Below are 57,671 nucleotides of genomic sequence, written 5' to 3'. Positions count from 1 at the left end.
ATTATTCGAATTCCTCTTCCAGTTGAAGCTCGCGTAGCCATTTACGATTAAGGGATGCACGCTGAATCCAAACGATCAGCAATCCAGCGATGAGCGCACCTATCAGCCAAGCGATATTGCCTGTGATTGCAATCGGTATCCATAGCACAATCGCGACAACAAGCTGAACAATGGTAATAAGACGAATCGTTTCCAGCCTACGTGCCGCAGGTGGAAGCGGATAAATCGACAACCACAGCGTATCCGTATGTTGCTTACGTAGCATGGTGAGCTGCATACCCGCCAGAATAATAAATAGCAGATACACGGCAATACCAAACCACGATTCACGCGCCAGCACGATCAGAATGATGCCAAATACAACAAAGCGACTTAATGTCGGTAATAGCTCAGTTCGAATAAACGTACGGGTCAGCAAAAAGCGAAACGCTTGCTCCTGCTTCCACGGCAATCGTTTACCGATAAAGGACAGCCAGCGTCGATGATTCACCTTGCGCTCGCCTGTCGGTACATCGACAAACCAGCCCAGCATCCGCATCACCGAAGCCGCATGATTTTTCTCCGCAGCAATTAATCGTTCCCACGGCACAGCAACCTTACCCGGTAATCGCAGGCAAATCACATAAATGACAATACCCGCGACAAGTGTAATTATCGCCATAGCAAGCGGCAGCCAGAGTACAGCACCAAGTAGTCCGATAATCGCGATATAGCGCAGCACACGATACCCTACCCGTGCACGCTGTCCTTCCATCCGCATTTCCTGCCAGCTGCCATAATTACTAACACCCTTGAGTAGCAAAATACATAGGAGCAATACGAGCAGCGGCTTCGGTTCGATCGCTGCACGCACATAAAATGGCCATGCTACAATCGCCAGCAAAATTAACCAGAACGACTTGCCAATCATTCCCCCGCGCCATGCCGATGCAAAATAAGTATTCATCTGCGTCTCCACAGGCAGCATAAATACCACATCTGCTGGACGCATATACGTACGCACAGAACCGTATACGGTGAGCGGCGTTAACAATACAAGCATAATCCAGTATACAGGCAAGCCTGCCGGTATGTTCTGGACAAAGGTCGTATACCAGGCGGCAAAGGCAATGAGCAGAAAGAAGGTCAATACCGCCACACCACTCTGGATAATATACTGCGTATACGGCAAAATCTGTGCCCAAAATTCACCACGGCGCTTCTGCCGCAGCTCTGGCAAATTAATCATTGCTCACCGTCCAGGTGGAGTCCTGAACCAGATCATAGAAAATCTGCTCCAGTGGTGTGCCCTGCTGACCCGTCTGCTCACGAATCTGCTCCAGTGTGCCCTGCACAATAATCCGTCCACGATGCAGCACGATAAAACGATCGCAATAATTCTCAATCGTCGATAAAATATGCGAGCTGAGCAGGATCGATGATCCACCCTGCTTCGTTTCGACCATAAAATCAAGCAATGATCGAATACCGAGCGGATCCAGACCGAGAAACGGCTCGTCAATAATGTAAAGAGGCGGCGCCGCAACAAAGGCACACATAATCATAACCTTCTGCTTCATCCCTTTGGACAGATGCATCGACAGGCTATCTTCTTTTTCTTTCATATTAAAAAGATCGATCAGGCGCGCAGCACGACGTTCATAATCCGCTGGCTCCACACCGTATGCGCGAGCGGTAAATTCCAGATGCTCGCGTACCGTCATTTCTTCATATAGCTGAGGTGCCTCCGGTACAAATGCGAGTGAGGAGCGATATTGCTCGGGAGCCTTACGTAGCGTTGCTCCCTGAATATGCACCTCACCACCCTGTGGTGTCATCAGACCGAGAATATGCTTCATCGTGGTACTCTTGCCCGCTCCGTTCAGACCGATCAAGCCGATCATCTCGCCCTTGCCCACCTGAAAGCTAATATCGTGCAGGACAGGCTTGCCAAGACTGTAGCCGCCGGTCAGACGGTCCACCTGAAGTACAGGTACCTGTTCCATCCTCATTCCCTCACTTTTCATCCGGGGAGCTAGCACGTTTGGCTTTCAGCCACTTCGGCGCTCCCTTGCTTTTTTTGTCTACATGACGTGCTTTTGGCTTGTTATCACGCTTACCATTCGAAGCTGGCTTGCTGCTAGCAGGCTTACGTACTACTGGTGCAGTGGAAGCTACTGCTTGCTGGTCATCGTTTGCTGTCGAGGTAGACTCAGCTGGTGAGGATGTCGTCGTCTTCGGCTTGCTATCGGTACGCTCGGTACGACGAGCCGATGCACGCTTACCAGCAGGTGCACTGACCGTCTCGCCGCCACGCAGTACCATTTCCTGCAAACGAATATGCAGTGTATCTGAGAATTTACGCATAATAAAACGCTCGCGCTCTGTAATGATCGAAGCGGCTACACCCTTTTTACCCATACGTCCAGTACGACCACTACGGTGTACATAGAATTCCGCATCAAATGCCGGATCTAAGCTCACGACCAGATTCAAGTCCTCGATATCAAGACCGCGTGCGGCTACATCAGTAGCAACGAGTACTTCCAGCTTGCCGGAACGGAATTGGGACAGCACGGTGCTACGGGTTACCTTGTCCGCATCTCCATAAATGGCACGTGCCTTGAAGCCCATATACTCAAGCTTCGATTCGACCTCGGCAATCTGCTCGGTTTGATTCACAAACACGATGGCACGGGTTGCTTTGTAGTGACGCAGCACACGGCGCAGCATATCCAGCTTATCGCGTTCTTCCGCTACAAAGTACACATGCTCAATTGCAGACGCTGTATGTTGACCTGGTTCAATACCGACAATCGCATGATCCTTCATTTCGCGGTTAGCGATCTGGTGAATCTCTTCATTAATTGTTGCGGATAGGAACACAAGCTGACGATCACGGCGTGCGCTTTTAATAATACGCTGTACATCGGTACCACCGCCCAGTCCAAGCACCTGATCAACCTCGTCGACTACAATCACGTTGGTCTGATGCATTTTCAGCTTACGCAGACCGATCAACTCATTGATGCGTCCCGGTGTACCAACCGCAATATGCGGGTGACGGCGCAGCTTTTCGATCTGACGCTTGATTGCTGCGCCTCCGATCAGGCCAAGTGAAGTAACACCGCGTTCTTCGCCATAACGCTCGCATTCACGTACGATCTGCATCGCCAGCTCCTGCGTAGGCGCGAGGATCAGCGCTTGCAGCTCCTTTTGCTCGGGATCAATCTTTTGCAAAATTGGCAACAGATAAGCGAGCGTCTTGCCGCTACCTGTCTGCGATTGTGCCAGTACATCGCGTCCTTCCAGCATCAGCGGAATCGTCTCCGCCTGTACAGGGGAAGGTGTTGTAATACCATAACGGGACAGTGCATCATTCAAGCTCTCATCCATGCCAAGCCCAATAAAATTCGTATTTGTTTCCATTGTATTCATCCTTTATATATCCATAGTATGGCGTCATCGTCACAATTGCTCGCACCTGCTCGGGTGCGATAGGTCTGTGTCATTGCAGCATGTATCATTATATCAGTATTCGCTTGGTCTGCGCACGTGCTGGCGCTAATCTTGCATTTTTAGAGCGTCTAGGCAGACTTGTGTGCTTGAGTATACACCACTGCGGGAAGGAATAAGGGGACGGACTCGGGTATCGCACAGGAATCTACGAATGTAGAGTAAATGTAGATTCCCGTGCTCAAAGGTCGTCCTTTCCCCTTATTTCCTTCCCTCCGTTCCGTATTTCTCGCATCATATACGTTTGCTTACACGCCTAGCAAATACTTTCCGTTTTACTTCTGCACTTCTGTACTTCTGTATTTCTTAATGGCTTTATTTCTTAACGGCTTCACTTCTTCATTCCGATCAAATTCACTTCTTACTTTGCTTCTTTAGTTGCCTACTTCCGATCAAAAAACGAATACGTTAGACGGTCGATCAGGCGTGGGAATAAGTTGTACACGCGCATGGCAATGCCTGCGTACCTTGGTAAATCGACTTCCTCGCGGCGTTTTTCCATCATGCGGACGAGCTCTTGGCATACTTTGTCGGTGGAGAGCATGAAGCCGCTCACGTTGCTAACGTATGCGCCGGTGGGGTCAGCTCGTTCGAAGAAGGCGGTGTTGATCGGGCCGGGGTTCATGGCGGACACGGTGATGCCGGTGCCGCGTAGCTCCTGGCGCAGGGAGTTGGTGAAGCCGAGTACGGCGAATTTGGTTGCTGTGTAGGATGTGGATTTGGCGGTGGCGAACTTGCCTGCGATCGAAGCAACGTTCAGAATCTGGCCTCCTCCAGCTTGTAGCATATGAGGCAGTACAGCGCGGGTGCAGCGTACGGTGCCCATATAGTTTACATCCATCATCTGCTCGTATTCGGTTAGCTCGGTATCCAGAATAGCAGTAAATTGTCCGTACCCTGCATTATTGAGCAAAATATCGATGCGTCCGTATTCGTCAATGATCCTGGCTACGACATGCTCAATGTCCTGCTGCTGCTGGACATCCATAACAAAGACGCGGTGCTCTCCACGTAACTGCTGCGAGAGCTGTTCTAGCTTTGACTTGGAGCGTGCGGTCAGGATGGGAATGGCTCCTTTTTCTGCAAGCAGTTCAGCCGTCCGTGCGCCCAGTCCACTGGATGCACCGGTGATGAGTATGATTTTATTGGCAAGTGTCACAATAAGCCCCCCTAGTCTAGTTTCATTTTAGGGGATGCTCGGTCTGATATCCAGCATTATTGGTATCTGTTTGCTGAATCAAAATACAAAAAAAGCTGTCGCTCCCTTTTACAGGAGAAACAGCTTCTGTTTGCTCTCAAACGGTTCATAGGGTCAAGGCCATTTACGGAGGTCTGACTTGCGACCGTTATCGGTACGAGTCAGAAAAGATGTGCCGTATTCGATCCGGAAATCAGGAAACCATCACCTGAATGTCCAATTCGCCAATTCCATCCATGATCAGTGGAATCGTCAGTGCTTTGGCAGACATGAAGCCTGTAACTGAGCTTGTTTTCATCACCTTTGGAGGTGTAATATCCACCGTTACGCCTTGATTGGATAAAATGGTACTTGCATTGCCACTAATCATATTCCCCAGCTCGGAAATGGCACTTTGACCCATTTCGTCCATTTCAGTTAATACAAAACCGCCCATCATTGCCGATACCATACGCAGCGCTACACTTTCGTGAATACCGAAAATGATATCGCCACTCATTTGTCCGGTCATACCAATTTGAATCCAAATATGATCATCCACCAGTTCGATATCCTTGATACCGAGACTTCCGGTGGAAGGAGAGACCTGCACAACCTGTCCGATTACTAGTCTCGCTGCTTCCAAAAAAGGATTAATTACTTCCGCCTTCATACTTTAATACTCCCCTCCGCTAATGGGTTGATATTTTAAATGAAACTTATGACCTATAAATAGTAGATTCATTATACCTTATAACCTAGTACAATTCATCCAGAAACCTACCCATATCCCAAAATATTTAATTTTTTTTTGGAGTATGTTGCTGGAATGAATATTTCGCATCTTTTTTAGGTATAAAGATGCTGATTTCGTCGGTTTTTCTAGGTCTATTCGACGACTTTTTACTATTATCGGATAATGTAGCGATTTTATGTATACTAATGTTCACTAAATTGCTCAAAATGAGTTGGTTTTTTTGTAAAATTTCTTCAATCGTTCTTCCGTAAAGTTGCGAAAGCGTACGAAATTACAGAAATGTATTTTCAGCTGCATTGCTGGTTTTTCGGCAATCCACTATAATTTATTAACAGGTGTACATAAGGAGGAACTCATGAATATCAGTCAACTGGAAACATTATTGACCATTTCGCGCACCATGAGCTTCCGTAAGGCAGGTGAGCTGCTGAATCTCACCCAGCCTGCGGTATCCGCCCAGATCAAAAGCCTGGAGGATGAATTCAAGACGGTGCTTGTTAACCGGAATCAGCCGGTAACGCTGACTGACCAGGGAAGGGTATTTCTGGAGCATGCAGAGCAGATTTTATCGGTTGTTGAACAATTAAAGCAGCGCCTCGCTGATCTGGACGAAACGCCGCAGGGACGGATTCTGCTCGGAACGACGACCTCGATCGCGATTCAGATTTTACCCAGAGTGCTGGCGTATTTTCAAAATCAATTTCCACTGATTAAAACGATGATTCATTCGATGCCTTCTTCTCAAATCTATAATAGTGTCGAACATGGTCTGGTCGATGTTGGAATCGGTTACCTGATTGAACGGAACCCGAATCTGGAAACGTCCATTCTGTACTATGATATGTTTGAGCTGGTCGTCTCGCCCCAGCATCCGCTGGCACGTACACGCAAGGCGACGATTCAGGATTTGCAGCATCTACCACTTATTATGCTCTCGCCAGATACGGTCGGACGCCGTTTTGTCGATGAGGTTTTCAAGCAGCATGGCGTTGTGCCGGAGATTATTATGGAGCTATCCAGTAGTGAGGAAGTAAAACGGATGGTTGAGATCGATCTGGGTGCTGCGATTATTTCGCGCCAGTCGATCAGTAGCGAGCTACGCCATGGCACACTCGTTATGATCCCGATGCCTGAGTTCGAGGTGAGCCATCCGGTCGGCTTGATTTACAAATCCGGTCGCTATCTGAACTCGGCGATGCGGCAATTTCTCGATGATCTGAAAGGGATGCCTGCCGACCATTTTCTTAGCCCAGAATAATACGTACTTTCTCTGGTTCAGATTGTCCTGGCGGGTTCTATGATGCCAGAATAGATCTACGATTCAGACGATTCAGGCTACAGACGCCAGTTAAGACCCATCATGACCAGAAGAAGCAAAGGAGCGAGCCCATGAAATTTGATCTTCATACCCACCATTATCGCTGTGGACACGCGGATGGGAATATCCGTGATTATATTGAAGCAGGTATTAGCGCCGGTTTGCAGGTGATCGGTATTTCCGATCATACCCCTTATTTTGGCTTTGAGGAGGATCAGGCGTTTCCGAATACAGCAATGGGCAAAAGCCAGCTTGCTGATTACGTTCAGGAAGTTCTTGATCTGAAAAAGGAGTATGCGGGCAAAATTGATGTACTGCTCGGAATCGAATCCGACTATTTTCCACATCATGCCCATTTATACAAAGCAGCACTGGATTCGTATCCATTTGATTATATTATCGGCTCCGTTCATTTTAGCGGCGGCTATAGCATCTTTGATCCGACACGCTGGGATGGACTCAGCGAGCAGGAAAAGGTCGCGACCAAGTCGGAATATTTCCGTATGATCGGGGAATCCGCTAAGAGTGGCATGTTCCACATCCTTGGTCACATTGACGCGATGAAAAGCAGGTATCCAGAATTCAGCGATATTGAAGCACCGGAAGCGCTGGACGATATGCTGCGCACAATCGCTGATTCCGGCGTAGCCATCGAAGTGAACACATCCGGCAAAATTAAACTGTGCGGACTATGGCATCCGATCGATTCAATGCTGGAACGCGCCTTCCATTTTGGCGTAGAAATTTCCTTTGGTTCCGACTCTCATGTACCGGAGCGTGTAGGCGATGACTTCGAGCTCGTAGCAAGCAAGCTACGCGAGATTGGCTATACCGAATGGGTATATTACAAGCAAAAGCAGCGCCAGGTCGTTGCACTGTAATACAAGGCTTGCTAAGAAGCCATTCCTGGACAATTGATCAGCGATATGGGATTGGCATGTCTATCGATCACCGTAAGACAGAGGTAATCCATATTATGATTCAAAAATAAACACCGTTCCATCTGCTATATGTGGCAGAGCTGGAACGGTGTTTATTTTATCGTTTCACACATTAACTATGTCGTTTGCGGAATTTTCTGATGCCATAACCAATGCCGTAGCCACAAGCCACGATAGCAACACAGGCTAGACAGACAAGCACAATTTGCCATGTGATTTTTCTTTCTAGCAAATAAAACACCAATAAACCGGTAATAAAAGAGGATATGAGATTAAGCAGCATCTTTTTCATCAATTCGCCCCCTACATCCTGAATTGGTCATTCAGACTGGTAAAGTTTGGATATACCAACTATATCATGTAAACAGCTCTACTTTATAGTTTTTTCGCTATATCCAAACTGTCTTTATATCCAAAAAGAAGACCTGCCCACAGGGGACAGGTCTTTTTGCATGTATCAAAAAGGGGGTCTTGCTAAGTATCATAAAGCAAGCTTGTTAGGATTGCATTGCAGCTATGTTGCAGTTGTATAACAATCACTACCAAATCCTGTACGATCTCAGAATTAGAGCCATGTGAGACTGAATCAAGCCTGCTTACGAGCAGGTGTATTACCACTCGCCACCTGCCCTGCACGTCGTCCACGATTTACAAGCACAATGCTTGCGGTAACAAGTACCAGCGCAACCAGCGACCAGATCGAAGCGCGTTCGCCAAGCCAGACGGCAGAGAGTATCACACCGAAAGGTGGGGTCAAAAAGAGATACATCGATACACGACCCACCTCGTTATATTTCATCACGGTATTCCAGAGCGCAAACGCACCTGCCGACAACAGCGCAAGGTAAAGTAGCATAAGCAGCCCTACACCATCCCATGCAAATGGAAAAGGATGACCTGACGCGCAACCGATCATCACCAAGCCCAATCCACCCCAGAACATTTGCCTTCCGGTTAGACTAATGACTGGCTCGATCGCTGCCTCGCGACGTGCCAGCACATTACCGACTCCACCGGATAACGCAGATAATAGCATCAGTAGCTCTGCTATGCCAAATGTAACATGCAGTTGATTGCCAGATGCCATGCCCATCACCGCAATACCGCCAAAGCCGAGCAGTAGACCCATCCATTTACGCAGGGAGAGCTGCTCCGTCTTCATCATCCAGCGCACGGCTAATAGCTGAAAGAGCGATACAGAGCCCGCAATGATTGACATCGTCATACCCGAGCCCTGTCCGAGTGCTGCATATACAAACACATATTGCAGAAAGGTTTGTAGCAGTGCAAGCACGAGCAGGGAAGATACCCTGACCCGATTCGGCTTCGTCCCCTTCCGCTGTAACAGGCGAGCCAGTACCATCAGAAGTAGCCCTGCTAGCACAAAGCGATAGCCTGCGAACAGCCACTGAGCAAACAGATCATTGGAGGCAATACCCAGATGATGATAGCTCAGCTTGATAAAGGGCAGCGCACTGCCCCATAGGATCGTTGCAGCTACTGAGCTTACGATAATACCGGTCGTACTGGTGAACCAGCGTTCAGTCGTCATGAGGAAAAGGACTCTCCACTAGAATCTAGTAGCTGTGCATGCATCGCCGCCCGCTCCTTACGCAACGCGAACTCACTGTTCGCAACCGAATATACAACGATGCCCATCTCCTGCCAGTAGCTACGAATACCGGAATTGGATGGCGGCTGCTGGCGCATGCCGTTTTTCTCCAGTACGCGAATAGACAGATCATTTTTAATATGGCAGCGCCCAACGATATAAGACAGATCCATATCCTGAAATCCGAATTCGACCAGTCGGCCTACCGCTTCGGTCGCATAGCCCTTGCCCCAGAATCGCTTACTGAGCGCAAAGCCGATCTCTGCACGAGCAGCACGCTCATCCCAGCGCTGGAAGGAGCACACACCATACATCTGATCTCCTGCCGCAGACATAATCGCAAAATGAATCGAGCTCATGCTGCGAAAGGCTTCCTCTACACGTCGCCCCAGCCGATCCGGTTGCAGCACCTGATATTCCTTCATCTCCGGTGTACCATATAAATACGTGATCACCTGCGGATCGCTAGCACAGTCCCACCAGCGTTCAATATACTCGGCAGTCAACCGACGAAGCGATAGACGCTCGGTATACAGATCAGGTACTCCTTTTTTCAAATCCTCTTTATTCAGCATGGTCGCTCCCCCAATCGCTTACGTCTGTAATCCCCGGTAAATGCCGGTGCGCAGTTCTTTAATATAAAAATCAAGCGCCGGAATACCGGCATCCTGTGCATCCTGAACCGCCTGCTCCACATCATACGGAATACGCATAAATTGCACCGAATAGGGAACCAGCTCTGTCGCGTCTGCTTCTCCTTCCAGAATAACATAGGAAGCGCCCTTCCCGTCGAGCGGATTGCCAATACTGCCAACATTAAATAGCACATGTCCATCCAGATGCTGCATATAGGCATTATGAATGTCCCCATAACCGACCATATCGGGCAGACGTGAATAGAAGGGACTGCTTTCTACTGCAAATGGACTCCCTGCTTCGACTGCGGTGAACATACCTAATCGTGCTTCCATCGCATCCCATGGCTGTACACGCTGAAATACACTTTCCGGTGAAGCATGAACAAGCGAGATTAAGCGCCCACTCAGTGTAAAATCATACCGGAGTGGCAGGGAATCAAGATAAGCCAGCCGCTCTGCACCGAGACGTCTCGCATGCCAGCCGAATAGCTCATCCTTCTCACTCATTCGTACAATGAGCTCTTCCCAGTTGCCGCGCAGTACAACCTCGCAGCGTTCCCGTACACTATCGGTAATCCGAATCGAATCCGGCCCTTTGCCGACCAGATCACCAAGGCAAAAGATGCGCTTGATTCCGCGGCTGTCGATATCGTCCAGCACAGCTTGCCATGCTGGATAATTGCCATGAATATCAGATACAAGTGCAATGCGTTCCATGAAAAATCCCCCATCTTGACCGTTTGCCGGTATTCATCATCTTTTGCTGCATATTGCTAGCTGTTACTCATCTATTTTAGCTTACACGTTCATATTTAAGCGCCAGCTACATGCGTTATTCATGATTGCTCTTTTCGATAAAATGTAAAAATCGTCAGCTCCGGTCGACACATAAATCGTATCGGCAGCTGTGACATCCCAATACCGCGATTGACGTACAATGGCAAATGCCCGCCTTTCCCTGCACGATAACCGCCCATAATGTATTTGCGCGAGCCCTTCGGTGTAATGATCGCACCGAATAGCGGTAATCGAATCTGTCCGCCATGACTATGACCGGATAACTGTAAGCTGAACTTGAGCTCTTCAGGCACCCGATCGGCATAATCTGGCTCGTGCATGAGCAGTAGACGACAGGCTTGCTCTGGAATGCCACGCGCTGCCTTTTGCACATCAGGATTGCCGAGCAGCTGATCATCCAGTCCTGCTATCGCCAGAATGCCATCTGGACGACGGACGAGACGATGCTCATTGATCAGCACGTCAAAGTCGCCCTGCTGGAGTAGCCTCGTAACCGTCACCACATCGTCCAGATAATCATGGTTACCTAATACTGCATACTTGCCCAGCGGCGCCTGTAGACGCTGTAGCGCCGCTACACCAGCGACTAGCTCCTGAGCATACTCATCCACGATATCACCTGTAAAACAGATCATATCCGGCTTCTCCTTATTAATCACGTCAACGAGCTGCTCCAGATCGCTTGTGTTTTTGCCCATACCGAGATGCATATCGCTGAACTGAACAAGCCGCATTCCATTCAAGCTTGCAGGCAGGTCAGGTAGCTCCAATCGAATATAAATTTTCTCCAGCCAGTTCGGTTCGCCGAACCATGTATATCCTAAGCCACCTGTACCCAGTGCGACGCCGACCGCTGCACTACCTTTTAGAAATTGTCTGCGCGTGATACCGCGCTTGCTGCGCTTAGCTGCGGATGTAGCTGGCTCGGTTGGATCAGACGATAACGCTGAATCTGGATTCGATTCATCGCCTAATGTGAACATGGCTGGATGACTCGTATGCCTATTGCTAATTATGTTTAGACCCGTAAGGAGCGGTTGCCGAAAGTGGAATCGATGCAGACCTATCCATGCTGGCGCCGCTCCTTTATCTGTATAGGTTACTTGCTTGCGATACTTCAGGTACGTTCCCTCCGTTTCCTGACCGAATCCACGTGATCCAGTCGGGTGCACACCGATATACCGTTCAGGCTCCGGCTGCGATATATTTATTGACTATTTTGGCGCAATACGATTACTGTCGTCAAATATACCGCAGATATGCAGGGGGATCGCTGTGCTTGTACTGCACGCTGATTTTTAAAACACACTATACTGCGCGAGTATATTACTGCGAGCCAATAAACAGTTCCGATAGGGCATATACCTTATGATAAGTCCTACCGCTTCTTAAAGAACAATTTTTTAAAGAAACATATTAAGCTGTCATACTGTCAGATTAATGTCTTCACTCTATATACGCCCTATGGCTACACTGCATCATTCTAGCGATCTCTTTTTCTGTATCCCGTTCAACAGAATGTCCTTGTTGCTCTGTTATTACTGGTCTAGTTCTGATTACCAGACTCTCTTGCTCAAGCCTGCGGCTGCTTACCCTTGAACACGATACGCTGGAGACGCTCCTCTGAAGCCTCATACGCCTCTGCTAGCCCCTGCTCAGCGATCAATGACTTGGACACCTCACGGTATACAATTGTCACTTCCACAGGCTGCTGGAACGGGAAGGGGTCAAGCTCCACATAACGCTCGTCCAGCCATCTTGGCATGATCGTCTCATAATTGGCAGCCTCCATCTTCTTCCCTACATCGAAGCCGTCCTTCCACCAGTCCAGCTCATGCGCCTTATCAACGCCTGGCTCATTCAGACACGCATACAGGGACAGATCGTCACACAGCTCTAATACAGCGCGATGGAAGCGCAGCTCGTCTTCTCCAGGCGACGTGAGCGCCTTGATGCGCTCCTGACGCTCCTGCTCTTCATCCAGAAATGCTCGGCAAAATGGATCTTCTGCGCCATAATGACTGATCAGCGCACAGTAATGTAGACTTGCTAGCATCGCAGCATATGGACTCATTTCCTCCATTTGATCAATGCCATAGCGGTAAAATACCAGCTTCGCTGGCTCAGGAAAGTCCAGAAACGAAAATGGACGCTGCTTCGCATCATTCCAGATCGGAATCCGATCTAGCGGAATCCAGCCGCGATCATGCTGCTCACAGCCAAGCAATACCTCGTCCCAGCGCTTCTCATCGCGAGTTGGCCCAGCATGCAGACTTCGGGAAAATTCACCGGACACACGCGCATGGTCATGCTGACGAATCATAATAAACGAATGCTCTCTTTCTCTCCAGATCATAAGAAAGTGCCTCCTTTGGCGAATAAAAGTAGAATGATGCTGTAATGAATGGATGAGGATGGCGATAGCCAATCGGTATCCTGCCTATCATGCACCGACCTATGTAGAACGCATCACAGACCGTATCGCTAGCTAAAATTATGACTCCAGCGCACGCGTCTGTTTCTATTTATATAGCCTTAGCGATTCGTTTCCAACCAGCCTGCTGCATAATCGACCAGGGCTGGCTGTGAGATCAAGCGTGCTCTGGCATTACCGACTGTACCGCTGACAACGAGATGTGGACAATCCGTTTCCAGATTCGCACCAATATCATCAAAATCATCCGAATTAAAATTCAGATCGCGAAAACGAATCCATTGCTTGCCTTTATCCGTCATCACAGGCGCATCCATCATAATCGTTTTTTTATCATTCCATTCGGCATGGTATTCTGCCAGATGGATGGATGTGTTGGTCACATATTCGGTGCCTAGCATGAGTACATAGCCTTTAGCATCATATAGATGCTGGAGCGGTGAACCGTTGCCAAGTCCATAATCCAGCTCATGCTTTTCCGTCCATGCCTGCGCATGCTTGCCCCATACCGCAAAGGATACATGCGGATGCAGACTACGTAACACACCACGCTGCTTGCGGAACGTTTCTGCGATAATGCCCATGCCGCTTGTGACTGTAAAATCTGGATCATACGGTGGCATACTTTCTCGAATCAGATCCCACCAGCGCGGATCAGCAGGTGGATAACGCCACAGCTTCGGATCGGTCAACTGCGACGTCTGCGTTGGCATCATTAATGTGCCCTCTGAACCAAGCACATCCTCTAAAGCAAGAATGACCGTTTCCGCTCCGCCGGGAATCCAGCCGCCTATACTTTTAAGTGAAGAATGTAGAAGAATACTCATACCCGGCTGTATTCCGAGTGCGGCAAATTCTGTTTTGAGCTGCGTAAAACTAATTGGTTTTTCCGTGATCATATAACTTCCTCCATGATGTGTTGCGACTTGGATGTGAAAAGCTCCTACAAAATAACAAAAAGCGGGCCGCACTGGATATGCGCAACCCGCCTTTGCCGAAATGGTTCCCTCTCTACTCGGACCGAACCATACTCGATTCACTATATTGCCGGTTGATACTGATTATACACTCAACCAACGTTTAAACATACGCTTATTCGTTTCCTTGTTCAGGTCAGCAATAGACGTTGTGAGCGGAATGCCCTTCGGACATGAACGCACACAGTTTTGCGAGTTACCGCAAGCCTCAATACCGCCTTCGCCCATAATCGCATCCAGACGCTCTTCTTTGTTCATTTCACCTGTAGGGTGAGCATTGAACAGACGCACCTGAGACAGCGGAGCAGGACCGATAAAGTCCGTTTTCTCGTTTACGTTCGGGCAAGCTTCCAGACATACGCCACATGTCATACATTTGGACAGCTCATACGCCCATTGGCGCTTCGTTTCTGCCATACGTGGGCCTGGACCCAGATCGTACGTACCGTCGATCGGAATCCATGCTTTAACCTTTTTCAAGGCGCTGAACATACGGCTACGATCGATAACGAGGTCACGCACAACCGGGAATGTTTTCATTGGTGCTACGGTGATCGGCTGCTCCAGCTTGTCGACGAGAGATGAACAAGCCTGACGCGGCTTACCGTTGATCACCATCGAGCAGGCACCACAGACTTCCTCCAGACAGTTCGATTCCCAGCATACTGGCGCAGTGTCTTTGCCGCTGCTGTTTCTCGGATTGCGCTGAATCTCCATCAATGCGCTGATCACGTTCATACCCGGACGATACGGAATTTCAAATTCCTCTGTATAGGATGGGCCTTCTGGCTTGTCCTGACGGGTGATGACGAACTTCACTTTCTTGGCTGTCTGCTGTACGGCCGGATTTCCGGTTGAAACTGCTTCCGCCATGGTAATGCCCCCTTCATTTCATAGGCTAAATGCTTACTTGACTACCAACCGAGTGAAAAGTCAGGCTACCTCCAAACGATAACCCGACCTATACGTCTGTTCCTTTGCAAAAACGTTTTATTGAGCCCTGTATTCATATCGGCACATACCGTGCCTGACTATAAGTGTGAAAAGAAATTCGTATCCCGTCGCTTAATCAGCTTTTGGAATAGTCACGAATACGAGGTGGGATCAGCGACACATCAACTTCGTCATACGAAATCTTAGGACCGTCTGCTGTCCACGACGCAATCGTCGTTTTCAGGAACTCTTCATCGTTACGCTCTGGGAAGTCTGGCTTGTAATGCGCACCGCGACTCTCGTTACGCATCAGCGCGCCCAGCGTCATCGCTTCGGCAAGCTCCAGCATATTCCACAATTGACGAGTGAAGGCTACACCCTGGTTGTTCCAGCGAGAAGCATCATTCACATCAATTTTAGTGTAACGCTGTTTCAATTCCTTGATTTTGTTGATCGTTGCTTGCAGCTTGTCGTTGTAACGAACAACCGTCATATTGTCGGTCATCCATTCGCCCAGCTCACGGTGGATAACATAAGCATTTTCGCTACCATCCATACCAAGCAGACGCTCGTATTTCTCTTCATGCTGCTTACGCGATTGGTCGAACAACGATTGCGGCAGATCCGCAGCCGATTTTTTCAGACCTTTCACATACTCTACTGCCTTCGGACCGGCTACCATACCGCCGTAGATAGCTGACAGCAAGGAGTTCGCACCTAGACGGTTTGCACCGTGATACTGGTACTCACATTCACCGGCTGCGAACAGCCCCGGAATATTCGTCATCTGATTATAATCAACCCACATGCCGCCCATTGAATAGTGAACCGCAGGGAAGATTTTCATCGGAATTTTGCGCGGATCGTCGCCCATGAATTTTTCATAGATTTCGATAATACCGCCCAGCTTCACGTCCAGCTCTTTCGGATCCTTGTGGGACAGATCGAGGTAGACCATGTTTTCGGCATTCACACCCAGCTTCTGGTTAACACATACATCGAAAATTTCGCGAGTTGCGATATCACGAGGTACGAGGTTACCGTACGCTGGATATTTTTCCTCAAGGAAGTACCAAGGCTTACCGTCTTTGTACGTCCAGATTCGTCCACCTTCACCACGCGCCGACTCGGACATCAGACGCAGCTTATCATCGCCTGGGATCGCTGTCGGGTGAATCTGAATGAACTCACCGTTTGCATAGTTTACGCCCTGCTGATATACCGCACTGGCTGCTGTACCCGTATTGATAACGGAATTAGTCGTTTTACCGAAAATGATACCCGGGCCACCACTCGCCAGAATAACAGCATCAGCAGCAAAGCTGGAAATTTCCATCGAACGCAGATTTTGCGCGTTAACACCACGACAAACGCCCTCATCATCAACAATCGCACCGAGGAATTCCCAGTTCTCGTATTTGGTTACGAGGCCCGCGGTTTCCCAGCGACGCGCTTGCTCATCAAGTGCATACAGCAATTGTTGTCCGGTTGTTGCACCGGCAAATGCTGTACGGTGATGCTTCGTACCGCCGAAACGACGGAAGTCGAGCAGACCCTCAGGAGTACGATTGAACATAACGCCCATCCGGTCCATCAGGTGAATGATACCTGGTGCGGCATCACACATCGCCTTAACAGGCGGCTGATTCGCCAGGAAGTCACCGCCATAGACTGTATCGTCAAAATGCAGCCACGGCGAGTCGCCTTCCCCTTTTGTATTAACCGCACCGTTGATGCCGCCCTGCGCACATACGGAGTGCGAGCGCTTCACGGGTACGAGTGAGAATAGATGCACGTGTACGCCAGCTTCTGCTGCCTTGACCGTAGCCATCAGACCAGCCAGACCGCCGCCCACGATAATAATATTGGATGTTGCCATAAGAAATTACCCTCCCCTTTAACCTGCTTGCTCCGGGGACAACTTTAGATCCGTCAAACGGATCATAAAGACTGCCACACCGCAAATTTATGCTACCAGCGCACGAATACTTTCAAATGCAACAGTCGGGTCCTGGAACTCCACATTACGGAAGGCTACCATGGACAGAATAAACATTACGGCTACGACCACGAAGATCGTCATACAGATGTAGCTGGACACACGCTGCGCGCGCGGGCCAACGGTGATTCCCCATGTAACGAGGAAGGACCAGAGTCCATTGGAAAAGTGGAAACATGCCGATACAACACCAATCGCGTACAGCACAAAAGTCACCGGATTGGTCATAATATTGTGCATAATACCGCCCAGCTGTTCGTGCGTAACATTACCCAGTGCAACCTGGAAGCGCGTATCATATACGTGCCATGCAACATAGATAAACGTGAGCACACCCGTTACACGCTGTAGCGTATAACGCCAGTTGCGCTCATTGCCAAAGTGATTGTTGTTCGGCTTGGCCTGGTATGCGATATACAGACCGTAGATGCCGTGGTACAGTAACGGCAAGAAGATAAATACAATCTCCAGAAACAGCACCAGTGGCAGACCGTTCAAAAAGGCAACGCCCTGGTCAAATGATTCCTTTCCTCCTTCATAAGCGGAAAAGTTGGTGATCATGTGCTCGATAAAAAACAGACCCAATGGAATGATCCCGAGCAACGAGTGCAGCCTTCTGGCGTAGAAGCCTTTCATGAATGACGTTCCCCTTTCATAATAAGAGCGTTTTCATTGTGACAAGCATAGATAATGCTGCCTAAACTTGAATGAACAGAACATTCGGACCTCCGCTCACTCTTGCATAGGAAGTTCCCCATCTTCCGTAGCATTGCAACCTGTTCATGACTGCGTGGAATCCCAGTATGTTGCGTATTGTGCGCACTTCGTTTGAAGGATCGTCACAGAACATAGAGTGTGAACAAGTTGTGTCATATTTTATGTTACTCTAAATTGTCTTATAATGGAATTGCAATATAATTATTAATTGTTATAACTTTTTTGCATAAGAGAGGAGCATTTCATCTGATGATCGAAGATCTCGATGTGTTTGCTGTCGTTGTGGAGCAGTCTAGCTTGAATCAAGCCTCGCGTTTGCTTAACTTATCGCAGCCTGCCTTATCTCGTAAAATTGCCAAGCTGGAGGAGCAGCTAGGTGTTGCACTCTTTAACCGCAACGGTAAGCGGCTGGAGCTGACTGCGATCGGCAGGCTTACGTATACCTTTGCATTAGAACAGCGCCAGCAGCAGCTACGCTTTTTGCAAAGTTTGAACCGTTATAAGTCTGAGGAGCAGACGACCGTAACGTTTGGCGCCAGTCTGACGACGCTGCAAACGACGATGCCGCCGCTCGTACGTAGCTTTACCGAAAAGCATCCGTATGCCGAAGTGAAGCTCATTACAGGTAAGACACACGAGATTGTCAATGACATTCGTGACAAAAAAGCCGATATCGGCATTGTCGCTTCATCGATTCATGAGTCTGGTCTGGTGTGCGTTCCATTATTTGATGATCATCTGGAGCTAGTTGTCCCCAAGGCACATCCATTAGCGGAGAAAAAGCAGCCCGGCATGCAGCAGCTGCAAGGCTTGCCGATGATCATGTTCTCCAAGGGCACCTGGTATCGTAAGCTGATCGATGATGTGTTCCATCGTTATATGGTCATGCCTGATCTGCGGATGGAGATCGATTCATTTGAAGCGATTGTGCGACTGCTGCCGATCTGTATGGCGGCTGCATTGCTACCACGCTCGTATATCGGTGAGCAGCTCTTGTCGAGCAATGAGCTCGTATCGCTACACATTCCAGAGCTGGAGCAGACACGCCGTACAACCTGTCTCATTTATAACGAAGCAGCCGATCTGGGCACAGCGGCAAGACAATGGATTGCAGATACGACCGCTGGCTTCAAAAGCCGCAAACCGATGATACGGGATGCCAATATCCGTGTCGAAGACAATCCGCCTGTACTGGAAAATGAACAATGGCCATCTGAACGCGATAATAGCTTTAAGATTGATTAGCCACCTGTAGTAATCGTTTAATGGAGAGTACACTGGCAGGTTGCTCTCTTTGTCCCATCAAGACAGGCATAACATCCAGTACAATGGCATGAGCAACAAATGAAGGCAATCCTCGCCTTTGCTAACAGCCTGCTGTCTTTTGCAAACCCTGTGTGATTACGTTACACTTGCAATATCTCTGTCTGGCTCGTGCCAGTACATCATTATTAATAGAAGATAGGGAGGAAGCCATGAATCCTGTAGGCCAACCTGTACACATCAAACCGAATTATAAATGGCTCGGTATACTCGCCGTCATTGCACTGCTCGTATTCCTGTTCACGCAGGTATTTCCGATCACTGCCTCGGATACGCTAGAAGCTCAACAAACGGCATCCATTACAGAGCAGCAAGCCATTGAAAGTGCCAACACATTCAAAGCCAATCTGCCGATTGATGCAAGTGATCGGGCAGCACTGAATAATCCTACGGTTACCTACGTGACCGATCCAGAGCTAAGTGGCTATATTGCACGTGAAAAGCTAAGTACCGAATATACACGTAACATCGAGAAATGGGCGCCTTATGATGTGTTCCGTGTTCATTACCAGAGCTATAAATACGCCGTAGATGTTGATGTACATATGAATAGTGGGAATGTACTTGGATTTCATCTTCGTCCCACAGAGTCTGTTAGCTCGATCAGTGCGCAGTCGGATGATGGCTCACTTATTCTAGATGAAAAAGAGAAGCTCGCCATTCCGCTGCTGCAAAAGCTCGGCTATGATACATCCAAGCTCAAGCTACAAACAACCGATATTGAAACTGGACTGGATTATCTGGTTCCCGACGCTAAGCTGGGCGAGTCGACGCTGCATATTGAAATCATTTTCGAAAATGATCAGGTGGCAGCCATCACACCAACATTAACACCACCAGCTAGCTATACCAGCTACATCAAATCTCAGACAAGTCTTGCTACATGGCTTACCTTCCTTGGCTACGGCTTGTTCACACTCGTACTGGGTGTACTGGCAATCGTATTCGCTTCGTTGAAGCGTAAGCATACCTCGTTTAAAAGAGGAATCGTGCTGACCTGTGTATACACTGCCGTTTCCATGATCAGTGTATTTAATATGTGGCCTTATCTTGAACGGGAATATGGACAAACGGGCTGGACAGGACAGCTTACCCTGCTGTTCCTTGTTATTTTACAGCTTGTACTCAATGTGATGATGGCTGTACTGCTGTACTTCTCGCTTGTCGGCGGGGATGGCCTATGGCGTGAACGTGGTCTGAATATGTGGCCTCGCTCCCGTGAGATCGGTTATGGCAAATATGTACTGCATAGCGCAGCCGTTGGTTATTTGTACGCGATCATTTTGCTCGGTGTACAATCGATCATCTATCTGATCATGGAACCGGCATTCGGCGTCTTTTCGTCCACCGATGATTCTAGTTCGCCTTACAATATGGTCGTGCCTGCACTGTTCCCCCTGCTAGCATGGATGGCAGGGATCGGCGAAGAAGGCGTATATCGCCTGTTCGGTATCGTAATGCTGAAAAAGCTGCTGCGTAATACATTTGCAGCCGCTGCGATCACATCGATCATCTGGGCGCTCGGTCATACCTTGTATCCGATCTATCCGGTTTACTCGCGTCCGATCGAGCTGCTCATTATCGGCTTACTGTTCAGCCTTGTCTTTATCCGTTATGGCTTTATCGCAGCTGTATTTGCACACGTCATGTTCGATACCATTCTCATGTCGCTAAGTCTGATGTCGCTGGGCGGCTGGGGAAATATTACACTGGGTATCGTATATATCATCCTGCCAGCTGTTATTGCTTATATCATTTATCGTTATACGCGGAACAAAGGTGTGGAAAATGCTTATCCGCCTTATGTACCGCCTGCACCGCAGCAGCCGTATATGCAGCCAGGTGGATATGGGACGCCGCCGTTTCCGGGCTATTATCCAACATCACAGCAACCACCGGCACCTCCGGTACAGCCACCTTATCCGGGGCAAGCGCCTAATGAAATTCCCAATGATCCACGCCGCTTCCATATGTATAACGATCCGGCGCAGCGACCTGCTCAAGGTACAGATCGATCCGAGCCTACAGGTACTGCTCCATCGTTCGATTCATATGGAAATCCTGTGCAGCCATCAACTGAACAGCAGACTGGACAGCAGCCATCGTCCATATCGTTGCATAAGTCACCTCATCAGGAGACGACATCGCATGGATCAGAAACGGACAGTTATCATCCTTCATCGTCTCCAACAGGAAGTCATGACGAAGGCTCTGCTGTGAATCTAAACAAGACACCAGCTCCGCAGGGGAATGAAACGCCGATCATACCGAATGATAGCTCCTTCGGTCATACCGGACACGAGACGACTCCTTCACCGTCTACATCGGAAGCCGCTCAGCATCCTTCCCATGAATCGACATTAGCTGGAGAGCATAAGCAATCACATAGTGACACAATAGAGCAAGCTCAATCCGATGAAGAGCAAGCAACATCTTCATCTGAGAATGAGTTGGATACCAAGAAGGATTCTTAAGATTAAGCTTTATCCTCTTTTTCGTTGATCGAACAGGGATCAAATCTGCATATCAAAAAAGCGAAGCCGCTGAACTCAGGGCTTCGCTTTTTTATATCCATACGATTTTATATCTATACGCTTATTGCTTGATGAACAATCGGTTATACATGTCTTTATCATAGAGATAGCTAGCTACTAGATGAAGCTATCGGGGCGATGCTTCGCTGCTGGCGTATCGTCTTCGTCTTAGCAACTTCTTAAACTGCAAGCCTGCACCGCGCTATTCCTCGCGCAATGCCTCCAAAATGGTCTGAGCCAGCTTATCCCCAATCGACAATGGACGGAAATCCTCCACACTTGCCTCACGTATTTTCTTCACGGAGCCAAAATGCTTAAGCAGCTGCTTACGACGCTTCTCCCCAATTCCTGGAATACTGTCCAATTGGGATACGATCATCGACTTGGCACGCTGTTCACGGTGGAAGGTGATTGCGAAGCGGTGGACTTCATCCTGAATGCGTTGTAGCAAGTAAAACTCCTGACTATCGCGTGCTAAGCGCACTGCTTCTGGCGGATCACCGATCATGAGCTGTGCGGTACGGTGCTTCGCATCCTTGACCAGACCGCAGACAGGAATATACAGCCCGAGTTCATTTTCCAGCACATCGACTGCTGCTGAAATCTGCCCCTTCCCACCATCGACTACGATCAGATCAGGCATTTCCAGATTTTCCTTGAGCACACGCTCATAGCGACGACGAATGACCTCGCGCATTGTACCATAATCATCGGCACCTTCAACGGTACGGACTTTGTACTTGCGGTATTCTTTGCGAGCAGGCTTGCCGTCGACAAACACAACCATCGCCGATACTGGATTCGTACCTTGAATGTTCGAGTTATCAAATGCTTCAACGCGATGGAGATTTTGCAGACCGATCGCCTGACCGAGATTTTCGGCAGCCTTCGATGTGCGTTCTTCATCACGCTCGATCAAACGGAATTTCTCATCCAGTGACACACGCGCATTATCCTGTGCCATCGTAACGAGCTGACGCTTCAAGCCGCGACGTGGGATATGCACCTTCACACTGAGCCATTGCTGCAATAAGGCTGCACTGCTAACAGCGTCCAGCGTTTCCTTCGTCTCTTTCGCTTTCTTCCGATCCCGATCAGCACTCGCTGAGCCTGCTACCTCAGTAGAGTCAGCCGATTGTGAGTCGTCTTCATCCTCTTCATCAGCAGCAGCGAGCTGCTCTGCGTTCACACGCTGCAAGCGAATCCGTGCTGCAATATCAAGAGACGCATCGGCAGAATCGGGCGAAGCCTCATACGTTGCGGACGCTTCCGCTACTCTACCTACCATCTCAGTTGCTTCGTCTGCACCAGCAGACTGGTCATTCCCATCCACATCTGGACGATCCAGCCCTTCCTGCTCAGCAACCGCTAATGATTCCTCATCAGCGCTATCCAGCTCGACGATGATTTCCTCCGCAGGCAGCATGATCTCCTGTGGCATCGCTGGATTCTCGCTATAATACTGCGTAACATAGGACATAAAGTCATTGTAAGGCTCTCCGTAAAATGGAAAGACCGAGGCGTGACGCTCGATCATTTTACCCTGGCGCACATACAGAATCTGCACGCACATCCAGCCCTTATCCACTGCAAAGCCGAAAATATCGCGGTCTTTGGCATCTGCCATCGTAATTTTCTGCTTTTCCATCAGTGCATCAATATGGCGAATCTGATCACGTAGCTCCTTGGCACGCTCAAAATACAGATCCTCCGCCGCTTCTTCCATTTTCCGCTGTAGATCCTTTTTAATCTCCTCATGTCCACCGCTTAGAAAACGTGTAATCTCCTGCCGAATATCCTCATATGATTTCTCCGGCACCTCATATTCACATGGCGCCAGACACTGTCCCATATGGTAATACAGGCAGACCTCCTTCGGCATCACTTTACATTTACGCAACGGATACATACGATCCAGCAGCTTTTTCGTCTGCTGTGCTGCAAATGCATTCGGATACGGTCCAAAATACTTTGCCTTATCCTTGAGCACACGTCGTGTCACTTCCAGACGCGGATGCTCCTCATTCGTAATTTTGATATACGGAAAGGTTTTATCATCCTTGAGCAGTACATTGTACTTTGGCTGATGCGTCTTGATCAGGTTACACTCCAAAATGAGAGCTTCCATATTACTTCCCGTTACAATATATTCAAAATCGCGGATGTCCGCGACCAATCGCTGGGTTTTGCCGTCATGACTACCTGAAAAGTAAGAACGCACGCGGTTTTTGAGTATTTTAGCTTTACCGACATAAATAATTGTGCCTTCTCGGTTTTTCATCAGATAGCAGCCGGGCAGATCGGGCAGCAGTGCGAGCTTATTGCGAATATTGTCCATCGCCTGCTCCTGCTCCCGGATCGTTTCGATATGCGAATCCATGGCGCTCTCCTTTCGATGTCGTCGCCCTACATTTGTAAAAGGCAACATATGTTCTATTATAAAACAAAATCCCCCTTCGAATCCATTACCCTGCCGCAATCATAACAAAAACCCCCGGCAAGCTGCCGGAGGTTTCGATGATCTGTCACATTCCTTTTTACAAGGTGTGCGCTAGATCGTATGACATACAATTATTGATGTTTTGCCAGGATGGATTTCAGGGAATCTTTAGAGTTCAGACCCACTACTTTATCCACTGGTTGACCGTCTTTGAAGAAGATCATTGTAGGGATACTCATTACGCCGAAACGGGAAGCCGATTCAGGGTTTTCGTCTACATTGACTTTAGCGATTTTCACGCTGTCGCCAACTTCAGTTGCCAGCTCGTCCAGAATTGGAGCAAGCATTTTACAAGGGCCGCACCAAGGTGCCCAGAAGTCTACCAGTACTGTGCCTTGCTCTTCTACTTCATTTGCGAACGTTTGATCAGATACATTAACGATTGCCATGGAAATAGCCTCCTCAGATACATTTATTTGAATTATTCATTATTTAAACAACGAATGAGGTTCATACAACCTTATTATAACACAGAAGAGCGAATTCCGAAACAGCAAATACGAATTTTTAATATCTAACTTTAATTTAGTAAGTATTTTCCGTTTTGGAATCAACCTCATATTTTATATTATAATCATTTCTTTTGAAAATGGAATATTCTTCATCAGAAACTCATTAATTGGTGTTGGTGCGTCAGAGCTTACTATTACTCTTTGTAAGAGGCAGACACCACTTCGGAAAGGAATAAGGGAACGTCCTTAGGTGGAGCCCAGGAATCTACTGGATTAGGAGAGAATGTAGATTCCCGGGCTCCAAAGCAGTAAGATATTTTGCTTTCGCAAAAATCACTCTTTATTGAACATCGTGTTAGGAAGTCGCTAACACTGTAAGTCGTCCTTTTCCCTTATTTCCTTTCCTACGTTCTGTGCAATTGCAACATGTATTGCATGTAATTGCAACATGTATTGAATTAGAACCTTAATCACGTTCTCAAGTCAGATTATATATTTACTTGTATATATTTACTTGGATGCCATGTCGTCCATGCCACCGCGTTTATTTTCTCCGCTTACACTGACCACATCGACGAATGGAGCAATCCGATTGAGCAGGCGCTCACCTTTATAGCGTTCCTCGCCATCCTTGTTTGTGAAGCTTAGGTGCTGGAGCAGAGCGTCCATCGAATAATTGGACGTGTAAAAGGTAGGCTTACGCTCCATCCGATAATTTAGAATCGCGCCGAGTACATGATCGCGTACCCATGGATTAAGATTCTCTGCACCGATGTCATCAAAGACGAGCAAGTCGGTATTTTTCATCATTTCAATCGTCTGCTTGAGACGGTTGTTGTCCTGAAGCATGGATTTTAGATCCTCAACAAACTCGGGCATGTACACAATGACGCCAGTATAGCCTACCTTGGCAAGCTCATGCAGCATGTATGACATGAGGAACGTTTTTCCGGTGCCAAAATGTCCAACCAGATACAGCCCCTTGGCAGTGAGTCCATTTTGCTTCACCTGATTGATATAATGGAAAATCTGCTTAACTGCCGGTACACGTTCCATATCCTTTGAAACGATCTCGACTGCATTATAGCCTTCATTCAGCGCACGATCATCCACATAAAAGCTCTGGATACGCTCGCGTACCTGTAGCTCATGCTGCCTTACAAGCTGCTTTTGACAGGGCGTTTTGCGTTCGTGCAGTCGTGTTCCTTCCTCAGATGGCTGTACGACCAGATTCGTATAATGTCCTTGAAAATCATTCGGACAGCGATCCAGACCCGGACAATTATCGCAATGGCGGCGATCGCCAATATATTGATAAAGCTTGCTCAGATTGGTCATTAGCTCCCGATCGGTTAGCTCGGGATGCTTGCTACGCAGTTCCAGCACCAGCGGATCACTTAGAAGCTGTGCGGCAAGCTTATTCGATTGTTCCCGAAAGCGGGAATTTTTCATCTGCCGCAGCAGATCACCAATGGATTCCATGGTGGTTGACCCCTTCCCACGATTAACATACCGTATCGTAATCGACTGTATACGATATGGTTTGATCTTCTATCTTCTATACATAAGAGGTGTAGCTTGTATATCTCCTACGTTAATACACAACTATAGACCTTGCTTGCCCGATTGAAGCTGCTCTGCCAGACGCATAACCTCTGCCAGCTCATCCTCCGAAATGCCTGATGCTTTGCCTTTTGTATTTTCGACGATCGGAATTTCTGGCTTCGGACGAGCATTACGATTGTACGTACGAGCTCCGCGCTTACCACCTGCACCTGCTGCCGCACGTCCCTGCGCCGGATCGCTTAGCTGTTGATCCAGCTTCTGCTGCTCACGTACATAACGTACAGCCTTTTCATACGTCGTCACCTGTTGATTGAGCATATTCGTCACGATCCAGTCGACGAATTTGCTGCTCAGGCGCTCACCCGGCTGGGACATCTTCACCGCCAGCAAGTAGTGAATCAGTACATTCATCACTTCCTCAGGCAGCTTATAATTAATATCGATATGCTCGAAAATATCATGAATACTGTTTGGCACACTACCCGGATAGAACATCTCCAGCACCCGTGTATACGGCTGATTACGCAGCATCATATTGTACTGACTTGTATCGCATTTGCCAGTAAACTGACGTGGTACATCGAGGAAAAATTCCATCTCAACCGCATGCTCCACCGGTGTATCTGATATTTCCTCTGCCTGTGTCTCCGGTGTCTCTGCTGCTCGGTGCTCTGCTTCCTGTTGCTTGCGCAAGGACACGACCTTGGCCTCATAAATCTGCCGTTCCTCGGTACGCTTCTTGCCCTGACGGAACTGTAAATTTGCACGACGCTGAATCTCTTCCTCCGCCAGCTCACCATTCGCAGTGAACACACCATCCTCATCCAGCATACGGCAAATATCCTGAATGTCCAGCTTATACTTGTACGCAATATAGCTCAGTATATTCATCTGCTCTGGCTGAAAGCGCAGCTTCTCGACAAATGGACGATTGCGTGAGCCACGCGGGAAATAGCGAATAATATCCGCGTAGTTAATCAGATCCTCCTCGCTCACCTTAGGCTGACGAGCACGCGGCTGTGCACTCACCTCTGTCAGTGCCTGCTCCAGCTCATAGTCAATCACATGCGTATTTAGCTCGAAAATATCATAAAACGGCTGCGAAATATTTTCCCGCTGTACAGATGGATGCTCCCATTCCTCTGGCTGTGGTGCAAAAAATTGCTCGCGCAGTGACAGCACAGCGAACTTCCCTACTTTATCACGTAGCAGCAGCGTCAAATGCTGTGTTCGGAAAAACTCCCCCGGCGACAGCGGTGGCTGTAGCTCATATTCATATATATAATCATCCTGCTCCGGGAAATACACACGACTCGTCTGGAGTAATCCAACTGCTTCAAGCAGTGATGCCTGCTCCATCAGCTGCTTGCGTCCACGCTCCCCTGGCTCAAGACCGAGTGTAAGGAACAAGCCACGTTGCTGCTCGACAGCAGAATAACCTACACGGCGTGCATCCACTTGCTCACACAGCAACCGATATAGACTGATAGCAAACGCTCCGGTCAGCGGCTGGTATACCAGACTCAGCATCCGTTCATCCAGATGACCGAGACCAAACTCGCGGTACACGCAGTAGCGATGATTTTCTGTAAAATGAAGCAAATTTTTGATGCGCATAATCCGCCCCCTTTTTTGTTTGCGCCCAATATGCGGAATTCTATTCTACCACAAATCCAGCTCGTTCAAGCGAGAAAAGAAGTCCAAATTTCCGTCACAATCTGCACCTCACTTGCTGAGCATCGGTCGTTTGCCGCCTTACGCCAGATCGCCCGTTTTTTTATTTTACAGATGCTGATTGAACGCATCGATGATCCGGTTTTGTCTGTCGATCTCTTCATATATTGCGATCTATTCTATGAAGCAACCATGAACAGAGTGTGAAGTCAATTGCTCTGCCCATGTGCTTGCGGTACAATAAAACAGTCAGAATGAGCACGATCGGTCTGATGCTCATCAGTTATTTTGGCTAGTATGATCGCGTAATGATGATCACTGACACAGACCTTTTCGATTAAATACACGCAGGACTCCGGCTTGCCGGATATCTATATTACGTACAGGAGTGATCCCTAATTATGAACGAAGCTGTAGCTACACTGGAAGGCTGGTATGCCCTGCATGACTTCCGTACAATTGACTGGACGGCCTGGAAAGCAGCCGATGATGAAGAACGAGCAGGCGCGCTAGAAGATCTGAACGCACTGCTGGACGAATGGAACAGCGTGAGTGAAGCTGGGACGGGCAGTACGGCTACCTATACCATTGTCGGACAAAAAGCCGACTTTGTGATGATGCATTTCCGCGAGACGCTGGAAGACCTGAACGCGATCGAAGTAGAATTTAACAAAACAACCTTTGCCCGTTTCACGCAAAAAGCGTATTCCTATGTGAGCGTTGTCGAGCTGAGTAGCTATATGGCTGGCAATAGCGACGAAGATCCGATGCAAAATCCGCATGTCGTTGCACGTCTGAAGCCTGCTTTGCCAGGCTCCCGTTATGTGTGCTTCTATCCGATGAACAAAACACGTAATCTGTCGGACAACTGGTACATGCTGCCGATGGAGGAGCGCCGCGAAATGATTCGCAGCCACGGTCTGATCGGACGCAGCTACGCAGGCAAAGTAAAACAGATTATTACCGGCTCGGTCGGTCTGGATGATTGGGAATGGGGCGTTACCCTGTTCTCCGATGATGCTTTGCAATTTAAAAAGCTCGTCTACGAAATGCGCTTCGATGAAGCGAGCGCACGCTTTGGCGAATTTGGCGCCTTCTACGTGGGTAGCCTGCTGAATAGCGAGAAGATCGACGAGATGCTGAAGCTGTAACGAGATTAGTACGAATAAAACTATCTGATATCAAATAAAAGTAAGTAATGGCAAGCATAATATCATCAGCGATGTCTTAACAGAAGCATCGATTCATTGGTGCTCAAATGAAAAGGATTTGCCCGTATAGGGCAAGTCCTTTTTTGTTATGAATGGAAGCTCTGTACTCTAAAAAACAACCTTTTTATGACCGATGATATCACTACCCTACAGCTAACTTCAGATAATCACTCATTGAACTTCATTGTTGTTTAGGAGTCTTCATTGTTCTTTTTTGATATAAATTGTAAAGAAATCATAAACTGTAAATTTTGTTCATAATATTGTCGAAAATACTAATATTTTAGCGATTACTGACGATAATAAAATCAAGCTGAAATCAACCTTTCATACACAGACCTGATCAGCAACTTAGCCGATGATAGAAAGTAGGGAATCATGATGTCATTAAAAATCAAATTGATTTTACTTGTAGTCTGTGCAGTGATTCTAATTGCCGTACCTGTAGGCGGAATCGCTCTATATGCGATTAAAGGTGAAGCAACAAAATCGGTCAACAATGAGCTTCAAAACACCGTCCAAACCGCCGTCAGCCAAACACAGGGCTGGATGAATACGAACCAGAAAGTCATTGAAACGATGGATGCTTATATTTAGGACAATATTCCCCTGGATCAAGTGACGACCAAGCAGCTTTCGGTCTACAAAAGCGACTACAATGGCGGCAACATTTCCGATCTATATATGGGTCTGGAAAAAGGAAAGCGTCTCATCGATGGCAGCGGCTGTGTGCCTTATGCGGGCTATGATCTGTTCCAGCGTCCGTGGTATATTAGCGGCAAAGCAGCTAATAAGCTAACCATTAATGATCCTTATCTTGATCCAAGCACGAATCAATACTCCGTTCCAATCACCATGCCGATGAAGGATGAGAATGGTAACTTTGCTGGTATTCTCGGAGAAGATATTCATCTATCCACCATCACCAAATATATTAATCAAATCAAAACACCGGGCGGCTTTAGCTTTTTGCTTGATAATAAAGGAACGATTCTCGCCCACGCGAATACGAAACTGGTCAACAAGCCTATTGGCGAGCAAAAGGATTACAGCAGCATCGCATCCAATATGCTTGCCAATGATTCCGGTCAATTGACCTACACGTACAACGGTGATCCACAAATACTCTATTTCCAAAAGCTTCCCAACAGTGGCTGGACAATTGCCACCTCCATTTCTGAAAAATATGCTTTCGCTGACTATGTATCCCTGCGTAACAATATCGCATTGATTATTATTGCCCTTACCGTAATCTGTATCGTGATTGCTACCATTATTGCTTCCCGTATCGTTAAACCACTCGTTCAGCTCAAGCAAAATGCACAACTGCTCGCTGAAGGCGATCTGACCGTACAAGCTAATGTACGTGGCAAAGACGAGATTGCTCAATTGGGTACAGCCTTTAATAAAATGTCTGCTTCCTTACGTAATCTGATTCTCACCGTCTCCGATTCGGCGGTAAACGTGAACGATGCTTCTCGTGAAATGTACAAGCATGCTGCCAATTCCGGCGATATCGCTCGTCAGATTTCGACCGTAATCGAAGAAATTGCGCGTGGTGCTAACGAGCAAGCCGAGTCAATCCAGGGCGGTGCAGAGCTCGTATCGGATATGACATCTTCCTTAGAGCAGGTTTCCCGTCGTGCAGGCGAAGCATCCGGTATGATCGATCAGGTGAATGAAGCGATGACTCGTGGTACGGATGCGATCTCCCGTCAGAGTGGACTGGCAGAGTCCAGTCAGCAGGCGACTCATCGAGTCGAAGCCTCCAACACACTGCTCATTCAGAAGCTGGATGAGATCGCTGTAATTACCAAAGCGATACGTGATATTAGCAGTCAAACGAACCTGCTGTCTCTGAATGCTTCGATCGAAGCGGCGCGTGCAGGTGAGCATGGACGTGGCTTCGCGGTAGTAGCAAGCGAAGTACAAAAGCTCGCTGATCAATCCGCTCGCTCTGCCGAAGATATCAACCGTCTGCTGATCGAGCTACAGGAGGCTGGTAAGCAAAGCTCAGAGGTATTAACCTCCTTCCGCGAAACGAACCAGCATCAGCAATCATCCATGCAGGATACCCGTCACTCCTTTGAAGAGATTCGTGAGTCGGTCGACGGCATCATCTCCCGCATCTCGCTCGTCCTATCTGGTATCGACAATGTACAAACCGGGGCTGCACGTGTATCCGATGTGATCACTGGACTTGCTGCTGTCGCCGAAGAAAGTGCAGCGGCAACCGAGCAGGCAGCATCTTCGACGATGGAACAATCCGGATCGATTGTAAGCATTTCCGATTCGTCTAAAAATCTGACGGTTAGTGCTGATGCGCTCCTCCAAGAAATTGGTCAATTTAAAGTAGACGGCCCTGCTACACAGACAACGGACACAGCTATAACGGATGCTTCCACTACTGTTCCTTCCGATCTATCTCATCCTAAATCCAAATCGATTCGTCGTTCTGCATAACCCTTTTTTCTCCATGAACCAGTACAACTGATCTCATCCAGCTGTACTGGTTCTATATGGATCAAGCATCGTCCATTTTTGATCACAACTCGTCCACTGAGCTGTCCGATATTATAAATAAAAAACGAGTTAAAATTGGTAAATACTGATTTACATTTCATCAAAATAGTTAACAATTTAGCACATTTAGACGATATAAAATTAAAGCTGATACTCAAGACCCGCACAACCAGACATGATCAGTAATTTAGCCAATGATAGAAAGCAGGGGATCATGATGTCGTTAAAAATTAAACTTATTTTGCTGGTAGTATGTGCGGTCATATTGATTGCAGTACCCGTTGGGGGAATCGCGCTGTATGCGATCAAGGGGGAAGCTACGCAGTCGGTGAATAATGAGTTGAAGAATACGGTAGAAAAAGCCGTCAATCAGACTCAAGGTTGGATCAATACGAACAAAAAAGTAATCGAAACGATGGGAAGCTTCATTCAAGACAATATCCCAATCGATGAAGTGACTGCTAAACAATTGTCCGTATACAAAAATGAATATAATGGTGGCAACATTTCTGACCTCTATCTTGGATTGAAAAACAACAAAATGGTCGATGGCAGCGGCTGGATTCCTGATGCTAGCTATGATCTGCGTGTTCGTCCATGGTACACAAGTGGTAAAGAGGCGAACAAATTAAGTGTGAACGAGCCTTATTTTGACCTTACAAGTAAAAAGTATTCAGTTCCTATCACGATGCCAATGAAAGACGCAAATGGTGATTTTGCTGGTATTCTGGCAGAAGATATCTACTTATCTACCATCACGGACTATATTAATACAATCAAAACACCAGGTGGCTTCACGCTATTACTTGATAAAAAAGGAACCATACTCGCTCACCCTGATACAGCTATCGTAAACAAATTACTAGGCGAGCAATCGGCTTATAGCAGTGTTGCACCTACTATGCTAGCCAATGATTCCGGTATCGTCAGCTATACGTACAAAGGCGACCCACAATTAATGTACTATCAAAAGCTTCCCGATACCGGATGGACAATCGCCACTTCCATTTCGGAAAAGTCTGCTTTCGCTGACTATGTGACACTTCGTAACAATATCGCTCTAATTATTCTTGCGCTCACAATCATTTGTATCGTGGTTGCTGCTATTATTGCTTCTCGTATTGTAAAACCGTTAGTTCAACTGAAAGAAAATGCACAGCGCCTGTCTGAAGGTGATCTGACTGTTCATGCGAAAGTTCGCGGTAAAGATGAAATTGCGCAACTTGCAACCGCATTTAACAAAATGTCTGCCTCTCTGCGCAATCTGATTGTTACTGTTTCTAATTCAGCAGTAAATGTGAATGATGCCTCCCGTGATATGTATAAAAACGCGTCTAACTCTGGCGATATTGCACATCAGATCTCAACCGTAATCGAGGAGATTGCCCGCGGTGCCAATGAGCAAGCCGAGTCGATTCAAGGCGGTGCAGAGCTTGTGTCGGACATGACTTCTTCACTGGAGCAAGTGTCCAGTCGTGCTGGTGAAGCTTCCGGTATGATTGAACAGGTAAATGATGCGATGACTCGTGGTACGGATGCGATCTCCCGTCAAAGTGGACTGGCAGAATCCAGTCAACAAGCAACACATCGCGTAGAAGCATCCAATACACTGCTGATTCAAAAGCTGGATGAGATTGCAACGATTACGAAAGCGATCCGCGACATTAGTAGCCAGACGAATCTACTGTCTCTAAATGCTTCGATTGAAGCAGCTCGTGCAGGGGAACATGGACGTGGCTTCGCGGTTGTTGCCAGTGAAGTACAGAAGCTGGCAGAGCAGTCTTCTCGTTCCGCAGAAGATATTAATCGCCTGCTGGTAGAACTACAAGAAGCAGGCAAACAAAGTGCTGAAGTGCTTACCTCATTCCGTGAAACGAATCAGCATCAACAAGCTTCCATGCAGGATACGCGTCATTCCTTTGAAGAAATTCGCGAATCGGTGGATGGTATCATTTCCCGTATCTCACTTGTTCTGTCTGGCATTGGCAATGTACAGCATAGTGCAGCGCGCGTGTCTGATGTGATTACAGGACTTGCTGCCGTATCGGAAGAAAGTGCTGCTGCAACGCAGCAAGCTGCATCTTCAACGATGGAGCAGACGGAAGCGATTAGTAGCATTTCCGATTCGTCCAAAAACCTGACTGTAAGTGCAGATGTATTGCTACAAGAGATCAGTCAGTTCAAAGTAGACGGTGCGGAAACACCTGCTACGGATGAAGTCGCTACGGTAACACCGATTACACCTGAAACTGCACCAGCAGCACCGCTTAAAAACAAAAAGAAACGCCGCTCTGCATAATATTCAGATGATTGGATCTTGCGCCATCCACTCAGGGGAGTAGCTTTCCTTATCTTCTAAAATGATAAAGCAATCTGTCATGTATCATCGCTATCTATTCCTGTCGAATATAGGTTCTACACAAAAAGGCGCTCCGAATATACATTCGGAGCGCCTTTCTATTAAGAACGATACAGCTTCAATCAAATGGAAGCTGTATCTATTCCTTTCAATTCTGTTCGTACATAACTCCCTGTAGAGCTTGCATTTTCTGACCGACTACCTTACTCAGCAGAAGGTAAAGAATCGTTCTGCTCGCGGGAAGCAAGGAATTCCTGCTCTTCCCGGTCGCGTGTGCGGCTTTTATCCTTGAGCCGCTCAATAGCAGGCAGGATTAGAATGTCCACTTCTTTCTGAACGGTATAGGCGAGATCATAACGACCCGCATCCTCCAGAAATCCGCCAACCTCCATCAAGCCATTATAACGATCTAGCTCATCACGTGTGAGCAGACCGCGCACCTGAACGCTGCAATGTCTCATCTTACAGGAATTTACCTTTTTTCAGTGCTAGCGATACGCCGCCGATGATGAACAGCCAGCGAATATCGATTACTTTTTTCAGTTGAGCAGCTACAAAGCCTTTCAGCTTACGATCGCCAACGATACCTACTGCTTCACCTTTACCCAGGGATGCAACTGTACCTTTGTTGTGGAAGACGAATTTCTTCGGCTGTTGACCACGGATCGAAGCCAGAATGTTTTGTGCTACAACTGGACCCTGCTGCATAGCGATCTGTGCAGTTGGAGGGTATGGACGACCTTCTGGGTTGAACATCAGAGCGCTATCGCCAATGATGTAGATATCTTCGTGACCTGGTGCACGCAGGAACTCGTCGATTTTAACGCGACCGCGCATGTTTTCGAAGCCAGCTTCTTCTACCAGACGGTTACCACGGATACCACCTGTCCATACTACTGTATTCGCAGGGATTTTTTCCAGGTCTTCGCCAACGATAACGCCGTCAGCTTGACATTCTTTAATAGCGATACCGATTTTGAACGTAACGCCTTTATTTTTCAGTACGTTCATTGCATACTCAACCAGCTCAGGATCGAAGCCTGGCAGTGCAGTTGGAGCTGCTTCAACGTTGTAGATTTTTACGAGGGAACGATCGATACCGTGCTTGCGGCACAGCTCAGGAATACGATCCGCCAGCTCAGCTACGAACTCGATACCTGTGAAGCCCGCACCACCTACAACAAAGCTCAGACGCTCAGGCTTCTGATCTTGTTTGTACGCTGCGAATTGACCTTCGATATGCTCGCGAATTTTGCGAACCGAGTTAATGCTGCGAATCATCATTGCATTTTCCATCATACCCGGGATGCCGAATGTTTCTGGCTCGCCACCGAGGGAGATTACAAGATAATCGTAGGACAGTGTGCCGTCCTCCAGGATTACTTTCTTCTCTTCTGGTACGATTTTTTGGATGTTGGATTTTACGAGGTCGATTTTGAATTCATCAACCAGTTTGGAGATGGATACTTGTGCATTATCCAGTGCATCTGTACCTGCTGCTGGCATATGCAGGTGAGTTGTGAAGTAATGATAGTCGTGACGGTTAACCAGTGTTACGTCAGCCTCATTATAGTTCAGTTCTTTTTGAAGACGTTGTGCTGTCATAATGCCGCCGTAGCCGGCGCCCAGAATGACGATTTTTGGAATGCTACTCATGTCGGTTTTCCCCTTCCAGTTTTGTTCAATTAAGCATTTGGAAATGCTGAATCTACTATTGATGACGCATAAAATGACACACGCTCACCGGCAACGGCAAGTCGCCGTCAAGCGCAAGGCAAAGTATATCTAATCCTTATTAACCATACTTCCGATACCGGCTTGCAAAAACTCCGGAAATCAGCGAAGTACAGGCTGTATTCCGGTTCATCAGGCACCGCCTCTTATTGTGAAAATATACACAACAAGGGACAAAGATAGGCGCGCCAACAAAGATTCTATGTTATATCTCACATAACATTGTAACCTTTATTGCTGATTTTTTCAAAAAAATTTTGTTTTTTTTCAAGAAAATGTTCGTTTTCTGTCACAAACCAATATCGACACATCTGAAATGATAGCGATAATTGTCTAAAAGATCAAGGGGTAAAACAACTTTAATTGGTGTTGTGAGTGGAAAATAGCGATGTTTTTTGTGGGAAGCGCTTACGGGATGAAAATGTGATCTGGTGTTCGAATGCTTCATGACTTTGGTGGGAATGTACAATGTGCGTTGCGGATCGTGCGTGGATCGTAATGGTGGGGATTGGATGTGTGTAGGTTGGGGATGACATTTTTGGAGGGTGGTGAGGTACACCACTTCGGGAAGGAATAAGGGGACGGACTCGGGTGGAGCCGCGGGAATCTTTTGGAATTTGGAATACATGAAGATTCCCGCCCCTCCAAAGGAGTCCTTTCCCCTTATTTCCTTCCCTGCGTTCTGTGCTTACTACCAATAATGTGCATGGAGAGTGACGACATAAAGAAATCGGTAAATATACTCTTCACGATCTATTTCAACCCACACCGTCGCACCGAGAGTGACATCCACGTATCACTACGATATCGCAGAGCTGCTAATTTCAATCCACACTCTTGCACGGAGAGTGACGACACTCCAATTTTATCAGCTGGTGCAGTGTATTATCATTTCAATCCACACTCTCGCACGGAGAGTGACGATCTTCGCTCGATTTTGAATATCCAGCTTATTGAATTTCAATCCACACTCTCGCACGGAGAGTGACTGTACCTGCTTTTAGCCCTGATGTAGCAAGGAAAAAATGCCACAAAATCGCGAACCTCTTTTTTAGACTACTGAAAATAGTGGGAAAAGACAATAAAATTCCTATAAGCCCTTATGTAGCAAGGGGTGCGAATCTGCTGGGGATTGGATGTGAGCTTGGTGTTCGCACTTTTATATGAGTTCATAGAGGGTACTCTTTATTGGATTGCGATGTTTTAGTTGGAGAATGTGGGTATGGAAGATCGATATTTAGATGAACGTATGATCTACATCATACTCGTTAAGGTAGCTCTTTTTTGGGGTTATGGATAAATATGTCATCACATAATGTTCGTTTTTAATAATTTTTCTATATTTATGATGTAGTTATGGTGAATTGTTTCGTTTTTTCACCAAATTTTCTTACTTTGAAAATATAATTAGCTACACGTATAATGAATACTGACTGGTGCCACACTCGTAACGCAATGCAATGGATCTAGTTATATTCAAAAAAAGACAATACAGCATGTTCGCGATTACGCTGCTTGCATATTGCAACCATCACACTTTGGAGGTGTACCACGGTGACATCTACAACCACCGGAGAACGTACGGATATTATTATTATTGGCGGAGGACCTGCGGGCATGTTTGCTGCTTTTTATGGCGGTATGCGTCAGGCGTCCGTGAAATTGATTGAGAGCATGCCGCAGCTTGGCGGACAGCTTGCTGCGCTGTATCCTGAAAAATACATTTATGATGTAGCCGGCTTCCCGAAAGTTACTGCTCAGGAGCTGGTGAACAATCTGCATCAGCAGATGAACCATTTTGATACCGATATTCTACTGGAAGAAAAGGTACTCAATGTGGAGAAAAAAGGCGATCGTAATTTTGTCGTGACAACGGACAAAGGCGTACATGAAGGCAAAGCGGTAATCATCACGGCTGGCGTTGGCGCATTTGAGCCGCGTCGTCTGGAGCTGGAGAATGCTGCTCAATATGAGAAGCAGAACCTGCATTACTTTGTGAACGATCTGAGCCGTTTTGCTGATCGCAAGGTATTGATCAGTGGCGGTGGCGATTCCGCGGTGGACTGGGCATTGATGCTGGAGCCGATTGCCAAAGAAGTAACCCTGATTCACCGCCGCGATAAATTCCGCGCGCATGAGCACAGTGTAGAAAATCTGATGGCTTCCAATGTAAAAATCATTACGCCAACCGAGATCACTGAGCTGCATGGTGGCGAGCAGATTGAGCGCGTAACACTGAGCGATGTGAAGACCAAGGAAACGCAGGAGATCGAAGTAGACGATGTGATCGTAAACTTTGGCTTCCTCTCCTCCCTCGGCCCAATCGCAGAATGGGGCATTAACATCGAGAAGAACTCCATCATCGTCGACTCTCGCATGGAGACGAATGTGGAAGGAATCTTTGCAGCTGGCGACATCACAACCTACCCGGGCAAGCTGAAGCTGATTGCGGTTGGCTTTGGTGAAGCACCAACAGCGATCAACAATGCGAAAGTATATGTGGATCCAGACGCTAAGCTGTCCCCAGGACATAGCAGTAACTTGAAAATGTAATCTTACTTCCCTATTGGGAAAGGAGCGGCGAGCCATTATTATAAATGGATGAATGCAGCCGCCCTTCTGATCGACCCGAAGCACCTGAGCTGTATGATCCCATGTGACCAGCAGCTCAGGTGCTTTTTTTATGCGGTACATTTTACACGTTATCTTTTATGCGATATCAGGTCTGTCCCTTCTTTTTACATGAGGTGATTGGTGTACGATGGTAGAGGGTTATGTATAACGCGATATATGCGCCGCCGAAGTTGCCAAATTGTTCAACTTTTATGCGTTAAAGAAGGATATTTTTATCGTATAGTAAAAAGAAGTGAGCTAAATGATCTCATTTAGCTATTACAAACATCACTTTTTATATGGACTTCATCCGAACCATTTTAGTGCTGGCGATATCATCTGTCGCTAATCCTAATAAATGGATCGTTTATTTCAAAAGGAGGTTACCCCCTTGAGTATTGGCTTTTATTTTGCAATCCGCCTGATTATTTCGCTCATTTTGATGGTGATCGGTGCGATGATGGTCGTACTGGGCAGAAAATTTTTCAAAGAAGCGAGAAAAGGCGCTGCAATTGGCTTTATTATTTTCGGCTTGCTCGTCATCTCGCTGGCCATTCGCGGGATTCTGCTTAACTTTAGCTGAATGAGTCTACTGGAGGTGCAGCCCATTGCAATGGCTTGCTATGATCACGATGCTGATCGATCATCTCGGATATGCCTTTTTTAGTGATGAACGCTATTTGCGTGTCATTGGACGCATCGCTTTTCCGATCTATTGCTACTTGCTGGTCGTCGGCTATCAGCGTACTCGCAATGTGCAGAAGTACACGGTGCGGCTGCTATTGATTGCGGTATTGTCGCAATTTCCGTTTATGTATGCGTTCAATATTTCGAATCTGAATGTGGTATTCACGTTGCTACTTGGACTGCTGCTCATGATTGCGATAGATCGCATACCACGCCAATGGATGATCCTTTCTATTCTGCTTGCCGTTGCGGTTGCGCTGGGTGCCGAGGTGCTACATACGGATTATGGTGCATACGGCATTGCGCTAATTCTCATTTTCCGTTATGCGCCGGGCTATTGGGCGGTACTGCTTCATCTGGTGCTGAATATCATGTTCCAGCTAGGCGGACTGAATAGCTCGATTCAAGGCTTTAGCATTGTCGCTACACTACTGATCGCGATTCAGCAATCGGCTCCAGAGACGATGCGCTTGCCACGGGCACCCTCCTGGCTATGGAGAGCCTTTTACCCGGCACATTTAGCGATTATTGCCTTGATTGTGCAGGGAATACGGTACGGTTATTTATAATTGGATTGCGATGATAACGGCTTCAATTGAAATGAAGATGAAGATTTGTCTACTTTTTCGTTTTTTTGTTTAAAAAGCTATCGCCAGATAGATACGCATGGAGTATAATCTTTACCGGAACAATTCCGCCGGGCGAAGGCGGTTTTAAATATAGGAAGGGGCTCCTCCATGAAATCGAACAAAAAACACACGCTGACTGAAGACATTCATTTTTTTACTGCCGGGTTGTCGGGTAATCTCATTACAGTCTGGCAGGAAGATCCTGCTGGCGTCTATTGCGAAATCGGGCGTGGCTACGTAGAAGCCTACACAAACAAGTATGTACGTGTGCGTAATCTACAATCCGGAACGAAAAGCCTGTACAGTCGCGATGTAACGATGTTTCAAACCGATTGATTTTTTCCATTCACATGGCTGTTAGCTATCAGGTCAGCAGCATAAGCAGTAAACTATTTTGCTTCGCAAAAATCACTTTTTATTGCACCTCGTGTTAGGAGAGCACTAACACTGAATCGGATAAAAGCTAGCCCTCAGTGAGCTGCAAACATTGCAGTCCATCTGAGGGCTTTTTGCTGTCTTATAAAGGTAACTTGCTTTATTCACAGAGAGTTCATGTAGCGCTACTATACTGTAACTCGTAGGACCCCTACTATTAGCTAAACACTACCCATTTCAGGAGGAATTTGATAATGAAAACTTTCAAAATCGTAACAGGTATCGCTCTTTCCGCCGCTTTGCTGACAGGCTCGCTTACCGCCTCATTCGCTACTGCACAGGCGGCTACGGCGAAAACAACAACGACGAAGACTGCAACAGCTACTGGCAAAACGGCTGCAAACAATACGAATGTGATCATCGGTAAAATCAAATCGGTCGGTAGTGGCAAGCTGGTGATCTACAAATCCAGCACCCAGCCAGATATCCCGGCTGGCGCAGAAGGCTCAACCGTTCCCAAAGCAGGCGAAGCACCGCCAACCGGACAGGCACCTACTCCTCCTGCGGATGGTACAGCTAAGACCAATGCAGGTGGACAGCCTCCAACGATGAGCTTTAGCTCATCTACAACGACACTGACCACAACAAGCGCGACTATGGTTGTAAGTGTTACCCATGCTACTGGTTCAACGAAAGCGACTGAAACGAAGAAATCCCTAGCTTCGTTGAAAGCGGGCGATATTGTATTTGTTACACTCGCTTCTGGCAGTACTTCTCAGATTAGCCGAATTGAGCTTATGGCAACACAGCCCGCAGCCAAAGCAGCGACTGCCAGCAAATAATATAAAATTGAACATGATAAAGAGCTACCGAGCGCTTCACATCGGTAGCTCTTTATTTCATTTTATTCAAAAAAATATTTATTTTTTAATTTCTTTGAATACCGCACAACGACGCGGATTACAGCAGGTAAAAAGGGATTAACGCGCGTCAAATTTTAAGTTTTTTAATAATCTGTTCATATAGAGTTCATATTAGATGTCTAAACTCGCAATCGAACAGACAAACAGGAACTGTTCAGCAAAGGTACGTATTAAAGGAGGAATGTTTTTTATGAAAAACACATGGAAAGTGCTCTCTAGCACTGCATTCTCAGCTGTATTGTTGGCGGGTACGATCACAGCATCGACACATGTATTCGCGGACGCAGCAAGTGATGAGACGACAAACGGACGCACCACACAGCAAGGTACAACGACATTGAGCCCGAATGGACAATCGAATCAGGGAACTGCTAACGGTACAGTAGCCCAGCCTCCAGCTCCTCCAGCAGGTGGACCAGGAACAGGCGAGCACCCTGCACCGCCAGCACCTCCTGCCCCACCGCAAGATGGCTATGATCATGCACATGGCAAAATCACAGCGATCAGCGGTAACACGATTACAATCGAGAAACCACCAGCACCAGGCGAAGGCCCAGGCCCGGACGGTGTAAAAGGTAAAAAAACAAGCAAACGTGGTACAGTCGAGGGTAACACTTATTCCAACAGCCAGGCTAGCACCTCTGTTGCTCAAAATACGTACGGTCAAACGGTGAGCTTTACGATCAGCAGCTCAACCAAAATCGTAAAGGTTAGCCATAGCCCGGAAACAGGCAGAACTGAAAAGACGCTCTCCCTGTCCGATTTACAGGTAGGCGATGATATCGGTATCAACCTGGAGCAAAATACGCAAAATGTAGTGGAGATCGAAGTGCATACGCCACCTACGCCTCCAGCTGACGGACAAACACCACCGGCTCCTCCAGCACCAGGTGAAGCTCCACCAGCGCCACCAACAGGCACAGATGCGCCACCAGCACCTCCGACTCCACCAGCTGATTCTTCCAATTCCTCGTCTTCTAGCACAGGAACATCGGGATCATCCAGCTCTTCGGAATCGTCTGGCTCTTAATTAGCGATTGAATAACATGGAAGTGTAATCTCTGTACAGCTATAGCACAAATGAGTTCTGCTATCGGTTGATTTCAGATCGTATAGGCACTTCCAGCATTTCAATAAACAGCAGAACCAGCCGCTCGCATATCACGCGAGCGGCTGGTTTTTTTACGCTGTTTTATGAGGCTTTATTATAAGACGTTATAAAGTACGCTGCTCTGGATCAGCTCCATTTATCATCCAGCTTGCAACCAATATCCAGCAGTGTGTCATGACTTAACGATCAGGTGTATAAATAAATCATAGCTGTTTCAGATGAATAATGAATGAACACGTTCGGCAAAAAATGAAGTAGAAGTTGTGATATGATAGACAGAACACACAATGTACTCTAACTGTTCACGTTGAAGGAGGAATCTTCCATGAAAAAACGCACTCTGGCTATTAGCGATATTCACGGCGAGGTCGATTTGCTGAATCGGCTGCTGGATGAAACGGGCTATACGCCTGAGCACGATCAGCTTGTGCTGCTGGGGGATTATGTAGATCGTGGACAGGATGCAAGAGAAACGCTGGAGCGTGTCATTGGGCTTGTTCATGAAGGTGCAGTGGCATTGCTTGGTAATCATGAGGATCTGATGCTAACGGCGCTTACAAGCGGTCGTGAGTCGGACTGGAACCGCTGGCTCAAGGTCAATGGCGGTCTTGCTACGCTGCAAAGCTACGGCTTTACGTCCGAGCAGCTTATCACGCTGTCCGGGGAGGATTTTGAATTGCCTGATCTGCACTGTGAGACGCTGGATCGGCATCTGGACTTTATTCGCAGCCTGAAGTTGTATTATGAGACAGAGGACTATCTCTTTGTCCATGCAGGTGTAGAGCCGGGTAAGCCTGTCTCCGAATGCTCTAGACGACAATTGATCTGGATTCGTGAAGCCTTTCATAACGACTATGATGGTGAGAAGCTCGTTGTGTTTGGTCATACACCAACCTTTTACCTGCACAAGGATAATACGCGCTTTGACATCTATTATGGCATTAATCGCATCATCGGTATTGATGGTGGCGCTGTATATGGTGGTCAGTTGAATGCGCTCGATGTGACGAATGGAATTGCCTATTCGGTACGTCCAGCCTGAATGATCTCTGTAGGGAAGCTGTACTGCTTTTTGAGTACATTCAAGCTCCGTCATCATATGGCAATACTAGTCTGCTGTAATGTAGATTTGTAGTAGATTTGTAATTGAAGTTCTTTTTGCTTTAAAATAGTAAGTAATGAGTTACCATTTAATACGATATACCGTCAAGGAGGCACACATGAACGGAAGTACAGAACGAAAATTAACGACCAACGTCCATTTCTTCGCAGCCGCGCTGTTTCAAACACGTGTGTATGCCTGGCAGCCTGGCTTTAGTGTAGAGCATGGCGTTATCGAGCGTATTGGTCACGACTACATAGCCCTTCGCAATGAAACAGGAGATCTGACCTTCTACCAGCGAGAGCAAACGATATTTGTAAATAAATAAGCAGACTGTAAATAGACCATTCAGTTTAATTTGGTTTAGTATGATTTATTTTAATTCAGTCCAGTTCAATTCAACACCATATAAAAAACAAAGCACAGACCTCGGCAATTCGCCACCATGTTCTACGCTTTGTTTTTACTCATGATTGTAATTATAATTTATAAAATTTAATAATTTACACAAGAAAAAACCTCTACAATTTAAAATGCAGAGGTTTTTCTTGTGTATTTTTAAACTATTAATAAAATCAAAACTTACACTCAATCCTCACAAGGCTGTGCCAGTGCTTCATCTTCCTCACGTGTACGGAAGGACGCGCCACAGCCGCAGGTTACGAGCGCATTCGGGTTGAAGATGGTGAAGCCACCAGACAGACCGGATTCCTCATAATCGATCTCAACGCCATTCAGATATTTCATATCATCCTTGGCCATTACAACCTTCATATCTTGAATCGTCATATATACATCCTGATCAGTTTCCTCACTGTCAAAGCCCATTGCATATGAAAATCCGCTGCATCCGCCAGCATTCACACCGACGCGGACAAACAGACCGGGAATATCCTGTGCAGCCATAATATCCTTCATTCGTTCAGCTGCTGACTCGCTAATTGTAATCATTTCGATTCCCTCCTTTTCCCTTCTCATTATACTCCTATCATGAAAGCTGCTCAAGGCTCTAAACGAACCGAAAATGCCCCATTTTTTAAGCAATTGTGTTGCCCGTGTCTCAGTAGAGGTTTATAATGGGTAAGTGAACAATGACATGAAATGTCGAATTTCTGTCATAAACAATTACTATTTTAGCCTTATTTATCGTTGTAACTTTTTTCACATTTTATTGCTGATATGGATGACTTCTTATGTATATTGTTGTATATTGGATAATGGACGTTATTTCAAATTTATGTAACTGTGTCGAAAACTGTAACGAATCCCAGATCAATCGATGCCCTATATAGCCGTTCTATTATTCAATTTGCTCAAATTGGTGTAAGACAGGACAAGAGTGTCTTCTACGATTGGAATACCACATACAGAAGTAAGATAGAGGCGTCAAGGAGAACAGGAGGAATCTAGCATGTCCACCATTATTACACCGCATACAGACACACGTATGGCAGAAATTATTCATAAGGTGCGTTCCGGTGAACGTTTGTCACTTGAAGACGGCGTTTATTTATATGAAAGTGAGGATATTTTGACCATTGGCCAGCTTGCCAATGAAGCAAATCTTCGCAAAAATGGCAAAAAGGTTTATTTTATCGAAAATATGAGCCTGTACTTTACGAATGTATGTGAAGCACATTGCGCATTCTGTAACTTCCGTAAAGATGAAGGCGAAGAAGGTTCTTACACACTAAGCGGCCCGGAAATGGTCGAATACGTGAAGCAGCATATTCATCCAGGCGTACGCGAGTTCCATATCGTCGGCGGACATAACAATCATGTACCATTCCAATATTATGTAGATTCACTCAAAGCATTGAATGAAGCCTTCCCAGAAGTAACGCTCAAAGCTTACACAGCCGCAGAGATCGACTTCTTCACTCGTATTAGCGGAATGAATGTTAGAGAGGTACTGATGAAGCTGCGTGAAGCAGGCTTGCAATCTCTGACAGGCGGCGGTGCTGAAATTCTGTCTGACGAATACCGCAAAAAAATGCGTGTAAACAAAGCGAATGTTGACCGCTATCTGGAGGTTCACCGCACTGCACATGAGCTGGGTATGCGCACGCATACGACCATGCTGTACGGCTCGATCGAAACGTATGAGGATCGTGTAAACCATATGATCCAGATTCGCGAGCTACAGGATGAAACGAATGGCTTCCAGGTGTTCATTCCACTGTCCATGCAACCAAAGAGCAAGAATGCTAGCATTATGCGTCGTAACTCCGCTTACGAAGACCTCAAGACGATCGCGATTAGTCGCCTGATGCTTGACAATATTGATCATATTAAAGCTTACTTCATTAACATCGGTACCCAGTTGACTCAGATGGCTCTGACCTTTGGCGCTTCAGACGTGCATGGCACGATCCTGAAGGAGAAGATCAGTCACGCTGCGGGAGCACTCACACCGGAAGGCTTGACCCGTAAAGAGCTTGTATGGCTCGTGAAGGGCGCTGGCCGCATTCCGGTTGAACGGGATACCTTCTATAACGAAATCAAAGTATACGAATAAGCAGACCGGCGACAGTTCTTGCGACTGCCGCCGTTCCCCTGCGCCCTTGTTGCTTTGCTTTTGCCCTATACCGGGCTTTACTTCATAGACGAGACCATGTGAATCTGCGCTCTCCTTTGAGTAAAGCCCGTTTATCCGCCTGCCTTTTGATGCGGTACATACTGTTGCCGTTGTAAGCTCCAGGCCGATCCGGCTTCACCCGGTCCTCTGCCAGTCTCCTCTGTGCCGGATGATGCCTGTACACATATAATCGTTTCCACCTATGTTATTGCTACTCAGGAATGGTTCTGGCATTCCTTGTTACCTACACTGCATATAAGGGAGAAGATATTATGAAAAACTTTGTCATTCTGGGCGGAGGTTACGGCGGGATTACGCTGCTACACGAGCTGCTTGATCAAAAAATTCCAGCCGATACTCAAATCACCCTCATTGATCGTATGCCATTTCAAGGACTAAAAACGGAGTATTATGCACTCGCAGCAGGTACCTCCTCCGATGTGGAGCTGCGCGTCAAATATCCAGCGCATTCCAAGCTGACTATTCGTCATGGTGAAGTGACGAACGTGAAGCTGGATGAGAAAATGATCGAATTCGCAGACGAAAGTACACTGGAATATGATCAGCTCGTTATCGCTCTGGGCTGCACCGATAATTTCCACGGCGTACCAGGTGCAGAGGAGCATACGTGCACCATTCAGACATTCGAAGCGACACGCGAGACTTACCGCCGCGTGAATAACCTGCCACCAGGCTCCACGATCAACGTTGTAGGCGGCGGGCTGAGCGGTATTGAGATTGCTGCCGAGATTCGTGAAAGCCGTGAGGATCTGAATGTACGCATTCTAGACCGTGGTGAACGCCTACTCTCCTCCTCGCCTGCTCGTCTCTCCAAGTATGTAGAGGCATGGTTCCGCGAGCACAATGTAGAGCTGCGTAATAAGATTAATATTAGCCGCGTAGAGCCAGATAGCGTATATAATGGGCCGGAGGAGCGCATCTCCGCTGATATTACAATCTGGACCGCAGGGATTCGTCCAGTACCGCTGATCGATGAGCTGAACGTGAACCTGGATAACTCCGGTCGCGTCATTTTGGATGAGCTGTATCGCATCCCAGGTCGTCCAGAGGTATTTGTGTGCGGTGACTGTGCATCCCTTCCTTTCGCAGCAAGTGCACAGGCGGCTCAAGCACAGGCAGAGCAGATCGCCAATGTTGTCGTGGCTGGCTGGAAAAATGAAACACCAAAAGTACAGCCGCTCAAGCTGAAAGGTACACTCGGCTCACTCGGTAAGCATGACGGCTTCGGTTCTGGATTCAGCTTTGGCTTTGGCGCGAAAGGCAAAAGCTCCGTTACCGGACGTGTACCGCGCTTGCTGAAAAGTGGCGTGCTCTGGATGTCCAAGCATCATTTTGGCTAATGGCTGAATGAGATATTCTGGATATACTCATCTGAGTGCTTGCGTTATAGAGTGCTGTCGCATACGCATACTGTACATTGCATTATAGATGTAATGAGGTACGATCGTATGGAGCAAATCATCGCTGCTGCTTCGACTTCGCAGGAAGTAGACTTTACCGTATACAATATAGTCCGTCATCGGAGCGCTTATACGAGTGGTTCGATAGCAGCTCTATAATGATAAAAAAAGCCTTCTGCTCTGCTACAAGCTATGCTTGTGTACAGCAACAGAAGGCTTTTTATGTTGAGTTTGCGCATATCAGAAGGCTTTGTATACTACAAGCTGCATCTATTCCAAGTAACAGCTCTGGTAAGCGATATGCCATACTGGCTATCGTTTATCCTGCCCCTTCGATTACCTGCGAATGGGGATCATGAGCATCGTACTCAATCGAGATCCAGATTCGCCCATGCGTCAGCTTCGTCGATCTTTTCCTGAATGAGCTTGCGCAGCTCGTCCACATCGTCAGCAGCGATAATCTCGCCGTTCACCATCGCATAAGGCATCGCATAACACTGTCCGCAATTGCCCAGACAGCCATATTCAATCACATCATAATCGGGATTGCTCTCCAGCTCCTTCAGGATGCGACCGGTGCCATGATGCATATTGCTCTGGCAAAATTCGATGATCGGTCTCATCATAGATAACACTCCAATCTGTATATGTTCCGGTGTTCCGGTAGGTGTCAATCATGCGCCTGTATGTCCATTTTCAAAATTAATTTGAAATGAGTATAAAAATCAGTGGCGCAATTGCTGAAATTGGTTTACTTTTATATTATAATATACTTACGAAAGGAGTTGAACAATATGAGTGAGAGTGTACAAACACAAATGTACGATGAAGTACTTGAAGTGCTGGATAAACTGCGTCCATTCCTGCAACGCGATGGCGGTGACGTGGAACTGGTAGACGTTGAAGATGGTATCGTTAAGCTGAAGCTGATGGGTGCATGCGGTAGCTGCCCAAGCTCTACCATCACACTGAAAGCCGGTATTGAACGCGCCCTTTTCGAAGAAGTTGAAGGTGTGGAAGAGGTTGTACAGGTATTCTAATCTGTCCCTTATCATGCGTTAATTCATAGGCAAGTAGCCAAAATAAAGAGGATGTCCGCTTCCCTTCCGGGAGGAGCGGCATCCTCTTTTTGGTTAGAATTTATTTTACATACGGGCGGATCGGGTCTAATCCACCGGAGATATCCATAATATTACCGGTAATAAAGTCTGAATCCTCCTCGCAAAGATACGCGATCACGCGTGCGATATCTTCGCCGCTACCTGGACGTCCGCGCGGTGTCTCTCCGTCGCTCATACCCAGCACTTCCTCAATTCGCTTCTCCTTATTATCCCCACGGATATCGCCTGGACAGATCATATTGACCGTAATGCCACTGGAAGCTTCCTCGACCGCAAGCGTTTTCGTAAACGAAACGAGACCGACCTTTGCCGCTGCATAAACGGCGCGATGTGGCCATGCCCGTGATTCCGCAGCATGTCCAAAGCCGAAATGAATGATTCGACCCCACTTTCGCTCGCGCATGCCTGCCAGCACGCGATGATCAAGTAACATCGTACCGATCAGATTGCCCTGAAGCATCTCCATAATCTCTTCACGCTCATAATCAATAAATAAACGGCGCTCCCGTATAAAAGGGCCTGCATTATTCACGAGAATATCTACTGTCCCGAGACGCTGCTCTACCTCATCAATCAGGCGATCAATCTCGGATGCTTGCGATACATTGGCCTGTACAGCGATACACTGCACACCCATCGCCTCGATCTGCTGTTGCAGCTCTGCGGCTTCGTGCTTGCTATTCACATAATTTAAAGCAATATGATGACCTTGACTGGCAAGTGTGAGTGCTGTCATTTTGCCCAGGCCTTTGGCACTTCCGGTAATGAGGGCTATTTTTCGTTCCAAAGATGTGCCTCCTTATTATAAATATGGCTCCACGCTATTCAAGTGTACTGATGTGGATGCCTTGATGTCAAAATAAGTACAGTGAAGATGAATTGGGTTGAGATATGGTTGGGCTAATAACACGCCCTGTTGCCTTAATTAGATTAAAGAATGATCTTACATAGGATGGTGCGCTGGACGTGGTAAACGACTGTTTTCAGATGGGTAGCGTACAGTTTATTGCTTCAATTTTAATTGCACTCCAACAGGTTAGCTACCAAAATATGTACCCGATCTGGAATCTGTTTGAAACTTTTTTACATTTGAAGTACATTAAGAAAAGTAATTAATAGAGGGATAATGGTTAGTTTTACTGCATATCGGGTGGATAGCTCCAATCAAATAAAGGATGCCTCTTGCCCTCGATCGTAGATAGGCAGCGATCTATATTTTAGTTTATACAGCACAGAAAGGAAGCTATAGTATGAGTTCAGCTAAAACCAATGCGATGCGCATTTTGGATAAAGAGCATATCGCTTATGTCGTACATGAATATGATCCTGAGGATGGACAGGTGCATGGTACAGCGGTAGCTGAGAAGATTGGAAAGCCTGCTCCGATTGTACATAAGACGCTAGTGACACGTGGTAAAAATGGGCTGCATATATTTGTTATTCCGGTAGCGGAGGAATTGGATTTGAAAAAGGCGGCGCGTGCAGCTCAGGAAAAGAAGCTGGATATGCTGCCGGTGAAGGAATTACTTGCGCATACCGGCTATATCCGTGGTGGCTGCTCGCCAGTAGGGATGAAAAAGCTCTATCCTACTTTTATCGATCACCGTGCGGAGGCACTGGAACAGATGGTAGTCAGTGCAGGCAAGATTGGTATGCAAATGGAGCTTGCGCCTGATGAACTGGCAGCTGTAGTGAAAGCGCAGTTTGCTGAGGTTTGTGTGTGAGTTTATGGTGATAACAAAAAAGCATCCTGCCTGTAAAAGGTCAGGATGCTTTTTCTGTTGAGCTGTGTTATTGATTTTAACCATTGTAGCTTGCGAAGCTAGTTGCAATGGTTCAGCGGGTTGGCTTCTCCACTAACTGAACGCTTCTAGCTATCGCTACAATGCATCGTATCATTAATGATATCTAGCTTAGAACGCTGGGATGACAGCGCCTTTGTACTGCTCTTCGATGAATTTTTTAGTATCATCGGAAGTCAGTGCTTTAGCCAGCTTTTGGATTGCTTCGGAATCTTTGTTGTCTTCGCGGGCTACCAGGTAGTTGGCATATGGTGCGCTGCTATCTTCTACAACCAGTGCGGATTTTGGATCGATTTTTGCTTCCAGTACATAGTTCATGTTGATCATCGCCATGTCTACTTGATCTAGCTGACGAGTCAGCATCGCTGCATCCATTTCTTTAAATTGCAGGTTTTTCGGATTGGAGGTGATGTCTTTCGTTGTAGAAGTAATATTTGTTTTGTCTTTCAGCTCGATCAGGCCGTTGTTAGCGAGCAGAATCAGTGCGCGTGCGCCGTTGGATACTTCGTTTGGAATCGCGATTGTTGCACCTTCAGGCAGCTGATCCAGTGAAGTGTACTTTTTGGAATAACCACCGAATGGCTCGATGTGTACGCCCTGTACGATAACCAGATTCATGCCACGGGATTTATTTTGCTCATCCAGGTACGGCTTCGTTTGGAAGTAGTTCGCATCCAGCTTTTTGTCGTTCAGCTGTACGTTCGGCTGAATGTAGTCTGTGAACTCAACAACGTCCAGGTTCACGCCTTCTTTTGCCAGCTCAGGCTTCAGGTGGTTCAGGATTTCCGCGTGTGGTACAGCTGTAGCGCCAACACGCAATGTTACCGCTCCATTACTGTCTGTACCAGAAGCAGCATTAGAATTATCCGCTTTGTTTCCGCAAGCAGCGACAACCGCTACGAGCATAATGCTAACGAGTGCAAGCAACCATTTTTTCATTGTAAGTTCCCCTTTTCGCTTCTATTTTATATATGATAATAATTCCATAAACTCATTATTCCTACCCGATAACTGGATTATCGGCGTGAAAAATGAATAACAAGACGATCACCCAGCATTTGCAGCGCCTGTACGATAATAACCATCAGCACAACTGCTACGAGCATAACGCCCATATCATAGCGATAATAACCGTAGTTAATTGCCAGCGTACCTAAGCCGCCAGCCCCGATCATACCTGCCATTGCGGTATTCGATACGAGCGCAACGACGGTTACCGTCAAGCCTGCCAGCAGACCCGGCATCGCTTCACGTAGCAGTACGCGACCAATAACCTGTCCAGTGGATGCTCCCATCGCATACGCAGCCTCGATCACACCACGATCAACTTCACGCAATGCGGTCTCGACCAGTCGTGCAAAGAATGGCGCAGCTGCAATAACGAGCGGCGGAATGGTTCCCAATACACCAATCGTTGTACCGACGAGCAGATCGGTCAGCGGCAGCAAGGCTACGATCAGGATGATGAAGGGCACCGAGCGCAGGATGTTCACGATGACTGAGATCACGGAGTACACACCTTTGAGCACCGGCGAAGTCGAGCGCGATGTCATAAATAGCATAATACCGAGTGGCAATCCGATCAGTAAGGTAAACAATCCAGAGGCACCGATCATTTGTAGTGTTTCAATCGTTGCCGTACCAAATTCATTCCAGTCAATCTGGGAAAAATCCAGTTCACCAAAATTACTCATGATTCCATCACCTCCACATTCAGACCTTTTGCCGTCAGCTTGTCCAGCGTCTGCTGGATGGCATCTGGCGCTCCGTCAAAGCGTACGATCAATTGACCGTATGGCACACTTTTGAGTGTGGATATCGTTCCCTGTAAGATGGCAAAGTCTACGCCAGTCTCACGTACGGTACGCGACATGATGGATTCATACGTCTTATCACCGAGGAAGGAAATCTTCACAGCCAGCGATGATTCACTGTGTGGCCCAGCAAGCACAGCATCTAGCAGCTCACTATGGCTGGATTCACGAGTGATAAAATCACGTGTGATCGGATGCTGCGGCTTCAAAAACACCTCAGCGACAGGCCCCTGCTCTACAATACCACCCTGATGAATCACCGCGACACGATCACAAATGCTTTGAATGACATTCATCTCGTGTGTGATCAGTACAATCGTCAGGTTGAAGCGCTGATTAATATCAAGCAGCAGCTTCAGGATGGAATCGGTAGTCTGTGGATCAAGCGCAGAGGTCGCTTCATCACAGAGCAGTACATCCGGGTCACTCGATAGTGCGCGAGCGATGCCGACACGCTGCTTCTGACCACCAGACAGCTGGGCTGGATATTTCTGTGCGTGTGCTTCCAATCCAACGAGCTTCAATAACTCATCAACCCGAGTACGGATGTTCTTTTCTGGTGTCTTAGCCAGACGAAGTGGGAAAGCAATGTTATCATAGACCGTTGCCGATGATAGCAGATTAAAATGCTGAAAGATCATACCGATCTTGCGGCGGCGTGCCTGCAATGCTCCCTTGCCCAGCTTGGTCAGATCTACACCATCGATCCAGATATGACCTGATGTTGGACGTTCTAGCAGATTAATACAGCGAATGAGTGTACTTTTACCTGCTCCTGAATGTCCGATTACTCCGAAAATCTCACCTTTTTCAATGGATAGATCCAGATCGCTCAGTGCGGGCGTTGTATTTTTACCTTTACCATAAACTTTGGTTACATGTTCAAGACGAATCAAGCTTGAGGTCCTCCTCCCGGTTGTCGGTCTGCATGCGATTTCGTTCAATCTATTTTCAGCCGGTTCTTTTTATACACAAAAAGAGCCCATTTTCTGCAGAAAAGGGCTCTCTATCCGTAAGATATTGCCTTCTCATCTGCCAAAATCACAGACTGTTCCATTGCTGTACAGCCGTCATTTTGTAGGATTTAGCACCATGTCATTTTGAAAAGGCAAGCTGCCATTCTCAAAATCGGTTGCCGGGCTTCATCGGGCCAGTCCCTCCACCACTCTCGATAAGAAAATATGAAAACATCGAATGAAAATCTTTACTCAGTATATTGAACTTCACAATCTTTGTAAAGTGCAAAATGGGGATTTTTCATTAATTTCTGCAAATGTTCATTTTGGGATTAAGCTGGGGGGAGTAGACGGGGGGTGCATGTGGTTGTTTGGCAGCAACCACTTCGGGAAGGAATAAGGGGACGGACTCAGTGGAGCCGCGGGAATCTACGGATTAGGAATTTACTGTAGATTCCCGCCCCTCCAAAATCGTCCTTTCCCCTTATTTCCTTCCCTTCGTTCTGTGCGTGTGCGGGTAGAGCTCATGCAATAGTGGTAGGGTGGTGTACAACCCAGCTTTATAAGAGGGGAGTGGGTAAGTAGGTAGGTTGTTAGGGTGTTAATTTGCTAGATTGTAAAATTGTTTATGGGGATGGATTGAGTATGGAGATGTTGAGTTGTAAAAAAGCTGTACTTCGGCGCATGAGAACGTCGGAGTACAGCTTTGGGGAAGGCTTATTATATTGGCTCGTTTACATTTATTGTCTTTTAAATTAACGAGTTACAGGGACGCCGGGGTTGTTGGGTTTTTGTTGGTGTACGTTGGATTCGGCGTATGATTTGCGGCTTAGTTGCCAGGTTCGGAGGCTCATGTAGCAGAGGATACCGAACAGGAACTGGATGAGCAGGGTATGTGCCATCGTTGCGAAGAAGTAGACTTCTGGCACGTCCATGGTGAAGATGTTAACTGCGCCGCTTACGAATTGCAGTAGGATGAATACGACGGCAACGATACCCATTTTACGGATACTTGGGTTGTTTGGGTGGTGACGATAGGCGTAGTGACCGAGAATGGCGATCACGATGACCAGTGCAAGTGCTGCTGCACGGTGTAGAAAGGCTACGCCAACGCCGCCGGATAGCTCAGGGATAACGGCACCGTTACAGAGCGGGAAGCCGGAGCAGCCGCCGCGGGAATCGGTGTGTGTTACGAATGCACCTGTATATACGACGATATACGTAAAGATGGTTGCGAACCATGTCAGGTTACGGAAGCCTTTGCTGACAGGTGGCTGGTTCTCGTAGGTATGTGTACGCTGATATTTATGCAATCTGCGTGCCGTGAACGCCATCAGCATGGAGCTGGAGAAGGCGATCATAGAGAAGCCGAAGTGCAGTGCCATGATTGCTGAGGACTGAGAAAATACTACAGCCAATGCGCCCATAATGGCTTGTAATACAACAAAGATTAGAGTAAGTACCGCATAAAGGCGTAATTCTTTATTTTTGTTAAAAAACATAAAACCGATGAATGAAAATAGTGCTGTCAAACCTGCAAAACCACTAACCAGACGGTGAGTGTATTCGATCAGGGAAGCAATCGTATGTGCTGGTATAAATTCTCCATGACACAGAGGCCATTCTGCCCCACAGCCCATACCTGATTCGGTCTTGGTCACGACCAGACCACCCATTGTTGCGAGGAACATAGCCAAACAGGTTATATAGCTTAACCATTTCAAATGCTGAATCGTTATCAGTGGCTTACGTGCCATAATTAAAATCACCCGCTATTAAATTAGTAGTGACGTTCATGTGAAGTCACTATTCATTATAGCGAATCTAGCGTCATTACTACCATCGGGTTTGTGACAAATCGTTGATCTATTTATAACCATTTTGAGACGCTGTAGCGATTGTATAACGTTCCTAATTACAGCCTATATACATTGTAGTTAGTAAGACGAGATAAACAGGGATAAATATAGTAAGTAGATACTCTTGCAGCATACATATTTGGTGTTAGAAGCTTAGTCGCAGTGGAGCTGGACGTTCGGCTTCCTATTACCTTATAACTGAAAAAAAAGAATGATCTCCGATTTGCTCAGAGACCATTCTTTTTTTATTGTTTTACATCGTATTGTTATTGCACAGTTTATTCTGCCGCTTACGCCTTCAACGCCCCGTACACCTCAACCGCACGATCCAGGAACTGTTCAATCTCCTGGCGCGATTTGCGGGCTTTGTTTACGAAACGGATCAATTCTTTACCATTCGCATAAGCGACAAAGCTTGGAATGCCCAGAATATTCTGTTCCTGACTCACATCGCCCACACCGTCTACATCCACTTCAACGAGACGCAGGCGATCGCTATATTGCTGCTCCACCTCTGGCATGAATGGATCAATAAATTTACAATCGACACACCAGTCGGCTTTGAATACTGCAATCGTCAGCTCAGGTGAAGCAATCGTTGTATGGAAGCTTTCGCTTGTATTAATGGTTTGCATATCTTTTCCTCCTCATAAGAAATATGAATGAATCGCTAAGGCATAGGGGTCATTCAAAGATATTCGTTTTGCAAATATCAATACCCTATTTCGAACGTTCTGTCTGCCGTTTGTTGTATTACGCTATATCCATATCGACAGACATCCCAACCATTTGATCCCTTTAATCCAGATGTTCAGCCACGCTGGAGTCGCATCAACGGCGCCAGTACTCTACGCAGTGGACGCGGATAGGAGGATAGCTCCTCCGAGCGTACTACACGCAGCAGAACGAGCAAGACTGGATAGATAACCAGTGTCGCTACACCTACCATACAACAACCGATGAAAAATGCAACCCTGTGGTTCATCCATGCAGTCAGCGCAATGCCTGCTTGGTTACACAACAAGCCTGCTACAGTCAGCACCGCAATCGTCACAAGGAAGCCGATCCAGCGATTGCCTAGCACAGAGAATGCAACGACCTGACGCAGTGAGCGCAGATTAAGTATCGTGATCAGCAGGAAGCAAAGACCTGTTGCAGTGATGATACCGTAGATACCGAGCAGTGGCGCCAGCAGTACACTCAGCAGCAGCTTCACAGCAATCCCACATAATACATGTACCATCGACAGATTGACTTTATTAATCCCGATCAGCATCGAGTTCGTCGTCATCATCGTAATCTGGAAAATCGTGCCGAGCGTCAGCAATGCGATAATGCCTGCGCCCTCTGTGTTACTAAACAACAGACCATTAATCGAATACGCCGCTGTTGTGAGCATCAGCACGATTGGAATACCCGTCAGCACCGAAATGCGTAGCGCGAGTGAAATCTGGCGTTTCAGATTATCCTCTTCCTTCCGTGCATACGCTGCGGAAATGACCGGAATGAGCGATGTACTGAGTGCAATCGCCAGAATTGGCGGAATACCCGCAATACTTTGTGCACGCGTACCGAGAATACCGAGTGCGGCTGTTGCCGCTGCATCCCCTACATTGCCGATCAATAACGGCTTAATGAGCGTTCCATCGATAAAGTTGACCGCTGGAATCGTCAGAGACGAGATCACAATCGGAATCGATAATTTAAAAATATCGCCGTAAATTTGACGAAGTGGGATAATCGTTTCAGAGCCTGTACGCTCTATCCCTATGCGGTTCGCCGCATCCTGCTTGCGCAGCTTCAATGTGTAATAGACCATTACGAGAAATGCCCCTACACTACCAAGTACGCTACCAAACGACGCGCCTGCCGCCACCTCTGTATCGCCATATCCAATACGTAATAGCACATAAGCGAGCACAATCGCTGTAAATACACGTGCAAATTGCTCGATGATCTGCGAAATACCACCAGCGGACATCATATTACGTCCCTGAAAATATCCGCGCATCATCGCAATCGCCGGGAACAGCAGCAGGGATGGTGCAATTGCCTGAAGTGACAATGCCGCAGCAGGCTCTTTGGCCAGTGCTGCATAATAAGGTGCCCCGATATACATCAGCAGTGTCATTACAATCCCTGCTCCACCTGCAAATAACAGCGCCGCATAATAAATGCGCTGCGCTTCATGTGGACGTCCCAGTGCATAGCGTTCGGACACCATTTTACTCAATGTGCTCGGTATTCCCGCAGTCGCTACCGCCAGCAGCATCAGATAAACGTTGTTGGCAAGTGTAAACGAAGCGTCCCCGGAGAAGCCGAGCATATGCTCCAGCGGCACCCGCTGGACAAGGCCAAGCACACGCGCTACCAGCGCAGCGGCTGCCAGAATAATCGTACCTTTAATGAATGATTCGCCTTTAGACAAAATAATTCCCCTTCTCTCACACTTCATGGATCATCAAACGAAGATGATCATAACTTCGCATGGTACAGCCAGATGAATCCGTATGTACAGCCCACTGTCACCAGCGGATCATGCCAAAAAACCGGAAGGCTGATTGGCCTTCCGGTCGTGTTGTTACGTCAGCATTTCTATTATAGACATGGATGGGTACGCTTCGCAATGCGACATATGAAAAGGACTCGCCTAGCTATTACTGAATCCCGATCCAAGTAATCCAGAAAATCCAGATCCCGATCATCGCCAGCTGTAAAATGATTTTAACAACTGCACTGGCGAACAAGCCTAGCACCGTTCCCCAGCCTACACGTAGCGCACTGTTCACATCCCGCCCTTGAATCAGCTCAGCAGCTACCGCACCGATCAATGGGCCGAGAATTAGACCAAATGCGGGGATTACCCACGGCCCTACAATCAGACCAACAACGGACAAAATAATCGCTAATCGCGAGCCGCCGAATTTTTTCGTTCCATAGGCACCGACCAGATAATCAGCTACTACCAGTACAACTACAATCAGCGTCTGAATGATCCAGAACCACAC

At 47.2% G+C, this 57,671-nt stretch carries 51 protein-coding genes and 1 riboswitch (1 of these 52 cut by a window edge); of the genes, 20 read left to right on the top strand and 31 right to left on the bottom strand.

The window, feature by feature from the left end; all coding sequences use genetic code 11:
- Position 1: 1 nt before the first annotated feature.
- The 5 genes from IEX62_RS18275 to IEX62_RS18255 all read right to left on the bottom strand — a co-directional run bounded on the left by IEX62_RS18275 (position 2) and on the right by IEX62_RS18255 (position 5,345).
- Positions 2–1,228 (bottom strand): ABC transporter permease, encoded by a 1,227-nt coding sequence (locus tag IEX62_RS18275; RefSeq protein ID WP_188776989.1) that lies wholly within the window; start codon positions 1,226–1,228, stop codon positions 2–4.
- Positions 1,221–1,985 carry an ABC transporter ATP-binding protein gene (locus IEX62_RS18270; RefSeq protein WP_188776988.1) on the bottom strand — a complete coding sequence of 255 codons (765 nt, stop codon included), beginning with the start codon at positions 1,983–1,985 and terminating at the stop codon, positions 1,221–1,223. The genes IEX62_RS18275 and IEX62_RS18270 overlap by 8 nt, the downstream gene beginning before the upstream one ends.
- Positions 1,986–1,995: 10 nt before the next feature.
- A complete protein-coding gene (locus IEX62_RS18265) occupies positions 1,996–3,408 on the bottom strand; it encodes a DEAD/DEAH box helicase (RefSeq protein ID WP_188776987.1) in 1,413 nt (470 codons plus the stop codon).
- 469 nt (positions 3,409–3,877) lie between these two features.
- Positions 3,878–4,657 (bottom strand): SDR family NAD(P)-dependent oxidoreductase, encoded by a 780-nt coding sequence (locus IEX62_RS18260; protein WP_188777198.1) that lies wholly within the window; start codon positions 4,655–4,657, stop codon positions 3,878–3,880.
- Between the two features lie 229 nt (positions 4,658–4,886).
- Positions 4,887–5,345 (bottom strand): chemotaxis protein CheX, encoded by a 459-nt coding sequence (locus IEX62_RS18255; RefSeq protein WP_188776986.1) that lies wholly within the window; start codon positions 5,343–5,345, stop codon positions 4,887–4,889.
- Positions 5,346–5,784: 439 nt separating this feature from the next.
- Here IEX62_RS18255 and IEX62_RS18250 point away from each other — a divergent pair, with 439 nt between their 5' ends.
- Positions 5,785–6,687 (top strand): LysR family transcriptional regulator, encoded by a 903-nt coding sequence (locus IEX62_RS18250; RefSeq protein ID WP_188776985.1) that lies wholly within the window; start codon positions 5,785–5,787, stop codon positions 6,685–6,687.
- A gap of 131 nt (positions 6,688–6,818) precedes the next feature.
- Positions 6,819–7,628 carry a histidinol-phosphatase gene (locus IEX62_RS18245; protein ID WP_188776984.1) on the top strand — a complete coding sequence of 270 codons (810 nt, stop codon included), beginning with the start codon at positions 6,819–6,821 and terminating at the stop codon, positions 7,626–7,628.
- Positions 7,629–7,800: 172 nt separating this feature from the next.
- Here the strand turns inward: IEX62_RS18245 and IEX62_RS18240 are convergent, their stop codons facing one another.
- From IEX62_RS18240 to IEX62_RS18195, 10 genes are all read right to left on the bottom strand, one after another.
- On the bottom strand, positions 7,801–7,980 hold the full coding sequence (locus IEX62_RS18240; RefSeq protein ID WP_188776983.1) for a hypothetical protein: 180 nt from the start codon (positions 7,978–7,980) through the stop codon (positions 7,801–7,803).
- 294 nt (positions 7,981–8,274) lie between these two features.
- Positions 8,275–9,240, bottom strand: a complete 966-nt coding sequence (locus tag IEX62_RS18235; RefSeq protein WP_188776982.1) for a DMT family transporter — start codon at positions 9,238–9,240, stop codon at positions 8,275–8,277.
- Entirely contained in the window at positions 9,237–9,875 is a 639-nt protein-coding gene (locus IEX62_RS18230; protein ID WP_188776981.1) for a GNAT family N-acetyltransferase, read from the bottom strand. Before IEX62_RS18230 ends, IEX62_RS18235 begins: the two co-directional genes overlap by 4 nt.
- Before the next feature lie 18 nt (positions 9,876–9,893).
- Positions 9,894–10,655 carry a metallophosphoesterase family protein gene (locus tag IEX62_RS18225; RefSeq protein ID WP_188776980.1) on the bottom strand — a complete coding sequence of 254 codons (762 nt, stop codon included), beginning with the start codon at positions 10,653–10,655 and terminating at the stop codon, positions 9,894–9,896.
- Positions 10,656–10,774: 119 nt separating this feature from the next.
- Positions 10,775–11,719, bottom strand: a complete 945-nt coding sequence (locus IEX62_RS18220) for a metallophosphoesterase (RefSeq protein WP_188776979.1) — start codon at positions 11,717–11,719, stop codon at positions 10,775–10,777.
- 590 nt (positions 11,720–12,309) lie between these two features.
- The gene (locus tag IEX62_RS18215) at positions 12,310–13,092 is read right to left on the bottom strand and encodes a DUF3891 family protein (RefSeq protein WP_188776978.1); all 783 of its coding nucleotides are present in this window, start codon (positions 13,090–13,092) and stop codon (positions 12,310–12,312) included.
- Between the two features lie 179 nt (positions 13,093–13,271).
- The gene (locus IEX62_RS18210) at positions 13,272–14,069 is read right to left on the bottom strand and encodes an AAC(3) family N-acetyltransferase (RefSeq protein WP_188776977.1); all 798 of its coding nucleotides are present in this window, start codon (positions 14,067–14,069) and stop codon (positions 13,272–13,274) included.
- Positions 14,070–14,231: 162 nt separating this feature from the next.
- On the bottom strand, positions 14,232–15,020 hold the full coding sequence (gene sdhB, locus IEX62_RS18205) for a succinate dehydrogenase iron-sulfur subunit (RefSeq protein WP_188776976.1): 789 nt from the start codon (positions 15,018–15,020) through the stop codon (positions 14,232–14,234).
- Positions 15,021–15,216: 196 nt separating this feature from the next.
- Positions 15,217–16,959, bottom strand: a complete 1,743-nt coding sequence (gene sdhA, locus IEX62_RS18200; protein WP_188776975.1) for a succinate dehydrogenase flavoprotein subunit — start codon at positions 16,957–16,959, stop codon at positions 15,217–15,219.
- An 87-nt stretch (positions 16,960–17,046) separates the two neighbouring features.
- Entirely contained in the window at positions 17,047–17,715 is a 669-nt protein-coding gene (locus IEX62_RS18195) for a succinate dehydrogenase cytochrome b558 subunit (RefSeq protein ID WP_188776974.1), read from the bottom strand.
- A 330-nt stretch (positions 17,716–18,045) separates the two neighbouring features.
- On the opposite strand from IEX62_RS18195, the gene IEX62_RS18190 reads away from it, so the two are divergent.
- Both IEX62_RS18190 and IEX62_RS18185 read left to right on the top strand, forming a co-directional pair.
- A complete protein-coding gene (locus IEX62_RS18190) occupies positions 18,046–19,041 on the top strand; it encodes a LysR family transcriptional regulator (protein WP_188776973.1) in 996 nt (331 codons plus the stop codon).
- 230 nt (positions 19,042–19,271) lie between these two features.
- On the top strand, positions 19,272–21,593 hold the full coding sequence (locus IEX62_RS18185) for a type II CAAX endopeptidase family protein (RefSeq protein WP_188776972.1): 2,322 nt from the start codon (positions 19,272–19,274) through the stop codon (positions 21,591–21,593).
- Positions 21,594–21,855: 262 nt separating this feature from the next.
- On the opposite strand, the gene uvrC is transcribed toward IEX62_RS18185, so the two are convergent.
- From uvrC to IEX62_RS18165, 4 genes are all read right to left on the bottom strand, one after another.
- A complete protein-coding gene (gene uvrC, locus IEX62_RS18180) occupies positions 21,856–24,033 on the bottom strand; it encodes an excinuclease ABC subunit UvrC (RefSeq protein ID WP_188776971.1) in 2,178 nt (725 codons plus the stop codon).
- Positions 24,034–24,224: 191 nt separating this feature from the next.
- Positions 24,225–24,542 (bottom strand): thioredoxin, encoded by a 318-nt coding sequence (trxA, locus tag IEX62_RS18175; protein ID WP_188776970.1) that lies wholly within the window; start codon positions 24,540–24,542, stop codon positions 24,225–24,227.
- Positions 24,543–25,115: 573 nt separating this feature from the next.
- Positions 25,116–26,087, bottom strand: coding sequence for a primosomal protein DnaI (gene dnaI, locus IEX62_RS18170; protein ID WP_188776969.1), 972 nt, complete (start codon positions 26,085–26,087; stop codon positions 25,116–25,118).
- 123 nt (positions 26,088–26,210) lie between these two features.
- Positions 26,211–27,788: a replication initiation and membrane attachment family protein gene (locus tag IEX62_RS18165; RefSeq protein ID WP_188776968.1), complete on the bottom strand. Its 1,578-nt coding sequence runs from the start codon at positions 27,786–27,788 to the stop codon at positions 26,211–26,213.
- Between the two features lie 458 nt (positions 27,789–28,246).
- Between IEX62_RS18165 and hemQ the strand changes: the two genes are divergently transcribed.
- From hemQ to IEX62_RS18145, 4 genes are all read left to right on the top strand, one after another.
- Positions 28,247–28,996 carry a hydrogen peroxide-dependent heme synthase gene (gene hemQ / locus IEX62_RS18160; protein WP_188776967.1) on the top strand — a complete coding sequence of 250 codons (750 nt, stop codon included), beginning with the start codon at positions 28,247–28,249 and terminating at the stop codon, positions 28,994–28,996.
- Positions 28,997–29,434: 438 nt separating this feature from the next.
- Positions 29,435–29,653, top strand: coding sequence for a hypothetical protein (locus IEX62_RS18155; protein ID WP_188776966.1), 219 nt, complete (start codon positions 29,435–29,437; stop codon positions 29,651–29,653).
- Positions 29,654–29,674: 21 nt separating this feature from the next.
- Positions 29,675–31,519 (top strand): methyl-accepting chemotaxis protein, encoded by a 1,845-nt coding sequence (locus IEX62_RS18150; RefSeq protein ID WP_188776965.1) that lies wholly within the window; start codon positions 29,675–29,677, stop codon positions 31,517–31,519.
- 274 nt (positions 31,520–31,793) lie between these two features.
- Positions 31,794–33,878, top strand: coding sequence for a methyl-accepting chemotaxis protein (locus tag IEX62_RS18145; RefSeq protein WP_188776964.1), 2,085 nt, complete (start codon positions 31,794–31,796; stop codon positions 33,876–33,878).
- Between the two features lie 263 nt (positions 33,879–34,141).
- Here the strand turns inward: IEX62_RS18145 and IEX62_RS18140 are convergent, their stop codons facing one another.
- Complete coding sequence (locus tag IEX62_RS18140) at positions 34,142–34,399, bottom strand: hypothetical protein (protein WP_188776963.1); 258 nt, start codon at positions 34,397–34,399, stop codon at positions 34,142–34,144.
- Between the two features lies 1 nt (position 34,400).
- Positions 34,401–35,594, bottom strand: coding sequence for an NAD(P)/FAD-dependent oxidoreductase (locus tag IEX62_RS18135; protein WP_188776962.1), 1,194 nt, complete (start codon positions 35,592–35,594; stop codon positions 34,401–34,403).
- Positions 35,595–37,226: 1,632 nt separating this feature from the next.
- On the opposite strand from IEX62_RS18135, the gene IEX62_RS18130 reads away from it, so the two are divergent.
- From IEX62_RS18130 to IEX62_RS18095, 8 genes are all read left to right on the top strand, one after another.
- Positions 37,227–38,225 (top strand): NAD(P)/FAD-dependent oxidoreductase, encoded by a 999-nt coding sequence (locus tag IEX62_RS18130; protein ID WP_188776961.1) that lies wholly within the window; start codon positions 37,227–37,229, stop codon positions 38,223–38,225.
- 451 nt (positions 38,226–38,676) lie between these two features.
- The gene (locus IEX62_RS18125) at positions 38,677–38,868 is read left to right on the top strand and encodes a hypothetical protein (protein WP_188776960.1); all 192 of its coding nucleotides are present in this window, start codon (positions 38,677–38,679) and stop codon (positions 38,866–38,868) included.
- A 25-nt stretch (positions 38,869–38,893) separates the two neighbouring features.
- On the top strand, positions 38,894–39,541 hold the full coding sequence (locus IEX62_RS18120) for a TraX family protein (RefSeq protein WP_188776959.1): 648 nt from the start codon (positions 38,894–38,896) through the stop codon (positions 39,539–39,541).
- Positions 39,542–39,709: 168 nt separating this feature from the next.
- Positions 39,710–39,937, top strand: coding sequence for a hypothetical protein (locus IEX62_RS18115; protein WP_188776958.1), 228 nt, complete (start codon positions 39,710–39,712; stop codon positions 39,935–39,937).
- A gap of 293 nt (positions 39,938–40,230) precedes the next feature.
- Positions 40,231–40,818 (top strand): hypothetical protein, encoded by a 588-nt coding sequence (locus IEX62_RS18110; RefSeq protein ID WP_188776957.1) that lies wholly within the window; start codon positions 40,231–40,233, stop codon positions 40,816–40,818.
- 271 nt (positions 40,819–41,089) lie between these two features.
- Positions 41,090–41,929: a hypothetical protein gene (locus tag IEX62_RS18105; protein ID WP_188776956.1), complete on the top strand. Its 840-nt coding sequence runs from the start codon at positions 41,090–41,092 to the stop codon at positions 41,927–41,929.
- 406 nt (positions 41,930–42,335) lie between these two features.
- Positions 42,336–43,052 (top strand): metallophosphoesterase family protein, encoded by a 717-nt coding sequence (locus IEX62_RS18100; RefSeq protein ID WP_188776955.1) that lies wholly within the window; start codon positions 42,336–42,338, stop codon positions 43,050–43,052.
- A gap of 178 nt (positions 43,053–43,230) precedes the next feature.
- The gene (locus IEX62_RS18095; RefSeq protein ID WP_188776954.1) at positions 43,231–43,440 is read left to right on the top strand and encodes a hypothetical protein; all 210 of its coding nucleotides are present in this window, start codon (positions 43,231–43,233) and stop codon (positions 43,438–43,440) included.
- A gap of 260 nt (positions 43,441–43,700) precedes the next feature.
- Here IEX62_RS18095 and IEX62_RS18090 read toward each other — a convergent pair whose 3' ends face one another.
- On the bottom strand, positions 43,701–44,063 hold the full coding sequence (locus IEX62_RS18090; protein WP_188776953.1) for a HesB/IscA family protein: 363 nt from the start codon (positions 44,061–44,063) through the stop codon (positions 43,701–43,703).
- A gap of 460 nt (positions 44,064–44,523) precedes the next feature.
- On the opposite strand from IEX62_RS18090, the gene mqnE reads away from it, so the two are divergent.
- Both mqnE and IEX62_RS18080 read left to right on the top strand, forming a co-directional pair.
- On the top strand, positions 44,524–45,630 hold the full coding sequence (gene mqnE, locus IEX62_RS18085; RefSeq protein WP_188776952.1) for an aminofutalosine synthase MqnE: 1,107 nt from the start codon (positions 44,524–44,526) through the stop codon (positions 45,628–45,630).
- A 332-nt stretch (positions 45,631–45,962) separates the two neighbouring features.
- Positions 45,963–47,051: an NAD(P)/FAD-dependent oxidoreductase gene (locus IEX62_RS18080; protein WP_188776951.1), complete on the top strand. Its 1,089-nt coding sequence runs from the start codon at positions 45,963–45,965 to the stop codon at positions 47,049–47,051.
- 428 nt (positions 47,052–47,479) lie between these two features.
- Here IEX62_RS18080 and IEX62_RS18075 read toward each other — a convergent pair whose 3' ends face one another.
- Complete coding sequence (locus tag IEX62_RS18075) at positions 47,480–47,737, bottom strand: YuzB family protein (protein ID WP_188776950.1); 258 nt, start codon at positions 47,735–47,737, stop codon at positions 47,480–47,482.
- 168 nt (positions 47,738–47,905) lie between these two features.
- Here IEX62_RS18075 and IEX62_RS18070 point away from each other — a divergent pair, with 168 nt between their 5' ends.
- Positions 47,906–48,151: a NifU family protein gene (locus IEX62_RS18070; RefSeq protein WP_188776949.1), complete on the top strand. Its 246-nt coding sequence runs from the start codon at positions 47,906–47,908 to the stop codon at positions 48,149–48,151.
- Between the two features lie 100 nt (positions 48,152–48,251).
- Here the strand turns inward: IEX62_RS18070 and IEX62_RS18065 are convergent, their stop codons facing one another.
- Positions 48,252–49,019 (bottom strand): SDR family oxidoreductase, encoded by a 768-nt coding sequence (locus tag IEX62_RS18065; RefSeq protein ID WP_188776948.1) that lies wholly within the window; start codon positions 49,017–49,019, stop codon positions 48,252–48,254.
- A gap of 463 nt (positions 49,020–49,482) precedes the next feature.
- Here IEX62_RS18065 and ybaK point away from each other — a divergent pair, with 463 nt between their 5' ends.
- Positions 49,483–49,956 (top strand): Cys-tRNA(Pro) deacylase, encoded by a 474-nt coding sequence (gene ybaK, locus IEX62_RS18060; RefSeq protein ID WP_188776947.1) that lies wholly within the window; start codon positions 49,483–49,485, stop codon positions 49,954–49,956.
- A 189-nt stretch (positions 49,957–50,145) separates the two neighbouring features.
- Here the strand turns inward: ybaK and IEX62_RS18055 are convergent, their stop codons facing one another.
- The 7 genes from IEX62_RS18055 to IEX62_RS18025 all read right to left on the bottom strand — a co-directional run.
- Positions 50,146–50,973 carry a MetQ/NlpA family ABC transporter substrate-binding protein gene (locus IEX62_RS18055; RefSeq protein WP_188776946.1) on the bottom strand — a complete coding sequence of 276 codons (828 nt, stop codon included), beginning with the start codon at positions 50,971–50,973 and terminating at the stop codon, positions 50,146–50,148.
- A 77-nt stretch (positions 50,974–51,050) separates the two neighbouring features.
- Complete coding sequence (locus IEX62_RS18050; protein ID WP_188776945.1) at positions 51,051–51,728, bottom strand: methionine ABC transporter permease; 678 nt, start codon at positions 51,726–51,728, stop codon at positions 51,051–51,053.
- Positions 51,725–52,744: a methionine ABC transporter ATP-binding protein gene (locus IEX62_RS18045; protein ID WP_188776944.1), complete on the bottom strand. Its 1,020-nt coding sequence runs from the start codon at positions 52,742–52,744 to the stop codon at positions 51,725–51,727. Before IEX62_RS18045 ends, IEX62_RS18050 begins: the two co-directional genes overlap by 4 nt.
- Before the next feature lie 129 nt (positions 52,745–52,873).
- Positions 52,874–53,026, bottom strand: a riboswitch (SAM riboswitch).
- 533 nt (positions 53,027–53,559) lie between these two features.
- Entirely contained in the window at positions 53,560–54,561 is a 1,002-nt protein-coding gene (locus IEX62_RS18040) for a COX15/CtaA family protein (RefSeq protein WP_188776943.1), read from the bottom strand.
- Positions 54,562–54,953: 392 nt separating this feature from the next.
- Entirely contained in the window at positions 54,954–55,298 is a 345-nt protein-coding gene (locus tag IEX62_RS18035) for a thioredoxin family protein (RefSeq protein ID WP_188776942.1), read from the bottom strand.
- A gap of 176 nt (positions 55,299–55,474) precedes the next feature.
- Positions 55,475–57,091: a putative polysaccharide biosynthesis protein gene (locus IEX62_RS18030; RefSeq protein ID WP_188776941.1), complete on the bottom strand. Its 1,617-nt coding sequence runs from the start codon at positions 57,089–57,091 to the stop codon at positions 55,475–55,477.
- Positions 57,092–57,320: 229 nt separating this feature from the next.
- Positions 57,321–57,671, bottom strand: partial view of a DUF456 domain-containing protein gene (locus IEX62_RS18025; RefSeq protein ID WP_188776940.1) — the 3' portion only. It continues 150 nt past the right edge of the window; only the last 351 of its 501 coding nucleotides appear in the window; the start codon falls outside the window, past its right edge — the gene reads right to left on this strand; it ends in the stop codon at positions 57,321–57,323.

The organism is Paenibacillus hunanensis, from assembly GCF_014645615.1.
Taxonomy (GTDB): Bacteria; Bacillota; Bacilli; order Paenibacillales; family Paenibacillaceae; genus Saccharibacillus; species Saccharibacillus hunanensis.
Note: the sequence above shows the minus strand (reverse complement) of the source record. Positions and strands in the feature narration are given on the sequence as shown.

Bases quoted from the DNA above. Each gene is read 5' to 3' on its own strand.
- IEX62_RS18275 (WP_188776989.1), bottom strand. From the start codon at position 1,228: ATGATTAATTTGCCAGAGCTGCGGCAGAAGCGCCGTGGTGAATTTTGG.
- IEX62_RS18270 (WP_188776988.1), bottom strand. From the start codon at position 1,985: ATGGAACAGGTACCTGTACTTCAGGTGGACCGTCTGACCGGCGGCTAC.
- IEX62_RS18265 (WP_188776987.1), bottom strand. From the start codon at position 3,408: ATGGAAACAAATACGAATTTTATTGGGCTTGGCATGGATGAGAGCTTG.
- IEX62_RS18255 (WP_188776986.1), bottom strand. From the start codon at position 5,345: ATGAAGGCGGAAGTAATTAATCCTTTTTTGGAAGCAGCGAGACTAGTA.
- IEX62_RS18250 (WP_188776985.1), top strand. From the start codon at position 5,785: ATGAATATCAGTCAACTGGAAACATTATTGACCATTTCGCGCACCATG.
- IEX62_RS18245 (WP_188776984.1), top strand. From the start codon at position 6,819: ATGAAATTTGATCTTCATACCCACCATTATCGCTGTGGACACGCGGAT.
- IEX62_RS18240 (WP_188776983.1), bottom strand. From the start codon at position 7,980: ATGAAAAAGATGCTGCTTAATCTCATATCCTCTTTTATTACCGGTTTA.
- IEX62_RS18235 (WP_188776982.1), bottom strand. From the start codon at position 9,240: ATGACGACTGAACGCTGGTTCACCAGTACGACCGGTATTATCGTAAGC.
- IEX62_RS18230 (WP_188776981.1), bottom strand. From the start codon at position 9,875: ATGCTGAATAAAGAGGATTTGAAAAAAGGAGTACCTGATCTGTATACC.
- IEX62_RS18225 (WP_188776980.1), bottom strand. From the start codon at position 10,655: ATGGAACGCATTGCACTTGTATCTGATATTCATGGCAATTATCCAGCA.
- IEX62_RS18220 (WP_188776979.1), bottom strand. From the start codon at position 11,719: ATGTTCACATTAGGCGATGAATCGAATCCAGATTCAGCGTTATCGTCT.
- IEX62_RS18215 (WP_188776978.1), bottom strand. From the start codon at position 13,092: ATGATCTGGAGAGAAAGAGAGCATTCGTTTATTATGATTCGTCAGCAT.
- IEX62_RS18210 (WP_188776977.1), bottom strand. From the start codon at position 14,069: ATGATCACGGAAAAACCAATTAGTTTTACGCAGCTCAAAACAGAATTT.
- sdhB (WP_188776976.1), bottom strand. From the start codon at position 15,020: ATGGCGGAAGCAGTTTCAACCGGAAATCCGGCCGTACAGCAGACAGCC.
- sdhA (WP_188776975.1), bottom strand. From the start codon at position 16,959: ATGGCAACATCCAATATTATTATCGTGGGCGGCGGTCTGGCTGGTCTG.
- IEX62_RS18195 (WP_188776974.1), bottom strand. From the start codon at position 17,715: ATGAAAGGCTTCTACGCCAGAAGGCTGCACTCGTTGCTCGGGATCATT.
- IEX62_RS18190 (WP_188776973.1), top strand. From the start codon at position 18,046: ATGATCGAAGATCTCGATGTGTTTGCTGTCGTTGTGGAGCAGTCTAGC.
- IEX62_RS18185 (WP_188776972.1), top strand. From the start codon at position 19,272: ATGAATCCTGTAGGCCAACCTGTACACATCAAACCGAATTATAAATGG.
- uvrC (WP_188776971.1), bottom strand. From the start codon at position 24,033: ATGGATTCGCATATCGAAACGATCCGGGAGCAGGAGCAGGCGATGGAC.
- trxA (WP_188776970.1), bottom strand. From the start codon at position 24,542: ATGGCAATCGTTAATGTATCTGATCAAACGTTCGCAAATGAAGTAGAA.
- dnaI (WP_188776969.1), bottom strand. From the start codon at position 26,087: ATGGAATCCATTGGTGATCTGCTGCGGCAGATGAAAAATTCCCGCTTT.
- IEX62_RS18165 (WP_188776968.1), bottom strand. From the start codon at position 27,788: ATGCGCATCAAAAATTTGCTTCATTTTACAGAAAATCATCGCTACTGC.
- hemQ (WP_188776967.1), top strand. From the start codon at position 28,247: ATGAACGAAGCTGTAGCTACACTGGAAGGCTGGTATGCCCTGCATGAC.
- IEX62_RS18155 (WP_188776966.1), top strand. From the start codon at position 29,435: ATGATGTCATTAAAAATCAAATTGATTTTACTTGTAGTCTGTGCAGTG.
- IEX62_RS18145 (WP_188776964.1), top strand. From the start codon at position 31,794: ATGATGTCGTTAAAAATTAAACTTATTTTGCTGGTAGTATGTGCGGTC.
- IEX62_RS18140 (WP_188776963.1), bottom strand. From the start codon at position 34,399: ATGAGACATTGCAGCGTTCAGGTGCGCGGTCTGCTCACACGTGATGAG.
- IEX62_RS18135 (WP_188776962.1), bottom strand. From the start codon at position 35,594: ATGAGTAGCATTCCAAAAATCGTCATTCTGGGCGCCGGCTACGGCGGC.
- IEX62_RS18115 (WP_188776958.1), top strand. From the start codon at position 39,710: ATGAAATCGAACAAAAAACACACGCTGACTGAAGACATTCATTTTTTT.
- IEX62_RS18110 (WP_188776957.1), top strand. From the start codon at position 40,231: ATGAAAACTTTCAAAATCGTAACAGGTATCGCTCTTTCCGCCGCTTTG.
- IEX62_RS18105 (WP_188776956.1), top strand. From the start codon at position 41,090: ATGAAAAACACATGGAAAGTGCTCTCTAGCACTGCATTCTCAGCTGTA.
- IEX62_RS18100 (WP_188776955.1), top strand. From the start codon at position 42,336: ATGAAAAAACGCACTCTGGCTATTAGCGATATTCACGGCGAGGTCGAT.
- IEX62_RS18095 (WP_188776954.1), top strand. From the start codon at position 43,231: ATGAACGGAAGTACAGAACGAAAATTAACGACCAACGTCCATTTCTTC.
- IEX62_RS18090 (WP_188776953.1), bottom strand. From the start codon at position 44,063: ATGATTACAATTAGCGAGTCAGCAGCTGAACGAATGAAGGATATTATG.
- mqnE (WP_188776952.1), top strand. From the start codon at position 44,524: ATGTCCACCATTATTACACCGCATACAGACACACGTATGGCAGAAATT.
- IEX62_RS18080 (WP_188776951.1), top strand. From the start codon at position 45,963: ATGAAAAACTTTGTCATTCTGGGCGGAGGTTACGGCGGGATTACGCTG.
- IEX62_RS18075 (WP_188776950.1), bottom strand. From the start codon at position 47,737: ATGATGAGACCGATCATCGAATTTTGCCAGAGCAATATGCATCATGGC.
- IEX62_RS18070 (WP_188776949.1), top strand. From the start codon at position 47,906: ATGAGTGAGAGTGTACAAACACAAATGTACGATGAAGTACTTGAAGTG.
- ybaK (WP_188776947.1), top strand. From the start codon at position 49,483: ATGAGTTCAGCTAAAACCAATGCGATGCGCATTTTGGATAAAGAGCAT.
- IEX62_RS18055 (WP_188776946.1), bottom strand. From the start codon at position 50,973: ATGAAAAAATGGTTGCTTGCACTCGTTAGCATTATGCTCGTAGCGGTT.
- IEX62_RS18050 (WP_188776945.1), bottom strand. From the start codon at position 51,728: ATGAGTAATTTTGGTGAACTGGATTTTTCCCAGATTGACTGGAATGAA.
- IEX62_RS18040 (WP_188776943.1), bottom strand. From the start codon at position 54,561: ATGGCACGTAAGCCACTGATAACGATTCAGCATTTGAAATGGTTAAGC.
- IEX62_RS18035 (WP_188776942.1), bottom strand. From the start codon at position 55,298: ATGCAAACCATTAATACAAGCGAAAGCTTCCATACAACGATTGCTTCA.